This is a genomic window from Azospirillum sp. TSO22-1, assembly GCF_003116015.1.
Taxonomy (GTDB): domain Bacteria; phylum Pseudomonadota; class Alphaproteobacteria; order Azospirillales; family Azospirillaceae; genus Azospirillum.
The window spans coordinates 1-48,122 of record NZ_LGQZ01000029.1; the positions used below are offsets into that span (position 1 = coordinate 1).

General features: G+C 70.6%; 47 protein-coding genes and 1 riboswitch. Of the genes, 24 read left to right on the top strand and 23 right to left on the bottom strand.

Annotated elements, in window-relative coordinates:
- Nucleotides 1-179: 179 nt before the first annotated feature.
- Nucleotides 180-1,376, bottom strand: coding sequence for a penicillin-binding protein activator (locus TSO221_RS09050; protein ID WP_109118163.1), 1,197 nt, complete (start codon nt 1,374-1,376; stop codon nt 180-182).
- Between the two features lie 98 nt (nt 1,377-1,474).
- On the opposite strand from TSO221_RS09050, the gene rsmI reads away from it, so the two are divergent.
- From rsmI to TSO221_RS09075, 5 genes are all read left to right on the top strand, one after another.
- Nucleotides 1,475-2,302, top strand: coding sequence for a 16S rRNA (cytidine(1402)-2'-O)-methyltransferase (gene rsmI, locus TSO221_RS09055; RefSeq protein ID WP_199229422.1), 828 nt, complete (start codon nt 1,475-1,477; stop codon nt 2,300-2,302).
- The gene (locus TSO221_RS09060) at nt 2,299-2,667 is read left to right on the top strand and encodes a YraN family protein (protein ID WP_109118165.1); all 369 of its coding nucleotides are present in this window, start codon (nt 2,299-2,301) and stop codon (nt 2,665-2,667) included. The genes rsmI and TSO221_RS09060 overlap by 4 nt, the downstream gene beginning before the upstream one ends.
- Before the next feature lie 39 nt (nt 2,668-2,706).
- Complete coding sequence (locus tag TSO221_RS09065; protein ID WP_109118166.1) at nt 2,707-3,540, top strand: transglutaminase-like domain-containing protein; 834 nt, start codon at nt 2,707-2,709, stop codon at nt 3,538-3,540.
- Nucleotides 3,541-3,562: 22 nt separating this feature from the next.
- On the top strand, nt 3,563-4,516 hold the full coding sequence (gene gshB, locus TSO221_RS09070; RefSeq protein ID WP_109118167.1) for a glutathione synthase: 954 nt from the start codon (nt 3,563-3,565) through the stop codon (nt 4,514-4,516).
- A 144-nt stretch (nt 4,517-4,660) separates the two neighbouring features.
- Nucleotides 4,661-5,398: a substrate-binding domain-containing protein gene (locus tag TSO221_RS09075; RefSeq protein WP_158284032.1), complete on the top strand. Its 738-nt coding sequence runs from the start codon at nt 4,661-4,663 to the stop codon at nt 5,396-5,398.
- Nucleotide 5,399: 1 nt separating this feature from the next.
- Here the strand turns inward: TSO221_RS09075 and TSO221_RS09080 are convergent, their stop codons facing one another.
- A complete protein-coding gene (locus TSO221_RS09080) occupies nt 5,400-5,672 on the bottom strand; it encodes a PepSY domain-containing protein (protein ID WP_199229419.1) in 273 nt (90 codons plus the stop codon).
- A 105-nt stretch (nt 5,673-5,777) separates the two neighbouring features.
- Between TSO221_RS09080 and TSO221_RS09085 the strand changes: the two genes are divergently transcribed.
- From TSO221_RS09085 to TSO221_RS09095, 3 genes are read left to right on the top strand one after another with little or no spacing between them, the layout of a single operon-like run.
- Nucleotides 5,778-6,110: a PepSY domain-containing protein gene (locus tag TSO221_RS09085; protein WP_109118170.1), complete on the top strand. Its 333-nt coding sequence runs from the start codon at nt 5,778-5,780 to the stop codon at nt 6,108-6,110.
- 1 nt (nt 6,111) lies between these two features.
- Nucleotides 6,112-6,771 (top strand): response regulator transcription factor, encoded by a 660-nt coding sequence (locus TSO221_RS09090; protein WP_109118171.1) that lies wholly within the window; start codon nt 6,112-6,114, stop codon nt 6,769-6,771.
- Nucleotides 6,771-8,123, top strand: a complete 1,353-nt coding sequence (locus tag TSO221_RS09095; protein ID WP_109118172.1) for a sensor histidine kinase — start codon at nt 6,771-6,773, stop codon at nt 8,121-8,123. Before TSO221_RS09090 ends, TSO221_RS09095 begins: the two co-directional genes overlap by 1 nt.
- Before the next feature lie 2 nt (nt 8,124-8,125).
- On the opposite strand, the gene TSO221_RS09100 is transcribed toward TSO221_RS09095, so the two are convergent.
- Nucleotides 8,126-8,776 (bottom strand): hypothetical protein, encoded by a 651-nt coding sequence (locus tag TSO221_RS09100; RefSeq protein WP_109118173.1) that lies wholly within the window; start codon nt 8,774-8,776, stop codon nt 8,126-8,128.
- Nucleotides 8,777-8,881: 105 nt separating this feature from the next.
- Nucleotides 8,882-9,391, bottom strand: a complete 510-nt coding sequence (locus TSO221_RS09105) for a hypothetical protein (protein ID WP_109118174.1) — start codon at nt 9,389-9,391, stop codon at nt 8,882-8,884.
- Nucleotides 9,392-9,533: 142 nt separating this feature from the next.
- Here TSO221_RS09105 and mutS point away from each other — a divergent pair, with 142 nt between their 5' ends.
- Entirely contained in the window at nt 9,534-12,209 is a 2,676-nt protein-coding gene (gene mutS / locus TSO221_RS09110; RefSeq protein WP_109118175.1) for a DNA mismatch repair protein MutS, read from the top strand.
- A 27-nt stretch (nt 12,210-12,236) separates the two neighbouring features.
- On the opposite strand, the gene TSO221_RS09115 is transcribed toward mutS, so the two are convergent.
- Together TSO221_RS09115 and TSO221_RS09120 are read right to left on the bottom strand one after the other, a co-directional pair.
- A complete protein-coding gene (locus TSO221_RS09115) occupies nt 12,237-12,554 on the bottom strand; it encodes a hypothetical protein (RefSeq protein WP_109118176.1) in 318 nt (105 codons plus the stop codon).
- Between the two features lie 115 nt (nt 12,555-12,669).
- Complete coding sequence (locus TSO221_RS09120) at nt 12,670-13,092, bottom strand: STAS domain-containing protein (RefSeq protein WP_158284033.1); 423 nt, start codon at nt 13,090-13,092, stop codon at nt 12,670-12,672.
- Nucleotides 13,093-13,227: 135 nt separating this feature from the next.
- A riboswitch (SAM riboswitch) is annotated at nt 13,228-13,307 on the top strand.
- A gap of 83 nt (nt 13,308-13,390) precedes the next feature.
- Here TSO221_RS09120 and metZ point away from each other — a divergent pair.
- Complete coding sequence (metZ, locus tag TSO221_RS09125) at nt 13,391-14,596, top strand: O-succinylhomoserine sulfhydrylase (protein WP_109118178.1); 1,206 nt, start codon at nt 13,391-13,393, stop codon at nt 14,594-14,596.
- Nucleotides 14,597-14,729: 133 nt separating this feature from the next.
- A complete protein-coding gene (locus tag TSO221_RS09130; RefSeq protein ID WP_247877972.1) occupies nt 14,730-15,191 on the top strand; it encodes a phasin family protein in 462 nt (153 codons plus the stop codon).
- Nucleotides 15,192-15,198: 7 nt separating this feature from the next.
- On the opposite strand, the gene TSO221_RS09135 is transcribed toward TSO221_RS09130, so the two are convergent.
- Nucleotides 15,199-15,396 (bottom strand): hypothetical protein, encoded by a 198-nt coding sequence (locus tag TSO221_RS09135; RefSeq protein ID WP_109118180.1) that lies wholly within the window; start codon nt 15,394-15,396, stop codon nt 15,199-15,201.
- A 199-nt stretch (nt 15,397-15,595) separates the two neighbouring features.
- Between TSO221_RS09135 and TSO221_RS09140 the strand changes: the two genes are divergently transcribed.
- The gene (locus tag TSO221_RS09140) at nt 15,596-18,442 is read left to right on the top strand and encodes a [protein-PII] uridylyltransferase (protein WP_109118181.1); all 2,847 of its coding nucleotides are present in this window, start codon (nt 15,596-15,598) and stop codon (nt 18,440-18,442) included.
- Nucleotides 18,443-18,446: 4 nt separating this feature from the next.
- A complete protein-coding gene (locus tag TSO221_RS09145; protein WP_109118182.1) occupies nt 18,447-18,707 on the top strand; it encodes a hypothetical protein in 261 nt (86 codons plus the stop codon).
- Nucleotides 18,708-19,035: 328 nt separating this feature from the next.
- Here TSO221_RS09145 and TSO221_RS09150 read toward each other — a convergent pair whose 3' ends face one another.
- From TSO221_RS09150 to TSO221_RS09160, 3 genes are all read right to left on the bottom strand, one after another.
- Entirely contained in the window at nt 19,036-19,884 is an 849-nt protein-coding gene (locus TSO221_RS09150; RefSeq protein ID WP_109118183.1) for a hypothetical protein, read from the bottom strand.
- 10 nt (nt 19,885-19,894) lie between these two features.
- Nucleotides 19,895-20,293 (bottom strand): hypothetical protein, encoded by a 399-nt coding sequence (locus TSO221_RS09155; protein ID WP_109118184.1) that lies wholly within the window; start codon nt 20,291-20,293, stop codon nt 19,895-19,897.
- A 133-nt stretch (nt 20,294-20,426) separates the two neighbouring features.
- The gene (locus TSO221_RS09160; protein WP_109118185.1) at nt 20,427-20,702 is read right to left on the bottom strand and encodes a hypothetical protein; all 276 of its coding nucleotides are present in this window, start codon (nt 20,700-20,702) and stop codon (nt 20,427-20,429) included.
- A 133-nt stretch (nt 20,703-20,835) separates the two neighbouring features.
- On the opposite strand from TSO221_RS09160, the gene murJ reads away from it, so the two are divergent.
- From murJ to TSO221_RS09175, 3 genes are all read left to right on the top strand, one after another.
- A complete protein-coding gene (murJ, locus tag TSO221_RS09165) occupies nt 20,836-22,410 on the top strand; it encodes a murein biosynthesis integral membrane protein MurJ (RefSeq protein ID WP_109118186.1) in 1,575 nt (524 codons plus the stop codon).
- A 68-nt stretch (nt 22,411-22,478) separates the two neighbouring features.
- Nucleotides 22,479-23,477: a tryptophan--tRNA ligase gene (gene trpS / locus TSO221_RS09170; protein WP_109118187.1), complete on the top strand. Its 999-nt coding sequence runs from the start codon at nt 22,479-22,481 to the stop codon at nt 23,475-23,477.
- A gap of 5 nt (nt 23,478-23,482) precedes the next feature.
- A complete protein-coding gene (locus TSO221_RS09175) occupies nt 23,483-24,082 on the top strand; it encodes a pyroglutamyl-peptidase I (RefSeq protein WP_247877973.1) in 600 nt (199 codons plus the stop codon).
- Between the two features lies 1 nt (nt 24,083).
- Here the strand turns inward: TSO221_RS09175 and chrA are convergent, their stop codons facing one another.
- Together chrA and TSO221_RS09185 are read right to left on the bottom strand one after the other, a co-directional pair.
- Nucleotides 24,084-25,421, bottom strand: coding sequence for a chromate efflux transporter (gene chrA / locus TSO221_RS09180; RefSeq protein WP_109118189.1), 1,338 nt, complete (start codon nt 25,419-25,421; stop codon nt 24,084-24,086).
- On the bottom strand, nt 25,418-26,179 hold the full coding sequence (locus TSO221_RS09185; protein ID WP_109118190.1) for a chromate resistance protein ChrB domain-containing protein: 762 nt from the start codon (nt 26,177-26,179) through the stop codon (nt 25,418-25,420). The genes chrA and TSO221_RS09185 overlap by 4 nt, the downstream gene beginning before the upstream one ends.
- 94 nt (nt 26,180-26,273) lie before the next feature.
- Here TSO221_RS09185 and gcvA point away from each other — a divergent pair, with 94 nt between their 5' ends.
- Entirely contained in the window at nt 26,274-27,146 is an 873-nt protein-coding gene (gcvA, locus tag TSO221_RS09190) for a transcriptional regulator GcvA (protein WP_109118191.1), read from the top strand.
- On the opposite strand, the gene TSO221_RS09195 is transcribed toward gcvA, so the two are convergent.
- Nucleotides 27,143-27,523, bottom strand: a complete 381-nt coding sequence (locus TSO221_RS09195) for a MarR family transcriptional regulator (RefSeq protein WP_109118192.1) — start codon at nt 27,521-27,523, stop codon at nt 27,143-27,145. The genes gcvA and TSO221_RS09195 overlap by 4 nt on opposite strands.
- Nucleotides 27,524-28,290: 767 nt before the next feature.
- Here TSO221_RS09195 and TSO221_RS09205 point away from each other — a divergent pair.
- On the top strand, nt 28,291-29,781 hold the full coding sequence (locus tag TSO221_RS09205) for an alpha/beta hydrolase (RefSeq protein WP_247877974.1): 1,491 nt from the start codon (nt 28,291-28,293) through the stop codon (nt 29,779-29,781).
- A gap of 357 nt (nt 29,782-30,138) precedes the next feature.
- Here the strand turns inward: TSO221_RS09205 and TSO221_RS09210 are convergent, their stop codons facing one another.
- Entirely contained in the window at nt 30,139-31,668 is a 1,530-nt protein-coding gene (locus TSO221_RS09210; protein WP_109118194.1) for a YifB family Mg chelatase-like AAA ATPase, read from the bottom strand.
- A 103-nt stretch (nt 31,669-31,771) separates the two neighbouring features.
- Between TSO221_RS09210 and TSO221_RS09215 the strand changes: the two genes are divergently transcribed.
- A complete protein-coding gene (locus TSO221_RS09215; protein ID WP_158284034.1) occupies nt 31,772-32,170 on the top strand; it encodes a DUF4431 domain-containing protein in 399 nt (132 codons plus the stop codon).
- Nucleotides 32,171-32,243: 73 nt separating this feature from the next.
- A complete protein-coding gene (locus tag TSO221_RS09220; RefSeq protein WP_109118196.1) occupies nt 32,244-32,990 on the top strand; it encodes a creatininase family protein in 747 nt (248 codons plus the stop codon).
- Between the two features lie 6 nt (nt 32,991-32,996).
- Here TSO221_RS09220 and TSO221_RS09225 read toward each other — a convergent pair whose 3' ends face one another.
- The 3 genes from TSO221_RS09225 to TSO221_RS09235 all read right to left on the bottom strand — a co-directional run bounded on the left by TSO221_RS09225 (nt 32,997) and on the right by TSO221_RS09235 (nt 36,998).
- A complete protein-coding gene (locus TSO221_RS09225) occupies nt 32,997-34,226 on the bottom strand; it encodes an MFS transporter (RefSeq protein ID WP_199229420.1) in 1,230 nt (409 codons plus the stop codon).
- A 128-nt stretch (nt 34,227-34,354) separates the two neighbouring features.
- Entirely contained in the window at nt 34,355-36,535 is a 2,181-nt protein-coding gene (locus tag TSO221_RS09230) for a xanthine dehydrogenase family protein molybdopterin-binding subunit (protein ID WP_109118197.1), read from the bottom strand.
- A gap of 1 nt (nt 36,536) precedes the next feature.
- On the bottom strand, nt 36,537-36,998 hold the full coding sequence (locus TSO221_RS09235; RefSeq protein WP_109118198.1) for a (2Fe-2S)-binding protein: 462 nt from the start codon (nt 36,996-36,998) through the stop codon (nt 36,537-36,539).
- Nucleotides 36,999-37,281: 283 nt separating this feature from the next.
- Here TSO221_RS09235 and TSO221_RS09240 point away from each other — a divergent pair, with 283 nt between their 5' ends.
- On the top strand, nt 37,282-39,561 hold the full coding sequence (locus TSO221_RS09240; protein WP_109118199.1) for an NADP-dependent malic enzyme: 2,280 nt from the start codon (nt 37,282-37,284) through the stop codon (nt 39,559-39,561).
- 46 nt (nt 39,562-39,607) lie between these two features.
- Here TSO221_RS09240 and TSO221_RS09245 read toward each other — a convergent pair whose 3' ends face one another.
- The 6 genes from TSO221_RS09245 to TSO221_RS09270 all read right to left on the bottom strand — a co-directional run bounded on the left by TSO221_RS09245 (nt 39,608) and on the right by TSO221_RS09270 (nt 45,254).
- Nucleotides 39,608-40,201, bottom strand: coding sequence for a DUF3501 family protein (locus TSO221_RS09245; RefSeq protein ID WP_109118200.1), 594 nt, complete (start codon nt 40,199-40,201; stop codon nt 39,608-39,610).
- Nucleotides 40,202-40,232: 31 nt separating this feature from the next.
- Nucleotides 40,233-41,588: a heterodisulfide reductase-related iron-sulfur binding cluster gene (locus TSO221_RS09250; RefSeq protein ID WP_109118201.1), complete on the bottom strand. Its 1,356-nt coding sequence runs from the start codon at nt 41,586-41,588 to the stop codon at nt 40,233-40,235.
- 171 nt (nt 41,589-41,759) lie between these two features.
- On the bottom strand, nt 41,760-42,179 hold the full coding sequence (locus tag TSO221_RS09255) for a rubrerythrin family protein (protein ID WP_109118202.1): 420 nt from the start codon (nt 42,177-42,179) through the stop codon (nt 41,760-41,762).
- 185 nt (nt 42,180-42,364) lie between these two features.
- A complete protein-coding gene (irrA, locus tag TSO221_RS09260) occupies nt 42,365-42,790 on the bottom strand; it encodes an iron response transcriptional regulator IrrA (protein WP_109118203.1) in 426 nt (141 codons plus the stop codon).
- Between the two features lie 155 nt (nt 42,791-42,945).
- The gene (locus TSO221_RS09265) at nt 42,946-44,343 is read right to left on the bottom strand and encodes a nitronate monooxygenase (protein WP_199229421.1); all 1,398 of its coding nucleotides are present in this window, start codon (nt 44,341-44,343) and stop codon (nt 42,946-42,948) included.
- 170 nt (nt 44,344-44,513) lie between these two features.
- Entirely contained in the window at nt 44,514-45,254 is a 741-nt protein-coding gene (locus TSO221_RS09270) for a glycerophosphoryl diester phosphodiesterase (protein ID WP_109118204.1), read from the bottom strand.
- Nucleotides 45,255-45,319: 65 nt separating this feature from the next.
- On the opposite strand from TSO221_RS09270, the gene TSO221_RS09275 reads away from it, so the two are divergent.
- The 3 genes from TSO221_RS09275 to TSO221_RS09285 all read left to right on the top strand — a co-directional run bounded on the left by TSO221_RS09275 (nt 45,320) and on the right by TSO221_RS09285 (nt 47,958).
- On the top strand, nt 45,320-46,342 hold the full coding sequence (locus TSO221_RS09275; protein WP_109118205.1) for a lysine-2,3-aminomutase-like protein: 1,023 nt from the start codon (nt 45,320-45,322) through the stop codon (nt 46,340-46,342).
- Between the two features lie 88 nt (nt 46,343-46,430).
- Nucleotides 46,431-46,994 (top strand): Uma2 family endonuclease, encoded by a 564-nt coding sequence (locus TSO221_RS09280; protein WP_158284035.1) that lies wholly within the window; start codon nt 46,431-46,433, stop codon nt 46,992-46,994.
- Between the two features lie 58 nt (nt 46,995-47,052).
- Entirely contained in the window at nt 47,053-47,958 is a 906-nt protein-coding gene (locus tag TSO221_RS09285) for a neutral zinc metallopeptidase (RefSeq protein WP_109118207.1), read from the top strand.
- Nucleotides 47,959-48,122: the final 164 nt, after the last annotated feature.

Sequence of the window (48,122 nt, forward strand, 5' to 3'; positions counted from 1 at the left end):
CGGTGCCGCAGGCAACGGGCGCCGAAGGCGATCGTAGGCGGAGCGCGGTCGCCCGACTTGCGGGCGACCGGTGGAGGGGCCCACACGTAGCGTGGGAGGGTGAGGGTGCCTACAAGGATCCTCGCACGACCCTCACTCGGCGCTTCGCGCCACCCTCTCCCGGGACGGGAGAGGGTCCGTTACTGACCCAGGACCTCCCAGGTCTGCGGCGCCGGATCGAGCACGCGCGCACCATCGGGCGTGATCTCCAGCACCGCCAGCCCGCGTTCCACCGCACCGTTCGGGCGCAGGCGGAACAGCCCGTCCACCCCGGCGAAGCCGTTCGGGTTGGTCAGGTTGGCGCGGTCGAACGGCGCCACCCCGCCCATGCGCGCCAGCGTGCCGGCCAGCGCCGTGGCGTCGTAGGCCAGCGTGGCGAGGCGCGGCGGCTTCTTGCCGTACAGCGCCTCGAAGCGCGTCTCGAAGTCGGTGCGCTGCTCGGGCGCCGGGGCGGCGTACCAGGCGCCGACCAGCGCCGGCTCGCGGCCCAAGCCCGGCTCGTCCCACAGCCCGGTGCCCAGCAGCTTCACCCGCCCCGGATCGACGCCGTTGGCGGCCAGCGCCGCGCCCAGCGCGCGCAGCTTCTCGCCGCCCTCGGCCAGCATCACCGCCTGCGGCGCCACCGGCGCCTGCGCCACCTGCCGCGCCGGAACGGCCGGGTCGGCCAGCGCCGGCTCGTAGCGCTCGACCTGCGCGACCTGCCCGCCGAAGCGCTGCGCCGCCGTCTGCAGCGCGCCGACCACCGCGTCGCCGTACGGGCTGCGCGGCGCCAGCGCCACGAAGCGCGTCACCCCGCGCGACCGGGCGAAGCCGGTGACCCGCTGCACCTGGTCGAGCGGCACGAAGCCCATGACCCAGGTGCCGTTGCCGGCCAGCGTCGCGTCGGTGGTGAAGGCCACCACGTCGACTCCGGCGCCGGCGGCGACCGGCTTCACCGCCTGCACCTCCTGGCCGAACAGCGGGCCGACGATCAGTCGCGCCCCCTCGGCCAATGCCTGCCGCGCCGCCTCGGCCGCGCCCTGCGGCGTGCCCTTGGTGTCGCGCGGCAGCAGCTGGAAGGTCTCGCCCGCCACGTCGAACAGCGCCAGCTGCGCGGCGTCCAGCATCGGCTGGCCGATGCCGGCGCTGGGGCCGGTCAGCGGCAACAGCAGCGCCACCTTTTGTACCTGCGGCGCCATAGGCTGAACGGCGGAGGGGGGTTGCGGCGCTTGTACCACCGGGGGCGGGGCCGCTACATTCGGCGCGCAGGCGGCCAGAGCAAGAACCGCCGTCACCCCCAGGCCGCGGGCAAGCCGCGACCGCAGAGCGCGCGAGAAAGGTGTCGCCAGTCGTGCCACCGAAGGTCTCCAATCCTGATCCCGGCTCCCAGGGCCACGGTGCCCAAAGCCAGGGTGAAGGTAGCGGCAGCGGCCGTGCAAGTAAACCGACCGCCGGGCTGTATGTCGTCGCCACGCCCATCGGCAACGCGGCCGACATCACCCTGCGCGCGCTCGACACGCTGAAGCGCGCCGACGCCATCGCCTGCGAGGACACCCGCGTCACCTCCAAGCTGATGGGCATCCACGGGGTGGCGACGCCGCTCGTCTCCTACCATGAACACAACGCGGCGAAGATGCGCCCGGTCCTGATCGGCCGCATGCAGGCCGGCGAAACCATCGCGCTGGTCTCCGACGCCGGCACGCCGCTGGTCTCGGACCCTGGCTACAAGCTGGTGCGCGCCTGCGTCGAGGCCGGGGTGCCGGTCACCGCCCTGCCCGGCCCGTCGGCGGCGCTGGCCGGGCTGGTGCTGTCCGGGCTGCCCAGCGACCGCTTCCTGTTCGCCGGCTTCCTGCCCAACAAGAGCGCGGCGCGCCGCACCAGCCTGGGCGAGCTGACCGCCGTGCCGGCGACGCTGGTCTTCTACGAGTCGCCACAGCGCCTGGCCGAATCCCTGGCCGACATGGCCGCCGTGCTCGGCCCGCGCGAGGCCGCCGTGGCGCGCGAGCTGACCAAGCTGTACGAGGAGGTGCGGCGCGGCCCGCTGCCCGACCTCGCCGCGCACTACGATTCCGCCGGCCCGCCCAAGGGCGAGGTGGTGGTGGTGGTCGCCCCGCCGGGGGCCGAGGCAGAGGCGCAGGCGGTGGACGTCGACTCCGCGCTGCGCGACGCGCTGTCCCGCCTGTCGGTGCGCGACGCGGCGGCCGAGGTGGCGCTGATGACCGGCCGGCCGAAGCGGGACGTCTACGCCCGTGCGCTGGAACTGTCGCGGGAGGACGGGCGATGACCGTGACCGACGAGCGCCGCCGCAGGAGCGAGAGCTTCGGCCGCTTCGCCGAGGCGCTGTGCCGCGGCATCCTGCGCCTGAAGGGCTACCGGATCCTGGCGACCCGGCTGAAGACGCCGCTGGGCGAGATCGACATCGTGGCCAGGCGCGGCGACACGCTGGCGGTGATCGAGGTGAAGGCCCGGCGCGACTGGCAGAGCGCCAGCGAGGCGCTGGGCGCCCGGCAGCTCGGCCGGCTCTCGAGGGCGGCGCACGTCTTCCTGGGTGCCAACCCGCAATACGCCGGGTTGACCTTGCGCTTCGACGTGATGCTGGTTACGCCTTATGCCTTGCCGCGCCACCTGATGGACGCCTGGCGGTTATAGGGTAGAGACCACCGGCAACGAAGCGTAAGGACCGGTCCGTTGAGCAGCCGCCTCGAAGCCCGCGAGATCCTGCGCCGCATCGGCGCCCAGAGCGACGGGGACATCGACCTCGCCGAAGGCGCCCTGGCGCTGGGCGCGCTCGACCGCCCCGACCAGCCGCTGGACCGTTACCGCCGCCATCTCGCGGCGCTCGCCCGCGACATGGCGGAGCGCTTCGACCCCGACGCCGACGGGCTGGAATCGCGCATCACGCTGCTGCACGAGGTGGTGATCGACCGCCACGGCTACAGCGGCGACGACCAGACCTACGACGATCTGCAGAACGCCAACCTGCTGCGCGTCATCGACCGCCGCAAGGGGCTGCCGGTGGCGCTCGGCATCCTGTACCTGCACGCTGCACGCTCCATGGGCTGGGACATAGTGGGGCTGAACTTTCCCGGCCATTTCCTGGTGCGCCTGGAGGTGGAGGGCGAGCGCGCCATCCTCGACCCGTTCAACGGCGGGCAGGTGCGCACCGTCGTCGACCTGCGCGAGCTGATCAAGGCCACCGCCGGCACCGCGGCGGAACTGGAGCCCGCCTACTACCAGGCGGTCGGCAACCGCGACATCCTGCTGCGCCTGCAGAACAACCTGAAGCTCCGCCACCTCTCGGCCAACGACGTGGCGCAGGCGCTCGAGGTGCTGGACGCCATGCGCCTGATGGCGCCGGAAGAGCCGGCCCTGTGGCGCGAGATCGGCCTGCTGGAAGCCCACCGCGGCAACCTGGACGAGGCCATCGCGGCGCTCGAGACCTTCATGCGCCTGGGCGGCAGCGACCACCAGCTGCACCAGGCCGCCATGCTGATCCAGCAGCTGAAGAACCGTCTGAACTGATCGAACTTCGGAGACACCCTCTATGAGCCTCGCCGTCGCGCTTCAGATGGATCCCATCGAGTCCATCAACATCGACACGGACTCCAGCTTCATGATGGCGCTGGAGGCGCAGCGGCGCGGCCACCGGCTGTTCCACTACCACCCGCGCGACCTGTCGCTGACCGGCAACACGCTGACCGCCCGCGTCCGCCCGCTGACGGTGGAGCGCAAGCGCGGCGCGCACTACACGCTGGGCGAGGCGGCGTTGACCGACCTGTCCACCCTGGACATCATCCTGATGCGCCAGGATCCGCCCTTCGACATGGCCTACATCACCGCCACCCACATGCTGGAGCACGTCCAGCCCAAGGTGCTGGTGCTGAACGATCCGGCCGAGGTGCGCAACGCGCCGGAGAAGCTGTTCGTCACCCGCTTCCCCGACTTGATGCCGCCCACCCTGATCACCAGCGACAAACAGGCGATCCTGGATTTCCGCGCGCAATACAAGGACATCATCGTCAAGCCGCTGTTCGGCAACGGCGGGGCCGGCGTCTTCCACCTGAAGCCGGACGACGAGAACCTCGGCTCGCTGCTGGAGCTGTTCACCCAGCTCTACCGCGAGCCGGTGATCGTGCAGAAGTACCTCCCCGAGATCCGCCAGGGCGACAAGCGCATCATCCTGATCGACGGCGAGCCGGCCGGCGCCGTCAGCCGCATGCCGCAGGAGGGCGAGGCGCGCGCCAACTTCCACGCCGGCGGCAGCGCCCGGAAGACCGAGCTGACCGCCCGCGAGCGGGAGATCTGCGCCGCCATCGGCCCGGTGCTGCGCGAGAAGGGGCTGGTCTTCGTCGGCATCGACGTGATCGGCGACTACATGACCGAAATCAACGTCACCTCCCCCACCGGCATCCAGGAGATCAACCGCCTGAACGGCACGCAGCTGGAAGTGACCCTGTGGGACGCCATCGAGCGTCGGTATCAGGCGGACAGGAAGTAAGTTCCCTCTCCCGCCCCGGGAGAGGGTGGGGCCCGCGCGTAGCGCGGGAGGGTGAGGGTGCCCACAAAGATCCTTGCAATGACCCTCACCCGGCGCCTGCGGCGCCACCCTCTCCCGGGACGGGAGAGGGTTTATGGAGGCACCATGAAGACGAAAGCCTTTGCGTTTCTTCTTGCCTTCCTCGCCACCCCCGCCCTGGCCGGCGAAGTCCAGGTGCTCAGCGCCGGCGCGGTCGAGCCCGGGCTCATGGCCGCGGCCGACGCCTACAAGCGGCAGACCGGCGACGCCGTGACGGTCCGCTTCGCCACGGCGCCCACGCTCCGCAGGAAGATCGCCGACGGCGAGGTCGCCGACGTGCTGCTCGCCCCGCCCGCGGTGCTCGACGAGGCGGCGGCAAAGCTCGCCCCGGACGCCCACGCCGAGGTCGGCAAGGTCGGCGTCGGCGTGGCGGTGCGCGACGGCGCGCCGAAGCCCGACGTCTCCAGCGCCGAGGCGCTGAAGGCCGGCGTGCGCGGCGCGGAGTCGCTGATCTTCAACCAGGCCTCCACCGGTGTCTACGTCGAGGGCCTGCTGCAGAAGCTCGGCCTGTGGGACGAGGCGAAGGGCAAGACCACCCGCTATCCCGACGGCGCCGCCGTCATGGAGCACCTGATCAGGGGCAAGGGCGCCGAGGTGGGCTTCGGCGCCATCACCGAGATCATGCTGTACCGCGGCAAGGGCCTGACCTTCGTCGGCCCGCTGCCGGCCGAGGTGCAGAACCACACCCGCTACGCCGCCGCAGCGCTGGCGGGCGCCCCCAACCCGGAGGGCGCCCGCGCCTTCGTCCGCTTCCTCGGCTCGCCGGAGGCCAAGGCGCTGCTGGTGGCCAACGGCGTCGAGTAGGCTACTTCCGCTCGGTCTTGACGATCTCGCCGGTGCGGCCGTCGACGTGGATCTTGACGCGGCGACCGTCGGCGTCGGTGGCCTTCACCTCGTAGCGGCCATCTTCCCGCTCGACCTCGGTGATGTCGCGGTAGCCCTGCGCCTCGACCTTGTCGAGGACGGCGCGGACCGACAGGATGTCGGCCGCCGCCGTCTGCGACGTTTGTTGCGCGTGGGCGGCGGCGGTGGCGAGGCCGGCGGCGAGAAGGGCGGCGGCGAGGAATCCGAAACGCATTGTCTGCTCCGTGGACATGGTGAATGGTGGAGGCACGATGCACTCCCGCCGCTGAACCGGGCCTGAAGCGGCCATTCAGCCGGCGTTCAGCTTCTCCGGAGCAGCATGCCGACCATGCGCATCCTCGCCCTCCTCGTCCTTGCCGGCGCCGTGCTCACGGCTCCCGTGCCGGTGCTCGCCGACCGCGATCACGATCACGCCCGCCGCGCGGTCGAGGAGGGCAAGGTGCTCCCCCTGCGCCGCATCCTCGACACGGTGGAAGCGCAGTTCGGCGGAAGCGTCCTGGAGGTCGAGCTGGACCGCGACGACGGGCAGTGGCTCTACGAGGTGAAGCTGCTGGCGCCGGACGGGCGCATCATCGAGGTGGAGCTGAACGCCGCCACGGCCGAGGTGCTGAAGGCGAAAGGGGCCGGCCTGGGCCGGCGGGGCAGGCACTGACATGCGCGTTCTGGTGGTCGAGGACGACACCGCGCTGGCGGAGCAGCTGGCGCACAGCCTGGAGGCGGCCGGCTACGCCGTGGACCGCGCCGACAACGGCGAGGATGCATTGCACCTCGGCGGCACTGAACCGTACGACGCGGTGGTGCTCGACCTCGGCCTGCCGGTGCTGGACGGGCTGACGGTGCTGAAGCGCTGGCGGGCCGACGGGGTGACCGTGCCGGTCCTGGTGCTCACCGCCCGCAACAGCTGGACCGAGCGCGTAGAGGGCATCGACGCCGGCGCCGACGACTACCTGGGCAAGCCCTTCCACATGGAGGAGGTGGTCGCCCGCATCCGCGGCCTGATCCGCCGGGCCAGCGGCCAGCCGTCGCCGGAGTTGACGCACGGCCCGGTGCGGCTCGACACGCGCACCGGCCGGGTGACGCTGAACGGCGTGCCGGTCAAGCTGACGGCGCACGAGTTCCGGGTGTTGTCCTACCTCATGCACCACCCCGGGAGAATCGTTTCGAAAGCGGAACTTACTGAGCACATCTACGCCCAGGATTTCGACCGCGACAGCAACACCATCGAGGTGTTCGTCGGCCGCCTGCGCCGCAAGCTGGGCGACGGCGTCGTCGAGACCGTGCGCGGCGCCGGCTACCGCCTGGACGGGACCTGATGCGGCCTCCGCTGTTGCATCTGGCCATGCCGCGCTCGCTGCGCGCCCGTCTGCTGATCGGGGCGGGGCTGTGGCTGGCGGTCGCCATGGCGGGCTCCTGGCTGGCGCTGACCGCGCTGTTCCGCGACCACCTGCAGCAGCAGGTCGAGGCGACGCTGGCCACCCACCTCGACCAGCTGCTCGCCAACCTGGACTTCCCGGCCGATGGCCCGCCGACCGTCCGCCCGCTGAGCGACCCGCGCTTCGCCAAGCCGTTCTCCGGCCTGTACTGGCAGATCGACCGGCCGGACGAGCCGCTGCGCTCGCGCTCGCTGTGGGACGTGGCGCTGCCGCTGCCGCAGGACCACCCGGGCAGCGGTGAACTGCACCGGCACGAGATCCTCGGCCCGCGCGACCGGCCGCTGCTGGTGGTCGAGCGCATCGTCCAGCCGCCGTCCGGCGATCCCCTGCGCGTCGCGGTCGCCGCCGACCGCGCCGAACTCGACCGGCCGGCCGAACAGTTCGGCCACGCGCTCGCCGCCTCGCTGGCGATGGTCGCGGCGGGCATCCTGGCGGCGGCGCTGGCCCAGGTGACGCTGGGCCTGCGCCCGCTCGGCCGGCTCGGCGCCGCGCTGGCGCGGATGCGCCGGGGGGCCGCTCAGCGCATCGAGGGAACCTGGCCGACCGAGGTGCAGCCTCTGGTGGGCGACTTCAACGCCGTGCTGGACCACGACGCCGCCGTGGTGGCCCGCGCCCGCACCCAGGCCGGCAACCTCGCCCACGCGCTGAAGACGCCGCTGAGCGTGCTGCGCAACCGCATGCAGGCGGCCGACCCGGCCCTGCGAAGCGCGGTGCTGGAAGACATCGAGACGATGCGCCGTCACGTCGACCACCATCTGGCGCGCGCGCGCGCCGCCGCCCGCACGGTGGGCGGCAGCCGCACCCCGGTACGCGCCCGCCTGTCCTCCCTGGCCCGCGTCGCGACGCTGGCCCATCCGGACCGCGCGGTGTCGGTGACGGTGCAGGCCGACGACGCGCTGCTCGCCCCGGTCGAGGTGCAGGATTTCGACGAGATCGCTGGCAACCTGCTGGACAACGCGGTGAAATGGGCCGGCGGCGCCATCCGCGCGGCAGCGGAGAGTCGCGACGGCGGTTTCGTGCTGACCATCGAGGACGATGGCCCCGGCCTGCCCGTCGCCGCCCGCGACCGCGTCTTTGCCCGCGGCGAGCGGCTGGACGAGCAGACCCCCGGCTCCGGCCTCGGCCTCGCCATCGTGCGCGACGTGGTGGAGTTGTACGGCGGCGGCGTGGCGCTGGATGCCGGCGCGCTGGGCGGGTTGCGGGTGACGGTGCGCCTGCCGGACGCGGCCTAGGTTCAGGTCGCCGGGACCGGCGTCGGTTCAACCGGCAGCGGCACCGGCGCGAAGGGGTCCGGGACGGTGGCCGCCGCCGGAGCCGCCGGCGCGGGTTCCGGAGCCGGCGCGGGCGGCGGAAGCTCCTCCTTCACCACCGGCTTCTCCTCGGCCTTCGGCTTCTCCACCGCCTTGGCGGGCGCCGGCTCGGCCGGCGTGGAGTAGTCGGCGACGATGCGCGCCTGGCTGCCGCCGATCACCAGCACCTTCTGGCCCAGCGGGATCGGCTTCTCCTCGCGCTGGGTGACCGACACCAGCTCGTCGTTCGGCTTGCGGACGATGTACTCCCAGCCCGTGGTGTCGCCGGTGACGTGCTCCACCGCCGTGCCGATCAGGCTGCCGACCGCCGTGCCGCCGACCGCGCCCAGCGCCGCGTTGATGCCGAAGCTGCCGCTCTGCGAGCCCAGCACGCCGCCGGCGGCGCCGCCGGTGACCGCGCCGACCGTGCCGCTGGCGCTGATCGCCACCTGCCGGAAGCCGACGACGACGCCGGCCTCGACCTTGTTGGCCTGCTGCACGGAGCCGGCAGCGTAGGTGTTCGGCGAGTAATTGGGGGTGCAGGCCGCCACGCCGGCAAGTCCGGCGACCAGCAGACCGATGGTGACGGTTCGCATCACGAGCGCTCATCCGCTGTTCGGGTCGGGCGCTCGATAACGGATTCGCCGGCCGGAGTCACCCGACATTTTAGGGAGTCGGGTGAGCCCGGCCGGTATGGCTGCCTATTCCTCGCGCGTGACGAGATGCACGTTCTTGCCGCCTTCGCGCATCAGCACGGCGGTGGCGTCCAGCTCGGCGTTGGGATTGTCGACGCGGACCCAGAGGATGACGCCGCCGGCCTCCAGCGCGCGGGCGAACTCGTCGGTCTCCGGGTGGCTGGTCAGCTCGTCCAGGTAGTCCTTGATGGCGATGCCGCTGAGGCCCGCCGCCACCAGCGCCGCCACACTGGCGGTGATCGGGCCGCCGACGATGGCGATCAGGCCCGCGGTGGTCAGCGGGAAGGCGTACTTCAGCTCGCCCACCAAGCCGGTCAGCGCCTCGTCGCGCGGGGTGGACGGGCGCCTCTCGGCCGCCTCCAGGGACGTGTGGCTGGCCAGCACGCTGAGGTCCTCGCGCGCGAAGCCGGCCGCCAGCAGGGAGGCCACGGCGCGGTCGAAGGCCTCCCGTGTCTCGAACAGGGCCACCACCTCGCGGACTTCGCCCGGGTTTGCGGTATCGGACGCTTGCGCCACGGCCTTCTCCTCACGACGTTACGGTGGCCCACTCTAGCCCTCCGCGGGGGCGGTGCGCCAGAGCGCTCGCCGTGTTATAGGGTCACGCCCCCGCCCCATCCCCTACAACCGGTTTCGACCCGTGTCCGACCTCACCGTTTCCATGCCCGCCTCCGCCGTCCCCGCCGACTCCACGCCGATGATGGCGCAGTACCTGGAGATCAAGCAGGCGCACCCCGACTGCCTGCTGTTCTACCGGATGGGCGACTTCTACGAGATGTTCTTCGACGACGCGGTGAAGGCCGCGCAGGCACTGGACATCGCGCTGACCAAGCGCGGCCAGCACCTGGGCGAGGACATCCCGATGTGCGGCGTGCCGGTGCACAGCCACGAGAACTACCTGCAGCGCCTGATCCGCCAGGGTTTCCGCGTCGCCATCTGCGAGCAGATGGAGGATCCGGCGGAGGCCAAGAAGCGCGGCTCCAAGTCGGTGGTGAAGCGCGGCGTCATCCGCATCGTCACGCCGGGCACGCTGACCGAGGACACGCTGCTCGACGCGCGTTCCTCCAACTGGCTGGCGGCGGTGGCCGAGGTGGCGGGGTCCATCGGGCTGGCGTGGCTGGAGCTGTCGACCGGCGAGGTGGTGGTGCAGCCGGTGGACCGCGCGGCGCTCGGCGCCGCGCTCGGCCGCCTCGACCCGCAGGAGGTGCTGGTCCCCGAGCGCCTGTGCCAGGACCCCGACCTGTTCGAGCTGTGGGGCGAGTGGAGGGACCGCCTGACCGTCCAGCCCAACCCGCGCTTCGATTCCGAGAACGGCAAACAGCGCCTGCTGAATCTCTACGGCGTTGGCACGCTGGACGCCTTCGGCGGCTTCACGCGGTCGGAGGTGGCGGCGGCCGGCGCGCTGGTCGGCTATGTCGAGCTGACGCAGAAGGGCCGCATGCCACGGCTCTCGCCGCCGCGTCGCGTCGGCCCCGGCGCCGTCATGGAGATCGACGCCGCCACCCGCCGCAACCTGGAGCTGACCCGCACCCTGACCGGCGAGCGGCGCGGCAGCCTGCTCGCCACCATCGACCGCACGGTGACCGGGGCGGGGGCGCGCATGCTGGCGATCCACATGTCCGCCCCGCTGACCGACCCGGTGGCGATCGCCAAGCGCCTGGACATGGTCGAGTTCGCGCTGGCCGAGGACCGCCTGCGCGCCGACGCCCGCGAGGTGCTGAAGCGCTGCCCGGACCTGGAGCGCGCGCTGTCGCGCCTGTCGCTGGGCCGCGGCGGCCCGCGCGACCTCGCCTGCGTGCGCGACGGCCTGCGCGCTGCCGCCGAGGTGAAGGCGCTGCTGCACGGCCCCTTCCCGCTGCTGCCCGACGGCCTCGGCGCTATCGTGCGGAACCTCGGCGAGCACTTCGAGCTGGTGGACCGGCTGGCCCAGGCGCTGGCGCCGGATCTGCCGCTGCTGGCACGCGACGGCGGCTTCATCGCGCCGGGCTATTCCTACACGCTGGACGAGCTGGTCACGCTGCGCGACGAGAGCCGCCGGCTGATCGCCGGGTTGCAGGCCAAGTACGCCGATCTGGCCGGCGTGCCGGCGCTGAAGGTCAAGCACAACAACGTGCTCGGCTACCACATCGAGGTGACGGCGACGCACGCCGACAAGCTGCTGTCGGGCAAGAACCGCGAGCTGTTCATGCACCGCCAGACCATGGCGAACGCCGTGCGCTTCGGCACGGTCGAGCTGTCGGACCTGGAGCGCCGCATCTCCGAGGCCGCCGACAAGGCGCTGGCCGTGGAAATGGGCCTGTTCGAGGAGCTGGTCGCCCTGGTCACCGACCAGGCCGACCGCATCGTGCACGCCGCCCGCGCCCTCGCCGCGCTGGACGTCGCACTGTCGCTGGCCGAGCTGGCGGCCGAGCGGCGCTACAGCCGCCCGGTGGTGGACTCGAGCCTCGCCTTCTCCATCAAGGGCGGCCGGCACCCGGTGGTGGAGGCGGTGCTGGACAACCAGAACGCCGGCCCGTTCGTCGCCAACGACTGCGATCTGGCGCCGGAGAACCGGCTGTGGCTGCTGACCGGCCCGAACATGGCCGGTAAATCGACCTTCCTGCGCCAGAACGCGCTGATCGCCGTGCTGGCGCAGATGGGCAGCTTCGTGCCGGCGGAGAGCGCGCACATCGGCGTGGTCGACCGGCTGTTCAGCCGCGTCGGTGCGGCCGACGACCTCGCCCGCGGCCGCTCCACCTTCATGGTCGAGATGGTGGAGACCGCCGCCATCCTGAACCAGGCCGGCGAACGCGCCCTGGTCATCCTCGACGAGATCGGCCGCGGCACCGCGACCTTCGACGGCCTGTCCATCGCCTGGGCCTGCGTGGAGAACCTGCACGACGTGAACCGCTGCCGCGCGCTGTTCGCCACGCACTACCACGAGCTGACCATGCTGGCCTCGAAGCTGCCGGCGCTCAACTGCCACACCATGCGCATCAAGGAGTGGCAAGGCGACGTGGTCTTCCTGCACGAGGTGACCTCCGGCGCGGCCGACCGCAGCTACGGCATCCACGTCGCCAAGCTGGCCGGCCTGCCCGCCGCGGTGGTCGGCCGCGCCGAGGAGGTGCTGCAGATCCTCGAATCCGGCGAGCAGAACGCCGCCATCCACCGCCTCGCCGAGGACCTGCCGCTGTTCAGCGCCGCCATGAAGCGCCCGGCCCCGGCCGCTCCAGCCGCCACAGCGGCACCGCAGCCCTCCGCGGTGGAGGAGGCGCTGAAGGCCGTCAACCCCGACGATCTGACGCCGCGTCAGGCGCTGGAGGAGCTGTACCGGCTGCGTGGGTTGCTGAGGGGGTAACGATGCGTGGCGTCGCCCCGCGAACGCTTAGAATTTCACACGGGCACCCGCGAGCAAACGGTCCAGGCTTTCGATGCCTCCGCGTTCGGTCGTGGTCGGCGGCGTCGCCTTCTTCGGATCAGCCGTCGCCCCGAAGGGCGGCTTGCCGAAGGGGCTCGGGCTGAACGGCAGCGTCGGTCCGGCGGTGCGTGGGGTGTGCGCGTACGGGCCACCGGCCTTGTGTGCGGGCATGGTGGCGGATGTCGTGCTTCGCGTGCCCGGGGAAGCCGCGAAGGCGGATGTGGCGAGCGGCACGGCGAGCAGGCTGACGGCAACGCAATGGGCGAGACGGGACAGGCGCGGCATCGGCGGCTTCCTTTGGCGGGCCGGAACCTGGACTCCGGCGCGTGGGCTGAGAGCAGCCGGAGAAGAGCACGCCGAACGCCACGCCGCTGTGGGCTGGCCGACACTATACGCCGTTTTACGCCGCGCTCGCCGTCAGCGCCCGTGCCGCCAAAGCCAGCGGATCCTCGCCGGGGGCGCAGGGGTGCTCGGCCAGCACCTCCTCCGGCACGCAGGCGGCCACGTAGGCGTCGACACTCTCGAACTGCGGGATGATCATGCCGATGCGGGTCAGCGTCACCACGCGCAGCACCTGCCCCTCGCCGACCAGCATGGCGACCGCCTTGCCGGCCGCGACCGCCTCGCCGTTCACCACCAGCAGCATGCCGATGCCGGCGGAATCGATGAACTCCAGCCCGCCCAGGTCGAGCACGCAGCGGCGGTCGGCGACACGCTTCACGTCGGCGATCAGGTCGCGCACCTCGTCGCCGCCCTGGCCGGTCAGGCGCCCGGTGAGGATGAACCGCGTGAAATGGCGTTCCTGGAACTTGCGGTACCGCACGGCGTCACCGGCGCAGGTGGAAAGGTCCACACCTCTATGATCAGGCAATCCAGCGGTGACAACCGGCACGGAGCGCATGCTCCTGCGTGACGTTGCCGCACGGAGGCTTGACGCGCCCGGTGGGCGGGCCTACAACCGTCGCCACGTGGTGATTTGGGCGACCGGCTTGCGGGCCACGTAAAACAATCCGCTAAAGAGGTCCGAGCCGCGTCCGCGCCTCGACCTGTGAACGGTCGGGGCGTTTTTTGTTTGTGCGGCCGGCACGCCCCCCGGCCGCGGGACAGGAGATGAGGCGGCCATGGCCAGGACCGATACCCGCAAACCCAACGTCGCCGGGCTGCGCCCGCGCTCCAAGCTGGTGCACGGCGGCACCCAGCGCTCCGGCTTCGACGAGACCTCGGAGGCGATCTTCCAGACCTCCGGCTTCGTCTACGCCTCGGCCGAGGAGGCGGAGAGCGCCTTTCTCAACGATGGCCAGCGCCACGTCTACTCGCGCTTCCGCAACCCGACCTGCGCGATGTTCGAGGATCGCCTCGCCGCCTACGAGGGTGCGGAGTGGGCCTACGCCACCACCTCCGGCATGGCCGCGGTGACGGCGGCGCTGCTGAGCTTCCTCAAGGCCGGCGACCGCATCGTGGCACCGTTCGCGCTGTTCGGCTCGTGCCTGCACATCGTCAAGAACATCTGTCCGCGCTACGGCATCGTGCCCGTCCTGATCGACGGCACCGACCCGGCGGCATGGGAGGAGGCGCTGTCCCAGCCCACCGCCGCGGTGTTCCTGGAGACCCCCTCCAACCCGGGGCTGGAGATCGTCGATATCAAGGCGGTGTGCGACCTCGCCCACAAGGCCGGCGCCAAGGTGGTGGTGGACAACGCCTTCGCCACGCCGGTGGCGCAGCGCCCGCTGGAGTTCGGCGCCGACGTCGTCGTCTATTCGGCGACCAAGCACATCGACGGCCAGGGCCGCTGCCTGGGCGGCATCATCCTGACCGACGCCAAGTTCGGCACCGAGGTGATCCACCCCTTCGTCCGCCACACCGGCCCGACCATCAGCCCGTTCAATGCCTGGGTGCTGCTCAAGGGCCTGGAGACGCTGGAGCTGCGCGTCAACGCCCAGACCCAGGCCGCCACCCGGGTGGCGGAGTTCCTGTCCACCCACCCGAAGGTGACGCAGGTGCTCTACCCCACCCTTCCCAGCCACCCGCAGCACGACCTGGCGCGCCGGCAGATGACCAGCGGCGGCACCATGGTCGCCTTCCGCATCAAGGGCGGTAAGGATGAATCGTTCCGCTTCATGAACGACCTGCGGATGGTACTGATCTCCAACAACCTGGGCGATGCCAAGAGCCTGATCACCCACCCCGACACCACCACCCACGCCAAGGTGGCGCCGGAGGACAAGGCGAAGGCCGGCATCCGCCCCGACCTGATCCGTCTGTCGGTCGGCCTGGAGGACCCGCAGGACATCGTCGAGGATCTGGACCGCGCCCTGCGTTCGGCGTAGAACCCGTCGCTGCGGAACCCCTCCCCGTCCTTCGGCGTTGGGGAGGGGCTTTCTGTTGCAGCGCATAAGGACGGTACACATGGCGGCTCGGCGAGCCAAATCTGCGGGCCCCGCCACCCGGTTGGCGGCGGTGGTGAACGAACTGACGAAGACCGCCGGCAAGCACGGCGAGATGGGCGTCGCCGCGGCGCGCACCATCGGCTACCGCACCGCGATGATGGCCGGCACGCTGACCGACCCGCTGTCGGCCACCGATCCCGAGTTTGTTCGCATGGGCGCGGAAAAGGTGGAGGCGGTGGCCGAGGCGACCTCCGCCATGGCGGTCGGCGTCGCCGAACTTCAGCACGCGTGGCTGGCGCTGTTCACCGGCCCGGTGCAGGCGGCGACGCTGGCGCTGGCCAGCCTGGGTACCTGCCGCTCCCCGCTCGATCTGGTGGGCGTGCAGCAGCGCTGGTGGGAAGAGAGCGTAAGCGCCGGCATGAACGCCGGCATGCATTTCGTGGAATCCGCGGCCAGCCTGGCCGGTGCCGGCCTGCCGGCCTTCCACCGCCGCGCCCGCGCCAACGCACGCCGTCTGGCGCGCGTCCAGCGCTGAGCGTGCCTCAGAACAGGTCGACCGACCCGTAGTCCTGGTCTTCGCCGAACACGGCTTCACGGTGGCCCTGGGCGTCGAGCACTTCGACGACCACGTCCTCCGGGCAGTCCAGGTTGATCGCCTGCGCGATTTCGAGGAGAGGTGAACCGACGCGCAGCGCGTTCTTCGGCTGGCCGTGGTGGGCGGGAGCGAGCGTGACGAGCATTTGACGCACTCCGGCGTTTATCGCCATGAATCATATTAGTATATCAAAGGGCTTAGCGAACCGTTTAAGCACGAACGTCGCCGCGCGCGATCTTTGCAGGTCTGCCCGGTGAATTCCGCGTTCCCGCCGTCGCCCGTGCACCCCCCGGCGAATCCGTCTATAGTGCGAACCGTCCGCACCGCCTGGAAAGCCCGCCCTGATGCTGTCGCCCCGCGCCGCCGCCCCCGCCGCTCCGCCCCGGGAGATCCCGAACCGCCGCGCCATCATCTCCAAGGCCAAGCTGATGGAGGAGCTGGACGCGCTGATCGAGGAGCACGGCACCGGCGACAAGGTGCGCCCGCATGTCATCGCATGCCTGCGCGGCGCGCTGACCCGCGGCCGGGCCGAGGTGCGCGACCGGTTCGAGCAGGGCGGCTCCGGCGAGGAGTGCGTGCGGCAGAACTGCTACCTCGCCGACCGGCTGATCCGCACGCTGGCCGCCTTCACGCTGAACCACATCTTCCCGTCCGCCAACCCGACGCTGGGCGAGCAGTTCGACATCGTCGCCACCGGCGGCTACGGCCGCGGCGAGCTGGCGCCGTTCTCCGACATCGACCTCCTGTTCCTGCTGCCCTACAAGCGCACGCCGCGGGTCGAGCAGGTGGTCGAGTACATGCTGTACGTCCTGTGGGACCTCGGCCTGAAGGTCGGCCACGCGGTGCGCAGCGTCGACGACTGCATCCGGCAGTCCAAGGCCGACGTCACCATCCGCACCGCCATCCTGGAGTCGCGCTACCTCTGGGGCCCGCGCAAGCTGTTCCAGGAGCTGAAGAAGCGCTTCGACAAGGACGTCGTCGCCGGATCCGGGCAGGAGTTCGTCGAGGCCAAGCTGGCCGAGCGCGACGGCCGCCACCAGAAGCTGGGCGACAGCCGCTACGTGCTGGAGCCCAACCTGAAGGACGGCAAGGGCGGCCTGCGCGACCTGCAGACGCTGTTCTGGATCGGCAAGTACCTGTACCGCGCCGACGACGCCGACGAGCTGGTCGGCAAGCACGTCCTGCTGCCCGAGGAGGCGCAGCGCTTCGCCAAAGCGCAGAACTTCCTGTGGACGGCGCGCTGCCACCTGCACTACCTCACGGGGCGCATGGAGGACCGCCTGACCTTCGACGTGCAGTCGGAGATCGGCGCCCGCATGGGCTACACCGACCACGCCGGCACCAAGGGCGTGGAACGCTTCATGAAGCACTATTTCCTGGTCGCCAAGGACGTCGGCGACCTGACGCGCATCTTCTGCGCGGCGCTGGAGGCCGAGTCGAAGCGCCCGCCCAAGTTCAACATTCTGCGTCTCGCGGCGCTGACCCGCCGCAAGGACATCGACGGCTTCGTCCTCGACGGCGAGCGCCTGAACGTGCGCGACGACAAGCAGTTCCGAGAGCAGCCGATCGACATGATCCGGCTGTTCCACGTGGCGCAGCTGAACGACCTGGACATCCACCCGAACGCGCTGCGCTCGATCACCCGCTCGCTCTCGGCGCTCGGCCCCAAGGTGCGCAACGACCCGGAGGCCAACCGGCTGTTCCTGGAGATGCTGACCGGCCCCAAGGACCCGGAGCTGGCGCTGCGCCGCATGAACGAGGCCGGCGTGCTGGCCCGCTTCGTGCCCGACTTCGGGCGCGTGGTGGCGCAGATGCAGTACGACATGTACCACGTGTTCACCGTGGACGAGCACACGCTGTTCGCCATCGGCATCCTGCACAAGATCGAGCAGGGCGAGCTGGCGGATGAGCTGCCGCTGTCGTCGGAGGTGATCCACAAGGTGGTGTCGCGGCGCGCGCTGTACGTCGCCGTCCTGCTGCACGACATCGCCAAGGGCCGCGGCGGCGACCACTCCGTGCTGGGTGCCCGCGTGGCGGAGAAGCTGTGCCCGCGCCTCGGCCTCACCGCGGAGGAAACGGAGACGGTGGCGTGGCTGGTGCGCTGGCACCTCGCCATGTCGCAGGTCGCCTTCAAGCGCGACCTGGAGGACGAGAAGACCGCCCGCGACTTCGTCGCGCTGGTGCAGTCGCCCGAGCGCCTGCGGCTGCTGCTGGTCCTCACCGTCGCCGACATCCGGGCCGTCGGCCCGCAGCGCTGGAACAATTGGAAGGCCACGCTGCTGCGCGAGCTGTACAACCGTTCCGAGGAAATCATGTCCGGCGGCCTGTCGGTGGCCGGCCGCGAGCGGCGCATCCAGGCGGCACAGGCGGCGCTGCGCGAGGAACTGGCTGACTTCGAGCCGGCGGAGACCGACACCCACCTGACGCTGGGCTACCCCGCCTACTGGCTGAGCTTCGACACCGACACGCTGGGCCGCCACGCCCGCCTGATCCGAAGCGCCGAGCGCGACCAGCGCCCGCTGACCGTCGAGACGCGGGTCGACCGCGGCCGCGCCATCACCGAGGTGACGATCTACGCCACCGACCACCACGGCCTGTTCTCGCGCCTCGCCGGCGCGCTGGCGGCGAGCGGGGCGGACATCGTGGACGCGAAGATCTTCACCATGACCAACGGCATGGCGCTGGACGTCTTCTCGGTGCAGGACGCCGCGGTGGGCGGGGCCTTCGAGGGCGGCGACAAGCTGGCCAAGCTGTCGGTGACCATCGAGAGGGTGCTGGCCGGCCAGCTCAAGCCCTTGCAGGAGCTGGCGACCCGCCGCTCGCCGATGACCAGCCGGACGCGCGTCTTCCACGTGCCGCCGCGCGTGCTGATCGACAACGCCGCCTCCACCACCCACACGGTGATCGAGGTGAACGGCCGCGACCGCGCCGGCCTGCTGTACGACGTGACGCGCGCGCTGTCGAACCTGTCGCTGCAGATCTCCTCGGCGAAGATCGCCACCTACGGCGAGAAGGCCATCGACGTCTTCTACGTGAAGGACGTGTTCGGCCTGAAGGTGACGCACGACAGCAAGCTGGCGCAGATCCGCGAGCGTCTGCTGCACGCCCTCGCCGATCCGGCCGGCGAGCCGCCGCTGCAGGCCCCGGCGCCGGCGGTGCGCCGCTCCCGCCCGGTCGACGCGGCGGACTGAGGCGATGCTGTACGCCCAGTTCCTCATCGCCCTGTCGATCGCCGCACCCGGCGTGCTGTCCTACCGCACCATGCGCAGCGGTGCCCACGGCCGCGCCCTGGCGGCGGGCGGAGCGGCGCTGTTCTCGGCGCTGTGGGCGGGCGTAGTGGGGCTGATCGTCTCCGTCACCGCCGACACCGCCATCCCCGGCGAGCTGTGGGCGGCACTGGCCACCGCCGTGGTGGTGACCGAGGCGTTCTTCGCGGAGGCGGCGCGGGCGGAGTAGCGGCGTCTGGTCGACGCCGCGTCTATTGGCCAGTGGCAAAAGCCGGCGGCATTCTGTCGGGCACAAATGCTCATATCGGCGAATATCGCCTGGACTTGCACCCGAGCATGACGTTTTGAGGATTGCGGTAGGGGTATCTCATACCACGATCAGGAGACAGGGTAACCAATAACAGCATACATGCGTATGCACAATTTGTTTGTGGAAATAAAAGAATCGGAATTTGCTGGGAACATTACGAAAAGAATCGCGTTTCTGGCTGAACCTCAACTTCGCTCTTATGGGGGATTCACAGATCCAATTGGATCATATAGCATGTCTGTGTCAGCTACTGGAGGACAGAACAGTGCATGACCACATTGCCCTTCTCCGGAAGACCGCTAAGGCCGCCAATCCCAGCGTCCAGTTGACAGACGAAGCCCTGCGGGAGGGTCTTAACCTGATAGACCTTCTTATCGACCGTACGCTCGACAAACACAGCGTTGCGCCAGACACGGGCGGTGGGGATGATCAGCAGACACACAATCGCAATCGCAGCTGAGAAATAATATAACCACGTTACCGCGACACGTGCCGATGGCAAACTGCGATTTTCGCCATGCCACTCCCCCAGAGCGCCCGCCAGATGGCGTTCGCGGCTGATTTCAATACCGTTCAGGGCCTCATTGATTTGCTTTTCGATACCATCAGCCAACTTTTCCAGGAACTCCGGCGGCGGGCTGTCTCCCAGACCGTCCGCCAGTTCTTGGAGTTGAGGAACGAGGTGCGCACGATCGACCTTCCGCATATGCTCTTCGATCTCGGTATCGAGTTGCAGGTCCCGAAAAGCCGATTGGCGGTAATCACTTGCGGACCGATAGCGTTTGATCAGGCTGGGGCAGCAGAGTTCCTGCAAGAGGGTCGCGGCGGCCAGCCCAACGCTGCCGAAAAAGAAAAGGGCCATCGGCCACGATAAATGGACCGGCGTCACGTGCCACGACGCCAGCATGGGAATTTCGTTCAGCCACTCAGCGATCACTGCAATGACTGGCACCGCAACGACGCTGAGATAGCTGAACTTAAGCACTGATACGCCGCCGACCGCCGCCAGGCGATTCCAGGGCAAGGCATACCAACGGCCATCCTGAATATCGGGCTCGCCGGGCTTCTCGCTGAAGCCGACATCCTTTGCGGCCATTGCATTCACCCTACCTCTTTCGGTTGAGCATATTGGCAAGCGTCGCAACGGCCGCTTTGCGAAGACGACGGCGCGTCTTCTTCTCCTCACCCTTTCCCTTGTCCTTCAGCAGGTTGTGTACGACGCTGTCCACCACAGCGGTCATCTCTTGATCGACGCGGACCGATTCCGTCGAAAACGAGAGCTTCTGGGCTTTGTGGGTGATGGAACCGGTAACAAGCGTCTCGATCAGTGCAGGATTCACTTTCGCCGTGACTTCAGCGCAGATCTTAACCGCAAGGATCTCGGTGGCTTTTTGGTCGAATTTCAGACCCTGCCGGATCGCCAACCGCCGGACCACGCGCTCCGCGATGATCTGATCGAAGTTCTTGTGCTGCTTGATGGCCTCGATTTCCGTCGCCGTAAACATACATATGTACTCTCGTTTAAGTTGAATTTATTCGGATGTTGGTTCCATTTTTTGTGGTCAGAGTCAAGAGGCCTGGAACGCGGCAGGAAGCCGGCAGGCGAAAGGAACGCGGGGAAATCGTGGTCACCGCCGCTCAACGGGGCAGCGGCACGGCATCCGTGGAGCACTTGGCTCCATATTCGCCAATGACCGCCCCCGTCCGCCGCCGCGTCAGCTCGCAGCGGATGAGGATCGAGCCGGACAGGATCCGCCGGCAGCGCAGGCTGTCAGTCTCGTTCATCAGTTCAAGGTGGTTGCGCGTGAGGGCGGCGCGCAGAGCGCTCTCGGGCCAGCCCTGCAGCGTCTGGCGCTTGCGCGCGATGTCGTCGGCGCTCTGGAAATCGACGAGGAAGGCGGCGACGGACTGCATCGGTACACGGACATCTGACGGTCGGAGTCGCCGGAAGAGCCGGCGTCGATTCCAGCAAAAACAGATCGGCGCAATCAATGTTCCCCGTCCGCGCCGCTTTCCGGCCCCGGCGTTCGCCGCTATACCCCAGGGCATGAGCTTCGCCCGCGCCATCGCCACCGTCGGCGGCCTGACCATGCTGAGCCGGCTGGCCGGCTTCGCCCGCGACATCCTGACCGCCGCCGTGCTGGGCGCCGGCCCGGTGGCCGACGCCTTCTTCGTCGCGCTCAAGCTGCCCAACCTGTTCCGCCGCCTGTTCGCCGAAGGCGCCTTCTCCGTCGCCTTCGTGCCGCTGTTCAGCGCCGAGCTGCAGCGCCATGGCCGCGCCGCCGCGGTGTCCTTCGCCGAGGAGGCGCTGGGCGTGCTGCTGAGCGTGCTGCTGCCCTTCGCCATCCTGGCGGTGCTCGGCATGCCGGGGCTGATGCACCTGCTGGCGCCCGGCTTCGTCGACGAACCGGAGAAGTTCGATCTCGCCGTCCACATGGCGCGGCTGACCTTCCCCTATCTGGTGCTGATGTCGGTGGTGACGCTGCTCGGCGGCGTGCTGAACGCGCTCGACCGCTTTGGGCCGGCCGCGGCGGCGCCCATCGCCTTCAATCTGACGCTGATCGCGGCGATGCTGCTGGCGCCGCCGCTGGGGGTGGAGCCCGGCACCGCGATGGCGGCGGCGGTGACGCTGTCGGGCGCCGTGCAGCTCGCCTGGATGGCCTGGGCCTGCCGGCGCGAGGGCATCGCGCTGCGCCTGCGGTGGCCGCGGCTGAGCGAGCGCGTCCGCCGCCTGTTCCAGCTGGTCGGGCCGGGGGCGCTGGGCGCCGGGGCGGTGCAGGTGAACCTGTTCGTCAACATGATCCTGGCTTCGCTGCTGCCCAGCGGCGCGGTCTCGTACCTGTACTACGCCGACCGGCTGAACCAGATGCCGCTGGGCATCATCGGCATCGCCATCGGCACGGCGCTGCTGCCGGTGCTGTCGCGCCACGTCGCGGCCGGCGACGACGGCGCGGTGCGCGCCCACATCAGCCGGGCGCTGGAGTACGCGTTGCTGCTCGGCCTGCCGGCGGCGACGGCGCTGGCGGTGGCCGGGCACCCGATCATCGCCGTGCTGTTCCAGCGCGGCGCCTTCGGCCCGGCCGAGACCGCGGCGACCGCCCAGGCGCTGGCCGCCTACGCCGCCGGCATCCCCGCCGCGGTGCTGGTGAAGGTGCTGAGCGCCGCCTACTTCGCCCGCCACGACACCGCCACCCCGGTGCGCGCCGCCATCGCCATGACGGTGACCAACCTCGCGCTGGCGCTGGCGCTGATCCCCGTCCTGGCGCATGTCGGCATCGCGCTGGCGACCGGGGTGGCGGCGTGGCTGAACGCCGGCTGGCTCGCCTGGGGCCTGCACCGCCGCGGCCAGCTCGACGTGGACGCCCGCCTCAGGCGCCGCGCCCCGCGCATCGCGCTGGCAGCGCTCGGCATGGGCGCCGGGCTGCTGGCCGGCCTGATGGGATTGGCGCCGGTGCTGGGGGCGGGGGCGACCGCGGTGCGCTTCGGCGCGCTGGCGCTGCTGGTGGCGGGCGGCGGCGGGCTGTTCTTCGCGCTGGCACACCTCACCGGCGGAACGGACCTGGGCGACCTGAAGGCGCTGGCGGGGCGGCGTGCCGCGGCATCCACCGCCCACACACCTTGACCCGCGCGCGCGCCCGTCCCATAAAACCGCCTCCCACACGTCTCGAGCGCAGCGAGAGGGCCCCCTCTGTGAACCGCATCTTCTCCGGCATGCAGCCGACCCGCCAACTGCACCTCGGCAACTACCTCGGCGCGCTGCGCAACTGGGTGGCCCTGCAGAACGAGTACGAGTGCATCTTCTGCGTCGTCGATCTGCACGCGCTGACCATCGCCCAGGAGCCGGAGGTCCTGCGCAACAACATCCGCGAGGTCGCCGCCGCCTACATCGCGGCCGGCATCGACCCGGACAAGAACATCCTGTTCAACCAGTCCTTCGTCTCCGGCCACGCCGAGCTGGGCTGGATCCTGTCCTGCCACACGCCGCTGGGCTGGCTGAACCGCATGACGCAGTTCAAGGAGAAGGCCGGCAAGCACCGCGACATGGCCAACCTCGGCCTGTACTCCTACCCGGTGCTGATGGCGGCCGACATCCTGCTGTACAAGGCGACGCACGTGCCGGTCGGCGAGGACCAGAAGCAGCACCTGGAGCTGGCCCGCGACATCGCCGGCGCCTTCAACCGCCACTACGACACCGAGTTCTTCCCGCTGCCCGAGCCGCAGATCCTCGGCGAGGCGACGCGCGTCATGAGCTTGCGCGACGGCACCAAGAAGATGAGCAAGTCGGACGAGTCCGAGTACAGCCGCATCAACATGACGGACGACGCCGACACCATCGCGCAGAAGATCCGCAAGGCGAAGACCGATCCCGAGCCGCTGCCGGACACCCTGGAGGACCTGGAGAAGCGCCCGGAGGCCGACAACCTCGTGACCATCTACGCCGCCCTGTCCGGCGAGACGCGCGAGCAGGCGATCCAGCGCTTCGCCGGCGCGCAGTTCTCGCAGTTCAAGACGGCGCTGCTCGACGCCGCGGTGGCGCACTTGGCACCCATCACCCAGCGGATGAACGAACTGCTGGCCGATAAGGCGGAGATCGACCGCCTGCTGCGCAAGGGCGGCGAGCGCGCCGAGGCCATCGCCTCCAGGCACCTCGCCGAGGTGAAGGACATCATCGGTCTGCTGCGCCCGTAATGACCATGGCGAAGATCCTCCTCACCGGCTTCCAGCCCTTCGGCAGCAACGCGGTCAACCCGACGATGCTGCTGATGGAGCGGCTGGCCGGGGCGGAGGGGGTGGTCACCGCCACCCTGCCGGTGGAGTACGGCACCTCCGGCGACGCCTTCGAGGACCTTCTGGACAAGCACGAGCCGGCCGCCGTGCTGTGCTTCGGCCTCGCCGCCAAGACCGACGTGGTGCTGGTCGAGCGCGTCGCCTGGAACCGCGACGAGACCGAGCAGGCCGACAACACCGGCCTCGTGCGCCAGGGCGTGGCGATCCTGGAGGATGCCCCGCCCTCCTACCCCTGCGGCTTCCCGGCGCCCGTGCTGGTGGGCGCCCTGGAGGCGGCCGGGGTGCCGGTGGGCGTCAGCGACGACGCCGGCGGCTACGTCTGCAACCACCTGTACTTCCGCGCGCTGCACGCGGTGGCGATGCGCGGCCTGGACACGCCCGTCGCCTTCATCCACGTCCCGCCGCTGCCCGAGCACTGCACCGACCGCACCGGCGGATTGGCGTTCGAGCGGTTGGAGGCTGGGGTGCGGGCGTTGATCGAGGCGGTGCGGGCCACCATCGCCTGAGTCAGAGCACCATCCGCACCAGCACGGCCGCCGCCGCGCACCCCGCCAGCGTCCACACGATGCCGACGTGGAACCGCAGCACCGCCAGCATCGCCCCCGCCGACAGCGCCAGCGCCCACCAGTCCACCGTCCCCCACACCGGCCAGGGGATGCCGGCCAGTTCGCCGACCTCGCGGAACACCACGTGCAGGCCGAACCAGACCGTGAGGTTGAGGATCACGCCAACCACCGCCGCGGTGATCGCCGTCAGCGCCCCGGCCAGCGCCCGGCTGTGCCGCAGCGCCTCGATGTAGGGCGCGCCGAGGAAGATCCACAGGAAGCACGGCACGAAGGTGACCCAGGTGGTCAGCCCCGCCCCCAGGAACCCGCCCAGCAGCGGCGCCACCCCGCCGGGATCGCGGAACGCCGCCAGATAGCCGACGAAGGTCAGCACCAGGATCAGCGGCCCCGGCGTCGTCTCGGCGAGCGCCAGCCCGTCCACCATCTCTCCCGGCCTGAGCCAGCCCAGCGTCTCCACCGCCGCCTGCGCGATGTAGGCGAGCACCGCGTAGGCGCCACCGAAGGTCACCATCGCCGCCTGGCTGAACACGATGCCGATGTGCGGATAGATGCTGTCGCCCCCGAACGCCGCGGTCAGCGCCAGCACCGGCGCCGCCCACAGCGCGCACCACACCGCCACCACGCGCAGCGACCGCCCCAACCCGCGCGAATCGCCCGGTGCCATCGTGCCCACGGCCAGCCGGTCGTCGGCCTCCGCGCCGTTGCCGGAGGACGGCGCGAACACCTCCGGCCACACCCGCACGCCGCCCAGCCCGGTCAGCCCGGCCAGCAGCACGATCAGCGGGAACGGCAGGCCGAGCGCGAAGATCGCCACGAAGGCCAGCGCCGCCAGCGCCACGTGCACGCGGCCCTTCAGCGCCCGCTTGCCGATGCGCAGCAGCGCCTCGACCACCACGGCGAACACCGCGGCCTTCAGCCCGTAGAACAGCGTCTGCACCAGCGCCAGATCGCTGCCCAGCGCGTACAGCGTACTCAGCGCCAGGATGACGAGGAAGCCCGGCAGCACGAACAGCACGCCGGCCGCCACGCCGCCGCGCGTGCCGTGCAGCAGCCAGCCGACGTAGGTGGCGAGCTGCGTCGCCTCCGGCCCCGGCAGCAGCATGCAGAAGTTCAGCGCGTGCAGGAACCGCGCCTCGCCGATCCAACGCTTCTCCTCCACCAGGATGCGGTGCATGGTGGCGATCTGCCCGGCCGGCCCGCCGAAGCTGAGCAGCCCGATGCGCGTCCACACCCGCAGCGCCTCGCGGAAGGTGACCGGTGCGCTCGCGTCGTCCCTCATGCCGTCCCCTCGGTCCCGCACCAGCGATAGAGAGCGTCGTACAGCACCAAGCCGTGCCGCAACAGCGTTTGATCGTCGCCGAACACCATCCCCAGCCCGCGCGACAGCGCGAACAGCCCCGCCGACTGCGGCGTCAGGCCCAGCGCGCCGGTGTCGGCGCCGCGCACGATGGCGGCCATGGCGTGCACCGCCGGGTCCTCGATCCCGCAGTCGGCGACGAAGGCGTCGAAGCTGCACCGCTCGCCATGATGACCGAAGTGCACGCCGGGCACGTCGAAGGGCGTGGCGCCGGTGCGTTCCGCCGTCTCCAGCACCGCCTCGGCCGGCACGTACAGGAATCGCGCGTCCGGATCGACGAAGCGGCGGATCAGCCAGGGGCAGGCGAGCCGGTCGATCTTCGGCCGCTCCCGCGTCACCCACCGCGTCGGCGCGGCGGGCTTGGCGGCGAGCGCCCGGCCGACCTCCCGCCAGCCCTCGACGCCGCCCTCCAGATACCGCGCGTCCAGCCCGCGCTCCACCAGCGTGGCCGCCACGGTCTGGCTCACCTCGTGCCCGTGCACGCAGGCGACGACGATGGTCCGCCCGATCTCCAGGTCGCCCACCCAGGCGGCGACATCCTCCGGCGTGCGGCGCAAGGCGCCCGGCAGCGTGCCGCCGGCCTGCGCGTAGGCCGGCTCGCGGCGCACGTCGAGCAGCAGCGGGTTGCGCCCGTCCTCGATCAGGGCGGCCAAGGTGATGGCGTCGATGGGGGTGGCCATGGTTTCCTCCCTGTCAATCCGGCTCCACACTGGTCCCTTGCAGGGCCAGAGAACAAATCAATCCTCTTCGCCGAGCTGTGAGCGGAATTGACCGATGCCGCACCTTCCGCCGATGCCGGCGCTGCGCGCCTTCGAGGCCGCGGCGCGGCACCTCAACGTCACCCGCGCCGCCGAGGAGATCGGCCTGACGCACGGCGCGGTCAGCCACCAGATCCGCGAACTGGAAGCGCGTCTCGGCGTCCGCCTGTTCGAGCGCGAGCCGCGCGGCCTGACGCTGACGCCGGCCGGCGACACCTACCGCCGCTTCGTCGAGGCGGCGCTGGCCCAGCTGCGCGACGGCGCCGCCGCGGTGGCGCGGCAGGGCAAGGGGCGGGTGCTGACGGTGTCGGTGTCGCCGAACTTCGCGCACAAGTGGCTGGTGCCGCGGCTCGGCCGCTTCCTGGAGGCGCACCCGGACATCGACCTGCGGCTCAGCGCCTCGGTGCGGCACGTGGACTTCCGCGGCGGCGACATCGACATGGCGGTGCGGCACGGCGACGGGAACTGGCCGGCGCTGGACGTCACCAAGCTGTGCGAGGAGCGGGTCTTCCCGGTGTGCAGCCCGGCGCTGGCCGGGCGCATCGGCGACCTCGCCGGCCTGACCGGGCAGACGCTGCTGCACGACCGCGACCCGGCGGCGTGGCGCGACTGGCTGGGACGCTTCGGCGTCGCGGCGCCGGAGCTGCCGCACGGCCCGGTGTTCGACCAGACGAGCCTCGCCATCGACGCGGCGGTGGCGGGGCAGGGGGTGGCGCTGGCGCGTTCGGCGCTGGTGGCGCTCGACCTCGCGGCGGGGCGGCTGATGCGGCCGGTGGACGAAGCGACCGACGCGCCCTTCGCCTACTGGATCGTCGCGCCGCCGCAGACGGCGCGCGCGCCGGCCATCGCGCGCTTCCGCGCGTGGCTGCTGGAGCAGGCGGCAGCCTAGGCGGTCTTCCGGCGCAGGTCGGGCCGGGGATCGACGCTGCCGACGATGCCGCGCAGCGCGTCCAGGAAGGCACGGCCCTTGTCGGTCAGCGCCACCACCTTGCGGCGGCGCTCGCGCGGGTCTTCCTGCGCGCTCACCAAATCCAGGCCGGCCTTGCCGAACGAATGCCAACGGCTGAGCGCCGCCACGTTGCGCGAGGCGGAGGACTGGGCGATGCCCAGGCGCTCCGCCAACTCGCCGATGGAGATGCCCTCGTTCTGCGCGATCGTCATGAACGACAGCGCGTACTGGATCGGCAGGTCGGGGTCGAGCGTACGGAACGCCTCGAGCACGCGCGTGACGGTCGCAATCTCGTCAGGACGGATGCGGGTCGACATCAGCGGACCCTCCCCGTCTGCGCCGCAGATGCGGCGGCGGCGACCATCTGGCCGGCGTGTAGATGAGGTGAAGGCGTCCAAGCCATACCACGAGTTCCCCGTTTTCCCGCCGGATGTCGAAGGCACCCGGAGAGGCCCAGAGGGCGTGTTCAGCGAAGACCCGATGACCGCGCAAAGCCAGAAAGACACTCATGACACCCTCTCGTTATCCGGAATTCGCTGGACGCGCTCGATTGAAGCCAATGGGAATCGCGATGCATGGTGGTACGAGCTCGGTTGAGCGGGGTGACAGGGGTTACGAGTTTCATCGTCGTCTCCATGAGTGAAGGACCGCGTGCGGACACGCGGACTTGAGGATCGCCAATCAGCGGTAAGCTGACAAGTTGCAAAAAATCCGGGCCTCAGAAAGGTTCCGGTACTGGATGGGTTCGGCCGGAACCTCCACCCCGTCGACATCGGCCAGCCCGATGTCGCGCCGCATGCGCGGACACAGGTGCTCGATTCCGGCCCCGGGACTGGGGTCCAGCCACCGGCTCAACAACTGACTCCATAGACTGGGCATGGCGCCCTCCTTCGGTTTGCGAACGCGCAAAACATCCGCTGTCGGAAGTGTTCCGTCAACAAAATATGCCGGAAAGACCCATCCTGTGGCCGCGCGGACACGCCCGGGCGCCCGCCGCACGCGGCGCGGCGGACGGCGCTGGACGGCCGGCGGGCGGACGCGCGACTGTGGGTTGCCCCGCCCGCGTTCGTTCGATCCCTCCCCCGTGCCCGCCGTGTCCGTCCTCATTCTCCGCATGCTCCGGCTGCCGGCCCTCGGCTTGGCAGGCGCCCTGCTCGCTGCGCCGCCGGCCGCGGCGCAGGGGCGATTCACGGCTGCTCCCTGCTGGTTCACCCCGCCGCCCGGCGAGTCGGCGCGCTGTGGCACCGTCGCCGTGCCGGAGCGCCGCGACCGCGCCGCGCACCGCACGCTGCACCTCACCGTTGCGGTGCTGCGCAGCACCGCCCAGCGCGCGGCGCCCGACCCGGTGCTGTACATCGACGGCGGCCCCGGCGCCTCGCCCTTCGGTCTCGACGACATGGTGGAGGAGCGCATGGAGGGCTGGTGGGAGCTGACGGCCGTCCTCCGCCGCACGCGCGACGTGGTGCTGTTCGACCCGCGCGGCGTGGGCCGCAGCGAGCCCGACACCGACTGCGCCGAGTTGGACGTCCTGGCCGGCACCCCGCGCACCACGGCCGAGGAGCGCGCCGCGCTGGAGGCGTGCTCCACCCGCCTGCGCGCCGCCGGCGTCGATCTGGGGTCCTTCACCACGCCCGCCGCCGCCGACGACGTGATGGACATCGCCGCGGCGCTGGGGGCGGCGCGCGTCAACCTGATCGCCGTGTCCTACGGCACCCGCGTGGCGCTGGAGATCCTGCGCCGCCACGGGCCGCGCGTGCGCGCCGCGGTGCTCGACGGCGTCTACCCGCCCGACATCAACGCCGAGGAGGAGGAGGCGTGGCTGACCCACCGGGCGCTGAAGCGGCTGTTCGACGACTGCACCGCCAGCCGCGCCTGCCGCGCCGCCTTCCCCGACCTGGAGCGCCGCTTCCTCCAGCTCGCGTCCGATCTGAACGCCCTGCCCGCCACGGTGGGCGCCGGCGATGCGCCGGATCCGCTCGGCATCCGCCTCGACGGATCCGTGCTGATCGCCGCGGTGCTGGAGGCGATGGCCGGCGACGAGGCGATCCCGCGCCTGCCCGCGCTGATCGACCGCGCCGTCCGCGGCCGGCCGGCGCCGCTGGCGCAGTACGCCCCGGCACCGCGCCTAGACGATCCCGACACCGCCGAGGGCATGGCCTTCTCCATCGAGTGCCGGGAAACGGTGAACGCCGCCGACCTGGTCCGCACGGCCAACAACCGCCGCCGCTGGTCGGTGCTGCCCGGCCTGGAGGGCGACGACACCGGCCGGCGCGTCTGCGCCGTCTGGCCGGTCGGCGGGCAGGAGCCCGGCGAGCGCCTGCCGGTGGCGAGCACGGCGCCGGTGCTGCTGCTCTCCGGTGCCTACGACCCGGTGACGCCGCCCGAGTGGGGCCAGCGCGCCGCCATCACCCTGCCGCAGAGCCGCCACGTGGTGTTCCGCGCCGCCGGCCACGGCGTGCTGCTGGGCGAGCCCTGCGCCCTGGACCTCGCCGCGGCCTTCCTCGACCGCCCCGACGTGGCCAAGCCACCCGTCTGCGCCCCGGCCGACAGGCCGCCGGCGTTCGAGGTGCGGTGACTGGAACGGGCTTGCGCCGCCGGCGATCCGCGGTTAGGCTGCGTCCCCATGAACGTGCGAACCGCCTCCCTCGCCCTCACGGGCCGATTTTGGTACCGCTGGTACACACCGGCGGCCTAGGTATCGCACACCCACGATGCACCCGAAGCCGCCCGACGCGAGGCGGCTTTTGTGTTTCCAGCACCCGGTGCACGCAGATCCCCGCCAGACGCCAACGCGGCCTCCCCGTCAGACCGGAGGTCACCATGTTGGATTTCGATTTCGACGTCGTCACCGGCCCCTCCAAGGCCACCTGCCCGGCCCCCTCACAGGAGCAGCCGCCTGCCGACGAGCCGTCCGCCACCCCTACCGCCGCCCCTATCTCCCAGGCGCGATCCGCCGGTAGCTGAGCGCCTCGGCGACGTGCATCCGCCGCACCCCGGCCGTCCCCTCCAGGTCGGCCAGCGTGCGGGCGACGCGCATCACCCGGTGGTAGCCGCGCGCCGACAACTTCAGCCGCTCCGCCGCCTCGGTCAGCAGCGCGCGGCCGGGCTGATCGGGGGCGGCGACGCGCTCCAGAAGCTCGCCGTCGGCGTCGGCGTTGGTGCGCACCGGCCGGCCGCCGTGGAGCGGGAACGCGGTGTAGCGCTCCGCCTGGACGGCGCGGGCGACGGCGACGCGGGCCGCCACCTCGGCACTGCCCTCGGCCGGCGGCGGCAGGCTGAGGTCGGCCGGGCTGACCGCGGGCACGTCGATGTGCAGGTCGATGCGGTCGAACAGCGGGCCGGAGATCTTCGACTGGTACTCGGCCGCGCACTTCGGCGCCCGCCCGCAGGCCAGCGCCGCGTCGTCCAGGTGCCCGCAGCGGCACGGGTTCATGGCGGCCACCAGTTGCACCCGCGCCGGGTAGGTGACGTGGGCGTTGACGCGCGAGACCACCGCCCTGCCGGTCTCCAGCGGCTGGCGCAGGGCCTCCAGCACCTGCCTGGGAAACTCGGGCAGTTCGTCCAGGAAGAGGACTCCCATGTGGGCCAGGCTGATCTCCCCCGGCTTGCCGCGCGTGCCGCCGCCCACCAGCGCCGGCAGCGAGGCCGACTGGTGCGGAGACCGGAAAGGCCGATGGCGGATCAGCCGCCCCTCCTCCAGCAGCCCGGCGACGCTGTGGATCATCGAGACCTCCAGCGCTTCCGCCGGATCGAGCGGCGGCAGCAGCCCCGGCAGCCGCGCCGCCAGCATCGACTTGCCCGACCCCGGCGGGCCGATCATGAGCAGATTGTGGTTGCCGGCCGCGGCGACCTCGATCGCGCGCTTGGCCGTCTCATTGCCTTTGACGTCGCGCAGGCACGGTTGCCGGGCCGGTTCCTCCTGCATCCGCGGCTTCGGTGGGGTCAGCACCTGACTGCCCTTGAAATGGTTGATCAGCGCCAGCAGCGTCGGCGGCGCCAGCACGTCCAGGTCCTCGCCGGCCCAGGCCGCCTCGCCGCCGCACGCGGCCGGGCAGATCAGTCCGCGCTCGTTGGCCAGCGCATTGATCGCCGCCGGCAGCACACCGGCCACCGGCGTCAGCGCGCCGTCCAGCGCCAGCTCACCCAGCGCCACGTAGCGCGCCATCTCCTCGTCCGGCAGCACGCCCATGACGGTCAGCAGCCCCAGCGCGATGGGCAGGTCGAAGTGCGAGCCCTCCTTCAGCACGTCGGCCGGCGCCATGTTGACGGTGATGCGCTTGGCCGGCAGCGACAGGCCCAGCGCGTGCAATGCGGCGCGCACCCGCTCGCGGCTCTCGCCCACCGCCTTGTCGGGCAGCCCGACGATGGTGAAGGCCACCACGCCGCTGGACATCTGCACCTGCACGTCGATGTCCATCACCTCGATGCCCTGGAAGGCGACCGTCCTGACCCGCGCAACCACGCCGCTGTACCCTCTTGGAAAAATGCACGCGAGTGTATGCGCAGGCGCCCGCTTTTGCCAGCCGGCGAACGCGGCTATCCTCGACACGGAAGGGAGACACCGCATGGCGCGCGCATGGACGCTGATCGCGACGCTGGTTCTGGCCCTTAGCCCCGTGCAGGCCGCGGCGGCCTGCCTGAGCTACGGCCCGCCGGTGCAGCTCACCGGGTGGCTCCACCGCAAGACCGTTCCCGGCGCCGACAAGGCGGCGACCTACTGGATCCTGCGCCTCGACCGGCCGGCGTGCGTCGACGCGCGCCCGGGGGGCGGCGGCATCGACGTCGCCTACTCCTCGGTGCGCGAGGTCCAGCTCGTGCTCGGCGGCGACATGCACCAGCGCTACGCTCCACTGCTCGACGCCCGCGTGACCGGCAACGGCACCCTGTTCGGCCGGCACACCGCGCACCACGCCACGCCGGTCCTGCTGACCGTGCGGGAGCTGCGCAGGGCGGATGCGCGCTGAGGCGGGCTTGGGCCTCGCCATCCGCCGCTCTATGATCACTGCCGAACAACACCCATCGAGGGGACAGAGACCCGTGCAACTCCACCTGTGCACCTGGGCCGAGGTCGAGGCCTATCTGAAGACGTCCAAGGGCATCGTCATGCCCATCGGCTCCACCGAGCAGCACGGGCCGAACGGCCTCGTGGGCACCGACGCCATCTGCGCCGAGGTCGTCGCCAAGGCGGTCGGCGAGGCGACCGGGGCGCTGGTCGGCCCGACCATCGCGGTCGGTATGGCGGTACACCACATGGAGTTCCCGGGCTCGATGACGCTGCGCCCGTCAACCCTGATCGCGGTGATCCAGGATTACGTGCTGTCGCTGGCCGAGCACGGGTTCGAGCGGTTCTTCTTCGTCAACGGGCACGGCGGCAACATCGCCAGCATCCGCGCCGCCTTCTACGAGGTCTACGCCGCGAACCGTGCGCAGAAGGGTTCCAACGCGCCGGAATTGCGCTGCGCCCTGGTCAACTGGTGGGAGAACGAAGCGGTCGGCCGCCTGTCGCGCGAGCTGTACGCCGGGGCCGAGGGCTCGCACGCCACGCCGTCGGAGGTCGCACTGACCCAGCACGCCTACCCCGAGGCCATCAAGACCGCCAGCATGTCGCCGCAGGTGGCGCCGAGCGGCGGCTTCCACGACGCCCGCGACTTCCGCCGCCGCTACCCGGACGGGCGCATCGGTTCCGACCCCTCGCTGGCCCGGCCGGAACACGGCAAGCGCCTGCTGGACGCCGCCGCCGCGGCCATCGCCGACCAGTACCAGAAGTTCGTTGTGGAAGCGTAACGGGCGTTATTCGACAGGAGGCTGCCAGGGCATGGCGGGCGCCGGTCGGACGGCGCGCTCCAGCGCGAACATCATTGGCGGCACCGCCAGCCCGAGGGCGATGGCGCCGGTCGCCACCGACGCCATGTTCAGCAGCTGCCCGTCCGGCGCCGTGTCCAGGAAATAGGCCGACACGAAGGCGCCCAGCGCCGCCGCGATGTGCTGCACCGCCGAGACCAGCGCCATGAAGCCGGCGCGCTCGTGCGGCTGCGGCACCTTGGAGAAGGCGGCGCCGTTGGCGACGATGCGCATCCCGTTGGTCACCATGAACACCGGGAACAGCACCAGCAGCGGCATCCACGGCTGGTAATCGACGAACGCTGCCCACACCACGACGGAGATCAGCGCCGTGTTGGCCAGCGTGACCGTTGCCGATCCGAAACGATCGCTCAACCGCCCCGCCACGCGCATGCCGAAGAAGGTCAGCGTGCCACCGATCAGGTACAGCAGGCCGAGTTTGCCGCGCGGAAAGCCCAGATTTCCCTGCACATAGGCGGAGATGTTGGGGATGATCATGAAGGCCTGCATCTGCAACAGCCCGGCGGTGCCGTAGGCCAGCCACGCCGCGCGCCGGCTGAGCAGGCTGCGCAGGCGCGCGAACGGGTCGGGGCCGGGCCCGTGCTCCAGGTGGTCGCGCTGCGGCGGCAGCAGCGCCATCGCCGCGCTCGCCACCACGACGCCCAGCGCCGCCACCACGAAGAACGGCAGCCGCCAGCTGCCGAGTCGCGCCAGTTCCAGCCCCACCGGCACGCCCAGCACCGCGGCCACCGAGAAGGAGCCCATGGCGATCCCCATGGCGCGCCCGCGCCGTTCCGGCGCCACGCGGTCGGCGATGATCGCGGTGCCCAGCGCCACCGCCGGCCCGCCGAACACCCCGGCAAGCACGCGCGCCGCCAGCAGCGTCTCCAGGTTCACCGCCAGCCCGCCCAGCGCGGTGGCCATCACCAGCCCGCCCACCGCCACCGCCAGCGCCGAGCGCCGGTCGAAACGGTCGAGGAACAGCGATCCCAGCAGCCCCGCCACCGACGCCGCCGCGGTGTAGCTGCCGCCGACGTAACCGACGTGCGAAGCCGGGACATCCAGCGCCGCCGCGAAGTCCGGCCCCAGCGGCATCACCATGATGAAGTCGAGGATGTTGACGAACTGCACCGCCGCGATGAGCAGCACGGCACGGCGTTCCGGCTCGGTGAGCGACACGGGAAAAACTCCGGAGGGAACACAACGCGCGGAGTGTATGCGCAGTCGCGCGGGGCCGCAAATCAGGAGTGTGCGGGGTGGTAGGACCAACCCCTCCCCCACCGAAGGCGGGGGAGGGGTTGGCCGACCTAGACCTCCACGCCCTGCGTCGCGAACGGCAGGCTGCGCACGCGCTTCCCGGTCAGCGAGAACAGCGCGTTGGACACCGCCGGCGCGATCGGCGGCACGCCGGGTTCGCCGACGCCGGTCGGCGGATTGGCCGAGGGCACGATGTGCACCTCCACGTCCGGCATGCGGTCGATGCGCAGCGGCGTGTAGTCGTGGAAGTTCGACTGCTCCACCCGGCCCTGCGCCAGGGTGATCGCCTCGCCCAGCGCAGCCCCCAGGCCGAAGCCGATGCCGCCCTCCATCTGGGCGCGCACCACGTCTGGGTTGACGGCGAGGCCGCAGTCCACCGCGCAGACCACGCGCTCCACCCTCAGCCGGCCACCCTGCATCGACACTTCGGCGACCTGCGCGACCACCGAGTTGAACGACTCGTGCACCGCGATGCCGCGCGCCCGGCCGGCCGGCAGGGGCTTGCCCCAGCCCGCCTTCTCCGCCGCGAGGTCGAGCACCGCCAGATGCCGCGGGTGCTTGGCCAGCAGCTCGCGCCGGAACGCGTAAGGATCCTTCCCGGCGGCGTGCGCCAGCTCGTCGATGAAGACCTCGGTGGCGAAGCCGTTGTGCGTGCTCCCCACCGAGCGCCACCACAGCACCGGCACGCCGACTTGCGCGTTGTGCACGTCCACCAGCACGTTGGGCACGGCGTAGGGCAGGTTGGCCGCGCCCTCCACCGAGGTGGCGTCGATGCCGCCCTTCACCATCATGCCCTCGAACGGCGTGCCGATGAGGATCGACTGGCCGACGATGCGGTGCTTCCAGGCCACCAGCTTGCCCTGCGCGTCCAGCCCGGCCGCCATGACGTGGTGGTACATGGGCCGGTAGCGGCCGCCCGTCACGTCGTCCTCGCGCGTCCAGATCAGCTTGACCGGCGCCTTGCCGCCGATCGCCTTGGCGATGGAGACCGCCTCGACGATGTAGTCCGACTCGGGGTTGGCGCGCCGGCCGAAGCTGCCGCCGGCGTACAGCGTGTGGATGCGCACCTGGTCCGGCTTGATGCCCAGCAGCTTCGCCGCGTTGCCCTGGTCGCCGGTCTGGAACTGGTCGCCGGCCCAGATATCGACGCTGCCGTCCGGCGCCAGCTTGGCGACACAGTTCAGCGGCTCCATCGGCGTGTGGGCGAGGTAGGGGAAGTCGTACTCCGCCCGCACCACCTTGGCGGCGCCGGCCAGCGCGCCGTCGGCGTCGCCGTCCTTCCATGCCGGCAGGCCCGGCGTCTTGCCCAGCGCGCGGTAGATCTCCAGGAGCGTCCCCGAGTCGCGCACCTCCGCGCCGCTCTGGTCCCAGGTCACGTCCAGCGCCTCGCGCCCGCGCTTGGCGGCCCAGAAGCCGGTGGCGAGCACCGCGACGCCGCGCGGGATCTGCACCACATCGACGACGCCCGGCACCTTCTTCGCCTCGGTCGCGTCGAAGGCCTTCACCTTGGCGCCGAACACCGGCGGCCGCTCGACCACCGCCACCAGGGCGCCCGGCAGCGTGAAGTCCATGGCGAACACCGCCTTGCCGGTGGTCTTCTCCACCGAGTCGAGTCGCGGCAGCCGCTGGCCGACCAGCGTGAAGCTCTTCGGGTCCTTCAGCGGCGGGTCCTTGGGCGGGGTGACGGTGGCGGCGGCCTCGGCCAGCTCGCCGAACGTCGCCTTGCGGTCGCCGGCCGAGACGATGCCCTTGGACACGCCGACCTGCGCCGCCGGCACGCCCCATTTCTCCGCCGCCGCCTGCACCAGCATGGCGCGCGCCGCGGCGCCGGCCTTGCGCAGCTGCTCGAAGGAGTTGGCGACGCTGCTCGACCCGCCGGTGCCCTGAGCCGGGCCCCACATCAGGTTGTTGTAGAGCAGCGGGTCGGCCGGCGCGTGCTCGGCGCGCATCTGCGCCCAGTCGGCGTCCAGCTCCTCGGCCACCAGGGTGCTCAGGCCGGTGTAGGTGCCCTGCCCCATCTCCAGGTGCTTGATCAGCACGGTGACGCTGTTGTCCGGCGCGATGCGGACGAAGGCGTTCGGCCTGAACACGCCGTCGGCCGGCGCAGCAACGGCGAGCTTGGCCCCGCGGCCGGGCAGCTGGAAGCCGACGATCAGGCCGGTCGCGGCGGCGGCCCTCAGCACGTCGCGGCGGGAGGCTTGCGGAAGCGCGAAACGGAATCCGGGCTGCATGTCAGGCCTCCAGCGTCTTGGCCGCGGTGTGGATGGCGGCGCGGATGCGGTGGTAGGTGGCGCAGCGACAGAGGTTGCCCTGCATCGCTCCGTCGATGTCCTCGTCGCTGGGCTTCGGCGTGCTGGTCAGCAGGGCCACCGCCGACATGATCTGCCCGGACTGGCAGTAGCCGCACTGGACCACGTCCAGTTTCTGCCAGGCGGCCTGCACCGCCTGGGCAACCTTGCCCTGGACGCCTTCGATGGTGGTGACGGCGCGGTTTGCCGCCTCCGACACCGGAACGGAGCAGGAGCGCACCGGCGCCCCCTCGATGTGCACGGTGCAGGCGCCGCACTGCGCCTGCCCGCACCCGAATTTCGTGCCGGTGAGGCCGGCGGCCTCCCGGATCGCCCACAGCAGCGGCATCTCCGGATCGACGTCCAGAGTGACGGTGCGGCCGTTGAGCACAAGGCTGATGGCCATGGAACCCTCCTGCGGAATGCGTGTCGCGCCCTCTTCGACGGGGCTTGTTCTGGGCGCAAGTGAACGCCTCGGTTCAGTGATATGCAACTCCGACGGAAGGAGAGGATGGACTTTCGAGTGTGTGCCGTTTCTGTCCTTCCGACACAAAAAAATGATCGAATCGTGCTTTCGCGGTGCACACCGCGCTGGCAGGTTGCGTTTATCGCCGCTAACATCGCCGGTTCCGAACAGCCGGCAGCACCAAAGAACCGGCGAAGCGTCAGACTCCGAGGACTGCACTCCCATGGCCGAAACCGACACCAAGCGCGTCACCGACGAAGAAGCCCTGCTGCTGCACGCCAGCGGCCGCCCGGGCAAGCTGGAAATCACCGCCACCAAGCCGCTGACCACGCAGCGCGACCTGTCGCTGGCCTACTCGCCCGGCGTCGCGGCGCCCTGCTTGCGCATCGCCGAGGATCCCTCGCTGGCCTACGACTACACGGCCAAGGGCAACGTGGTGGCGATCATCTCCAACGGCACGGCGGTGCTGGGCCTCGGCGACCTGGGCGCGCAGGCCAGCAAGCCGGTGATGGAGGGCAAGGCCGTCCTGTTCAAGCGCTTCGCCGACATCGACGGCATCGACCTGGAGGTCGATACCAGGAACGTCGAGGAGTTCATCAACTGCGCCCGCTTCCTGGGGCCGTCGTTCGGCGGCATCAACCTGGAGGACATCAAGGCGCCGGACTGCTTCGTGATCGAGGAGCGGCTGCGCGAGATCATGGACATCCCGGTGTTCCATGACGACCAGCACGGCACCGCCATCATCGCCGCCGCCGGCCTGATCAACGCCTGCGACATCACCGGGCGCAGCCTGTCGGACGTAAAGATGGTGGTGAACGGCGCCGGTGCGGCGGGCATCGCCTGCGCCCAGCTGTTCAACGACCTGGGCGTGCGGCGCGAGAACATCACGCTGTGCGACACCAAGGGCGTCGTCTACCGCGGCCGAACCGACGGCATGAACCAGTGGAAGTCGTCCTTCGCCATCGACACCGACAAGCGCACGCTGGAGGAGGCGGTGGCCGGCTCCGACGTGTTCGTCGGCCTGTCGGCCAAGGGCGCGATGACCCAGGCCATGGTCAAGACCATGGCCGCCAAGCCGATCATCTTCGCGCTGGCCAACCCGGATCCGGAGATCACGCCGGAGGAGGCCAAGGCGGTGCGCCCCGACGCCATCGTCGCCACCGGGCGCTCCGACTACCCGAACCAGGTCAACAACGTCCTGGGCTTCCCGTACCTGTTCCGCGGCGCCCTGGACGTGCGCGCCAGCACCATCAACGAGGCGATGAAGCTCGCCGCCGCCCAGGCGCTGGCCGCCCTGGCGCGCGAGGACGTGCCGGACGAGGTGGCCGCCGCCTATTCCGGCCGCCGCCTCAACTACGGCCCCGACTACATCATCCCCACGCCCTTCGACCCGCGCCTGATCGTCACCGTGCCGTGCGCCGTGGCGCAGGCGGCGATGGAGAGCGGCGTGGCGCGCAAGCCGATCGTCGACATCGCCGGCTACCGCGCCACGCTGCGCACCCGCCTCGACCCGACCGCCGACTCGCTGGAGATGATCCTCGAGAAGGTGCGCACCCAGCCGAGGCGCGTCGTCTTCGCCGAGGGCGAGGAGGAACGGGCGATCCGCGCCGCCCTCGCCTTCAAGGCCGCCGGCTACGGCACGCCGGTGCTGGTCGGCCGCGAGGAGGTGATCAGGGAGCAGCTCGCCGCCATGGGCCAGGCGGCGATGGCCAGCCACCTGGAGATCCACAACGCCCGGCTCTCCGACTCGAACCGCCGCTACACCGACTTCCTGTACCGCCGGCTGCAGCGCAAGGGCCTGCTGTACCGCGACTGCCAGCGCATGGTGAACCAGGACCGCAACGTTTTCGCCGCGCTGATGGTGGCGCAGGGCGACGCGCACGCCGTGGTCACCGGCCTGACCCGCAGCTTCCCGGTCAGCTTCGACGAGGTCACCCGCGTGTTCGACGCCAAGCCGGGCGAGCGGGTGTTCGGCCTGACCGCGATGATCAACCGCTCGGGCACGGTGTTCATCGCCGACACCACGGTGAACGAGGTGCCGGACCCGGAGACGCTGGCCGACATCGCCGTGCAGGCCGCCGCCAAGGCGCGTCAGATGGGGCACGAGCCGCGCGTGGCGCTGCTGTCCTACTCCAACTTCGGCCAGAACCGGTACGGCGAGAACGTCAAGCGCGTGCGCGACGCGGTGGCCCTGCTGGACGCGCGCAAGGTGGACTTCGAGTACGACGGCGAGATGTCGGCCGACGTGGCGCTGGACCACGAGCTGATGCGCCGCGTCTACCCGTTCTGCCGCCTGTCGGGACCGGCCAACGTGCTGGTGATGCCGGCGCTGCACGCCGCCAACATCGCGGCCAAGCTGCTGCAGAAGATGACCCGCGGCACGGCGGTGGGCCCGCTGCTGATCGGCCTGGACCATCCGGTGCAGATCGTCACCATGGGCGCCACGGTCAACGACATCGTCACCATGGCGGCGCTGGCCGCGCACGACTCGATCGCCGGGTAAGCGTCAGGGAGGGGGCGAAAGCCCCCTCATACCGGCGCTGTCCGCGTCACGCGAAGTCCTTCGCCAGTTGCTCGCGCACCCGCTCCGGCATCACGGCCATGTGGCCGTAGTTGGGATGGGTGAAGGCGACCACGACCTGGGTGCCCGGCGTGCGGAAGGCCGCCGCCTGCGCGTCGGTGAAGTCGAAGTGCATGAAGTGCACCGCCGATGCCTTCCCGTCCTCGTTGGTGCGCTCGACGTCGCCCTCCGGCCGGGCCTGGACGGTGTGGCCGGCGAACTGCAGCTGCATGGTCTCCTCGACGCCGCCGATGCGGGACAGGAAGCTCTGGCGCTGGATGGGATTGTCGATCTCGAACATCACCGTGGCGACCAGCTCGCGTCCCTTGGGGATCAGCGGGTTGTAGGCGCGCAGCTCATCCTCGATCTGCTCTTCGCCGCCCTTCTCGATGTAGAGCATCTCGTGGATCTGCTGCCACATCGTGTCGTAGTTCTCGAAGTAGAAGGTGACATAGGGGCCGACCGAGACGCGGCGGTGCTTCTTCACCTCGACCAGAGCCTTGCGGCGGGCGGCGCGCTCCTTGGCGTACTCGGCCGGCGGGATGATGTCGGCGCGGGTGATCTCGGTCTTAAGGGCGGTCATGAACGACGCCTCCAACTGCGGTTGAACGCGCTTAAACGGTGATGCCGTAGGCGCGGGCGAAGATCTCGATGGGGTGCAGGTTCTCCGGCGGCGCGGCCTCGCCGTCCAGCCGCTCGATCCCCTGCATGATGTGCAGGCCGGCGAGCGGGCACTCCGAGGAGACGTACTGCTTGCCCGCCTTCACCGCCTGGTTGGCCACCGGGCGGCCGACCTTGATGGCGGTCGGGAAGTTCTCCTTCAGCACGCCCCAGGACCCGCCGTGGCCCGAGCAGCGCTCGATCACCTTGACGTCGGCCTGCGGGATCAGCCGCAGCATCTCCGCCGACTTCGCCCCCATGTTCTGCGCCCGCGCGTGGCAGGCGAGGTGCATGGCGACACCGCCCGGCACCGGCTCCATACCCTCCGGCAGGCCGTGCCGTTTGGCGATGTCGACCACGAACTCCGACAGGTCGAAGGTGGCTTGGCTGAGCTTCTCGACCTGAGCGCGGTGCGGCGCGTCCTTCGGCACCAGCAGCGGCCATTCCAGCTTGAGCATCAAGGCGCAGCTGGGAATCAGCGCCACCACGTCGTAGCCCCGGTCGATCCACGACTCGAGCCCGCCGGCGACGTTCGCGGCGTTGCGGCTGACGCGGTCCAGCTCGCCCTGCTCCAGCTGCGGCATGCCGCAGCAGCCAGGGTAGGCGACCTCCACCTCGACGCCGAGCTTGGCGAGCACGGCGCGCGCCGCCATGCCGATGGACGGGTTGTTGTAGTTGGCGAAGCAGGTGGCGTAGAGCACCGCCTTGCGCTTGGCGTAGGCCGGCGCTTCGCGGTTGATCTCCACCGGCGTGTCGCTCGCCCGGCGCACCAGGGTGTGGCCGTGGAACGCCGGCAGGTGGGCTTCCTGGTGGATGCCGGCGACCTTTTCCATCATCGGGCGGGTCAGCGTGTTGCCGGTGTCCGACGCCCAGTTGGCGAGTGGCGCCACCAGGCTGGCCAGCTTGCCGTTGCGGTCGGTCTCCACCAGCTGGCGCACCGCGAAGGGCACGCCGCGCGTCTTCGCGTCGACGGCGCGGTAGCGCAGGATGAGGTGCGGGAAGTCGAGCGCCCACTCGTGCGGCGGCACGTAGGGGCACTTGGTCATGAAGCACATGTCGCACAGCGTGCAGGCATCGACCACCTGCCGGAAGTCCTCGGACTTCACGTCGTGCATCTCGCCGGGGCCGGCGTTGTCGACGAGGTCGAACAGCCGCGGGAAGCTGTCGCACAGATTGAAGCAGCGCCGGCAGCCGTGGCAGATGTCGAAGACGCGGCGCATCTCCGCGTCCAGCTTGGCCTCGTCGTAGAAGTCGGGATTCTGCCAGTCGAGCGGGTGGCGGACGGGCGCCTCGAGGCTGCCTTCGCGCATAATTCCTCCTGCGGCCGGGTTCGCTCCCGGTCTGCTGACTTCTGCCGGTAAGCCCCTCCCCCCTCGCGGGGGAGGGGTTTGGGGAGAGGGGGCACGGGCGAAGCCCGCAGGTTACGCTTGCCACCCTCTCCCCATCCCCTCTCCCGTCAAGGGAGAGGGGCTTTCGTCCGGTCAGGCCATCTGCTCCAAAGCCTTCTGGAAGCGGCCAGCGTGCGACTTCTCGGCCTTGGCGAGCGTCTCGAACCAGTCGGCGATCTCGTCGAAGCCTTCCTCGCGGGCGCTGCGCGCCATGCCCGGGTACATGTCGGTGTACTCGTGCGTCTCGCCGGCGATGGCGGCCTTCAGGTTGTTGGCGGTCTCGCCGATCGGCAGGCCGGTCGCCGGATCGCCGACCTCCTCCAGGAACTCCAGGTGGCCGTGCGCGTGGCCGGTCTCACCCTCGGCGGTCGAGCGGAACACCGCGGCCACGTCGTTGTAGCCCTCGACGTCCGCCTTCTGTGCGAAATACAGGTAGCGGCGGTTGGCTTGGCTCTCGCCGGCGAAAGCGGCCTTAAGGTTGTCCTCGGTCTTGGTGCCCTTGAGCGACGGCATCGTTTGTTCCCTCCTGAAGGATTGGCCTGAAGGATTTGGCGGCCGGCACCGCGACATGCGTCGAGGCGCGCCGGATCGGGCCGGGCACGCACTAGGCTGCCACCGACCGAAACGGGCGTCAACGGTTTAGAATTTTTCCAAAAATGGCCGCAAAGGCGCGCCCGCGGAACCGATCGGTTCCCCGGTCAGGCCTGCGCCGACGGCGCGAGGCGCACGATCACGTCCACGCGCGCCACCTTGGTGCCGTCGGGCGGGGCCGGCAGGTTGGCGACCAGGACGTGGTCGCCGGGAATGTCTTCCAGCCGGCCGGTGCCTTCCAGGAAGAAGTGGTGGTGCTCGGACGTGTTGGTGTCGAAATAGGACTTCCCGGCCTCCACCACAACCTCGCGCAGGAGGCCGGCGGCGGTGAACTGGTTCAGCGTGTTGTAGACCGTGGCCAGCGAGACGCGGATGTTGGCGCCCATCGCCTCCAGATGCAGCTGCTCGGCGGTGACGTGGCGGTCGCCGGTGTCGAACAGCAGCCGGGCCAGCCCGAGGCGCTGCCGCGTGGGGCGAAGCCCGACGGCGTGCAGACGGTCGAGAGCGCGCTTGTAGGGTCGGGTTCCGTTCATGCGTCGAGTCGGCGTGAGGGATCCACGGCGTCGCCCGCCGGGCCGCGACACACCGCCGCAGCCAAAAGTAAGATTAGAACGGTTTTAGCGGGGCGGCAAGCAATCGCTGAAAGAAAGGCCGGGCGCACCGCGCGCCGGGCCTTTCCCATCATGCCTCAGTACCCCGTGGCGATCCGCTCGACGAGCTGCTGCACCGTCGGGATGAAGCCGTCCTTGTAGTAGGGGTCGCTGGCGAAGCGGTAGGCGTTGTGCCCCGCGAACATCAGCTGGTTCTCGCAGTCGTCCGAATGGCTGACCGCCTGCAACGTCTTCTGGATGCAGTAGGAGCGCGGGTCGGCCTTCTTGCCGGTCGAGCCGTCGCCGTGCTGCGACCAGTTCGAGAACTGGCAGGCCGACAGGCAGCCCATGCAGTCGATCTGGTCCGTCAGGATCTGCTCCGCCTTGTCCGGCGTGACGAAGATGATGGTGCTGTCCGGCGTCTTCAGCCCGGCCGTGAAGCCCTGGTCGACCCAGGACTGGGCGCGCTGCCGGTCGGTCTCGGTCAGGTAGACCGGGCGACCGCGCGGGCCGATCGGGAACTCGGCCGCGTGCTCGCCCACCGGCTTCGGCATGTAGGCGACCTGCCGGTCGGAGCGGGCCATCAGCTCCTGCATGAACGGGTTCTTGACGCCCGAGGAGTAGAAGCCCGTCGGCGAGAAGCGGTTCAGCAGCACGTCGCCGTCCTTCAGCCCCAGCAGCTTCTTCTTCCACGCCATGGAGATCGGGCTCTCCTGCGTCAGCAGCGGGCGGGTGCCGAACTGGAAGGCGACGGGGCCGAGGTCCGGGTTGTCCAGCCAGTCCTCCCACTCGCTCAGCCACCAGACGCCGCCGGCCATGATGACCGGCACGTGCTCCAGGCCGAAGCTGTTCATCATCTGGCGCAGCGCCAGGACGCGGGGAAACGGATCCTCGGGAACCCGCGGGTCCTCGGAGTTGGACAGGCCGTTGTGGCCGCCGGCCAGCCACGGGTCCTCGTAGACCACGCCGCCCAGGTTGTCGCGGAACTTCTGGTAGGCGCGCAGCCACAGCGCGCGGAAGGCGCGCGCCGAGGACACGATCGGGTAGTAGTAGCAGCCGTAGCGTGCCGTGATCTCGGCGATGCGGTAGGGCATGCCGGCGCCGCAGGTGACGCCGTGGATCAGGCCCTTCGCCCCTTCCAGGGTGCCGTGCAGGATCTCCTCGGCCCCGCCCATCTCCCACAGCACGTTCATGTGGATGCGGCCCTGGCCGTTCGAGCGCTCGTGCGCGATCCTGGCCTGGGCGATGGCGCCCTGGATGCCGTAGGCGATCAGCTCGTCGTGCCGCTCGCGCCGGGTCTTGCCGTGGTAGATCTGCGGGATGAGGGTCCCGTGCTCGTCGTAGCTGTCGGCGTTCACGCCGGAGAACGTGCCGATGCCGCCCGCCGCCGCCCAGGCGCCGGAGCTTTCGCCGTTGGAAACCGCCACACCCTTGCCGCCTTCGACGAGGGGGAGCACTTCCCGGCCGGACATGACCAGTGGCTTCAGCGCCTTCAACGAAACCTCCAAACCGATCGAGCCGTATACGGAACCGGAAACAGGGTGAACGGAGCACCCCGCCGGAGAGTTGCCTTCTCCGCCGGTGCGCCCCGCCTGTTCCCGCGGCATTTATAGGAGGAAAAACGGCGGAGGACGAGCGGATTTGCATAGGCCTCCGCAGGAAAGCGTCATAGTCGGCCGAGCTGCTCCGCCAGACGGCCGGGCGCGTCGGTGAAGACGGCGGCGACGCCCCAGTCGAACAGCGCCTTCGCGCGGACCGCGTCGTTGACCGTGTAGGCCAGCACCGGCCGCCCGCTGGCGCGGTAGGCGGCGACCGTCACAGCGGTCTGCCGTTTCTGGTTCACGTTGAGGGTGGCCGCCCCGATCCGGTCGGCGATGGCGGCCCAGTCGGCCGGCGGCCGGTCCATCAGGTAGCCGCGCGGAATCTCCGGCGCCAGCGTGCGCGCCAGTTCCAGGCAGTCCACCTGGAAGCTGGAGACCAGCAGGGGACGATCGGCGGGCCAGCGGCGTTTAAGCGTGTTGATCGCCGTTTCGGCGGTCTCCAGGCTGCGGCCCGGCGTCGGCTTGATCTCGGCGTTGAGGCCGAGGTCGAGGTCCAGCACAAGGTCGAGCAACGCCTCGAAATGCGGCACCGGCTCGCCGGCGAACGGCGCGCCGAACCAGGAACCGGCGTCGAGCGCCCGCAGCTCGGCCCAGTCGATGGCCGCCAGGGCGCCGCGGCCGGAGGTGGTGCGCTCCAGGGTGTCGTCGTGAATCACCACCGGCACGCCGTCGCGGGTCAGCGCCACGTCGATCTCGACCCAGACGGCGCCCTGGCGCGCCGCCTCGCGGATCGAGGCCAGGGTGTTCTCCGGCGCCGATTCCTTGGCGCCGCGGTGGCCGATCAGGCGGGGAAGGGTCGACAGCATGGGGCCTGCGGGAGTATGAGCGGGGCCCTCACTATGGCGCACACCAGCGCGCGCGGGAACGGGACATGAAGGGTGCGAACAGCGTCGCCGATCTGGTGGCCGCCGGGCTGATGACGCCGGAGGCCGGGCGGGCCGTCACGGCCGTGGCCGAGCGCTACGCCGTGGCGCTGACCCCGTACGTGCTGGAGCGGCTGGCCGGCGCAAAACCAGATGACCCCCTGTACGCGCAGTACATCCCCTCTCCCGAGGAGGCGTACACCGCGCCGTCGGAGCTGGCCGACCCCATCGGCGACGACTCCCATTCGCCGGTCAAGGGCATCGTCCACCGCTATCCCGACCGCGTGCTGCTGAAGCCGCTGCACGCCTGCGCGGTGTACTGCCGCTTCTGCTTCCGCCGCGAGATGGTCGGCCCCGGCGGCGACGCGCTCTCCCCCGCCGAGCTGGACGCCGCCCTGGCGTACGTGCGCGAACACGGGCAAGTGTGGGAAGTGGTGGTCACCGGCGGCGACCCCTTCCTGCTCAGCCCGCGCCGCCTGTCCGCCATCGTGCAGGTGCTGGCCGACATCCCGCACGTCGCGGTCGTCCGCTTCCACACCCGCGTGCCGGTCGCCGACCCGGCGCGGGTGACGCCGGAACTGGTCTCCGCCCTGCGCGCCGAGGGCGTGACGACCTGGGTCGCCGTGCACGCCAACCACGCCGGCGAGCTGACCGCCGAGCCCGCGGCGGCACTGGCGCGACTGGCCGATGCCGGCATCCCGCTGCTCGGCCAGACGGTGCTGCTGAAGGGGATCAACGACGACGCGGCAAGCCTGGAGGCGCTGTTCCGCGCCCTGGTCCGCCACCGGGTCAAGCCCTACTACCTGCACCATCCCGACCTCGCCCCCGGCACCAGCCACTTCCGCCCGTCCATCGCCGAGGGGCAGGCGTTGGTGAAGGCGTTGCGCGGCCGGGTGTCCGGCGTCTGCCAGCCGACCTACGTGCTGGACATCCCCGGCGGCCACGGCAAGGCACCGGCCGCGCCGGCCTGGGTGGCCGAGGACGGCACCGTCGAGGACTTCACCGGCACCAGGCACCGCTACGAACCCTAAACACGGCTAAACATCCCGGAGAGCGGTTCAAGCCCCTTGAACCGCAGGCAGCGCGGACGCACCCTCTAGCGGTGAGATGGAGGCCGCGATGTCCGACCCCGCACGCAAGCTCGAACCGATAACGCTCGAAGAGTTCGACTCGATGGATTTCGGCGACCGCCGCGCCGAACTGATCGACGGTGAGGTTGTCGTCGCCCAGGCGTTCCCCAGCGCACGGCACGGACAGGTCGCCGCCTCCCTGGTGGTGGCCTTGTTCCAGGCCATCCGCGCCGCCGAGGCGGACTGCCGGGTCGAAACCGGAACCGGGATCGACATCCGCCTGGAAGCCGATTTCCGGCTTGGCCCGGACGTGATGGTCCGTTGTGGCGACGGCGATGGAGACCCGGTGCTGGTGGTGGAGGTGCTGTCGCCCTCCAACAGCGCGTCGGAGATGCTGCGGAAGCTGCGCGCCTATCAGGCCGTCGAGTCCATCACCGACATCCTGTTCCTTGAACAGGACGAGCATTACGCCCAGCACTGGAGCCGCCGGCCCGGCGAGCCCTGGGGCGCACCGGTGTACCTGATCGGCCCCGACGCGATGGTGCGCATCGCGCGCTTCGGCGCGGAAATCGGTCTGGCCGACATCTACCGGCAGGCGCTGCGCGACCGCTGAACGGTGGAACGCCGCCCCGTTGCCGCTGGTTTTCCCTTCATCGGAACGGGAGGACGGCATGCGCTGGCAGGACGGGCGGGAGAGCGAGAACATCGAGGACCGGCGTGACGAGGGCTATTCCGGCGGTGGTTTCGGCGGCGGGCGCATGGGCATCCCGATCCCCATCGGCCGCGGCGGCCTGGGCATCGGCGGGCTGGTGGCGGTGTTTCTGATCTCCTGGGTGCTGGGCATCGACCCGATGGCGCTGCTGGGCGGCGGCGACCCGACGGTCGCCACGGCGCCGCGCACCACCACGGTGCAGCGCGCCCCACGCTCCGGCGCCGAGGACGAGCTGAAGAGCTTCGTCGGCCACGTGCTGGCCGACACCGAGGACACTTGGAACGCCGCCTTCCAGCAGATGGGGCGCACCTACCAGGAGCCCCGGCTGGTGCTGTTCTCCGGCGCGGTGGACTCGGCGTGCGGCACGGCGCAGTCGGCGATGGGGCCGTTCTACTGCCCGCTCGACCGCAAGGTCTACATCGACCTCGGCTTCTACCGCGACCTGCGCGACCGCTTCCACGCGCCGGGCGACTTCGCCCAGGCCTACGTCGTCGCGCACGAGGTCGGCCACCACGTGCAGACGTTGCTGGGCATCTCGCAGAAGGTCGGCGAGGCGCAGCAGCGCGCCTCCAAGACGGAGGCCAACGCGCTGTCGGTGCGCCTGGAGTTGCAGGCCGACTGCTTCGCCGGCCTGTGGGGCAACGCCGCGCAGCGCCGCGGCGTCCTGGAGCCCGGCGACGTGGACGAAGCGCTGAACGCCGCGACCGCCATCGGCGACGACCGCCTCCAGCAGCAGGCGCGCGGCCGGGTGACGCCCGACAGCTTCACCCACGGCAGCTCCGCCCAGCGCGTGCGCTGGTTCAAGCGCGGCATGGACAGCGGCCGGCTGGACGCCTGCGATACGTTCTCGGCGGAGCGGCTCTGAGCCCCCCCGCCTCCGGTGGGGGAGGATGGGTGGGGGCAGCGGTCATCCCGCGAAGCCGTAGCTCCCACCCTCCCCGCTGCGCGGGTCCCCTCCACCGGTCGCCCGCAAGTCGGGCGACCGCGCTCCGCCTACGATCGCCTTCGGCGCTCGTTAACTTCGTTACC

Bases quoted from the DNA above. Each gene is read 5' to 3' on its own strand.
- TSO221_RS09090 (WP_109118171.1), top strand. From the start codon at position 6,112: ATGCGCGTTCTGGTGGTCGAGGACGACACCGCGCTGGCGGAGCAGCTG.
- TSO221_RS09195 (WP_109118192.1), bottom strand. From the start codon at position 27,523: ATGTCGACCCGCATCCGTCCTGACGAGATTGCGACCGTCACGCGCGTG.
- TSO221_RS09085 (WP_109118170.1), top strand. From the start codon at position 5,778: ATGCCGACCATGCGCATCCTCGCCCTCCTCGTCCTTGCCGGCGCCGTG.
- mutS (WP_109118175.1), top strand. From the start codon at position 9,534: ATGCCCGCCTCCGCCGTCCCCGCCGACTCCACGCCGATGATGGCGCAG.
- TSO221_RS09155 (WP_109118184.1), bottom strand. From the start codon at position 20,293: ATGTTTACGGCGACGGAAATCGAGGCCATCAAGCAGCACAAGAACTTC.
- TSO221_RS09230 (WP_109118197.1), bottom strand. From the start codon at position 36,535: ATGCAGCCCGGATTCCGTTTCGCGCTTCCGCAAGCCTCCCGCCGCGAC.
- TSO221_RS09115 (WP_109118176.1), bottom strand. From the start codon at position 12,554: ATGCCGCGCCTGTCCCGTCTCGCCCATTGCGTTGCCGTCAGCCTGCTC.
- TSO221_RS09145 (WP_109118182.1), top strand. From the start codon at position 18,447: ATGCTGTACGCCCAGTTCCTCATCGCCCTGTCGATCGCCGCACCCGGC.
- TSO221_RS09215 (WP_158284034.1), top strand. From the start codon at position 31,772: ATGGCGCGCGCATGGACGCTGATCGCGACGCTGGTTCTGGCCCTTAGC.
- TSO221_RS09135 (WP_109118180.1), bottom strand. From the start codon at position 15,396: ATGCTCGTCACGCTCGCTCCCGCCCACCACGGCCAGCCGAAGAACGCG.
- metZ (WP_109118178.1), top strand. From the start codon at position 13,391: ATGGCCAGGACCGATACCCGCAAACCCAACGTCGCCGGGCTGCGCCCG.
- TSO221_RS09235 (WP_109118198.1), bottom strand. From the start codon at position 36,998: ATGGCCATCAGCCTTGTGCTCAACGGCCGCACCGTCACTCTGGACGTC.
- gshB (WP_109118167.1), top strand. From the start codon at position 3,563: ATGAGCCTCGCCGTCGCGCTTCAGATGGATCCCATCGAGTCCATCAAC.
- TSO221_RS09280 (WP_158284035.1), top strand. From the start codon at position 46,431: ATGTCCGACCCCGCACGCAAGCTCGAACCGATAACGCTCGAAGAGTTC.
- TSO221_RS09080 (WP_199229419.1), bottom strand. From the start codon at position 5,672: ATGCGTTTCGGATTCCTCGCCGCCGCCCTTCTCGCCGCCGGCCTCGCC.
- TSO221_RS09140 (WP_109118181.1), top strand. From the start codon at position 15,596: ATGCTGTCGCCCCGCGCCGCCGCCCCCGCCGCTCCGCCCCGGGAGATC.
- murJ (WP_109118186.1), top strand. From the start codon at position 20,836: ATGAGCTTCGCCCGCGCCATCGCCACCGTCGGCGGCCTGACCATGCTG.
- TSO221_RS09255 (WP_109118202.1), bottom strand. From the start codon at position 42,179: ATGCCGTCGCTCAAGGGCACCAAGACCGAGGACAACCTTAAGGCCGCT.
- TSO221_RS09075 (WP_158284032.1), top strand. From the start codon at position 4,661: ATGAAGACGAAAGCCTTTGCGTTTCTTCTTGCCTTCCTCGCCACCCCC.
- TSO221_RS09150 (WP_109118183.1), bottom strand. From the start codon at position 19,884: ATGGCCGCAAAGGATGTCGGCTTCAGCGAGAAGCCCGGCGAGCCCGAT.
- chrA (WP_109118189.1), bottom strand. From the start codon at position 25,421: ATGAGGGACGACGCGAGCGCACCGGTCACCTTCCGCGAGGCGCTGCGG.
- TSO221_RS09160 (WP_109118185.1), bottom strand. From the start codon at position 20,702: ATGCAGTCCGTCGCCGCCTTCCTCGTCGATTTCCAGAGCGCCGACGAC.
- TSO221_RS09175 (WP_247877973.1), top strand. From the start codon at position 23,483: ATGGCGAAGATCCTCCTCACCGGCTTCCAGCCCTTCGGCAGCAACGCG.
- TSO221_RS09285 (WP_109118207.1), top strand. From the start codon at position 47,053: ATGCGCTGGCAGGACGGGCGGGAGAGCGAGAACATCGAGGACCGGCGT.
- TSO221_RS09245 (WP_109118200.1), bottom strand. From the start codon at position 40,201: ATGACCGCCCTTAAGACCGAGATCACCCGCGCCGACATCATCCCGCCG.
- gcvA (WP_109118191.1), top strand. From the start codon at position 26,274: ATGCCGCACCTTCCGCCGATGCCGGCGCTGCGCGCCTTCGAGGCCGCG.
- irrA (WP_109118203.1), bottom strand. From the start codon at position 42,790: ATGAACGGAACCCGACCCTACAAGCGCGCTCTCGACCGTCTGCACGCC.
- TSO221_RS09240 (WP_109118199.1), top strand. From the start codon at position 37,282: ATGGCCGAAACCGACACCAAGCGCGTCACCGACGAAGAAGCCCTGCTG.
- TSO221_RS09095 (WP_109118172.1), top strand. From the start codon at position 6,771: ATGCGGCCTCCGCTGTTGCATCTGGCCATGCCGCGCTCGCTGCGCGCC.
- TSO221_RS09060 (WP_109118165.1), top strand. From the start codon at position 2,299: ATGACCGTGACCGACGAGCGCCGCCGCAGGAGCGAGAGCTTCGGCCGC.
- TSO221_RS09185 (WP_109118190.1), bottom strand. From the start codon at position 26,179: ATGGCCACCCCCATCGACGCCATCACCTTGGCCGCCCTGATCGAGGAC.
- TSO221_RS09270 (WP_109118204.1), bottom strand. From the start codon at position 45,254: ATGCTGTCGACCCTTCCCCGCCTGATCGGCCACCGCGGCGCCAAGGAA.
- TSO221_RS09100 (WP_109118173.1), bottom strand. From the start codon at position 8,776: ATGCGAACCGTCACCATCGGTCTGCTGGTCGCCGGACTTGCCGGCGTG.
- TSO221_RS09275 (WP_109118205.1), top strand. From the start codon at position 45,320: ATGAAGGGTGCGAACAGCGTCGCCGATCTGGTGGCCGCCGGGCTGATG.
- TSO221_RS09250 (WP_109118201.1), bottom strand. From the start codon at position 41,588: ATGCGCGAAGGCAGCCTCGAGGCGCCCGTCCGCCACCCGCTCGACTGG.